Here is a 57671-nt window from a genome sequence, read left to right as displayed (position 1 = left end):
GATAACGGCAATGCCATCTATTTTTATGCGCCGGGCATGCTGCGAATACAGTATTCGAGCGTTAAACCTTTAATCGAAAAGTTGCCTGGTGTGCGCCGGGTACGGAGAATTTCGTTGATGCCAAGCGAAAGACGGCATACTGAGCTTAAAGCTCTGCTGACGGCTCTTGACTATCCTGTTTTGTCGATCAATACACGAGGGGAAATCATTGCAGCTAATCTGGCGGCGGCGCGAGTGTTTGGGCAGCGGGTCGACGAAGTTCCAGGGTTATCCCTGAATAGCAGGGTTAGTAATGTGGATCTGATGCTCATGATTGAACGGCACAATGCGAGATTTAACTCGCTACCCTTGATCATCAGGGGGAGGACTTGGCTAGCTGACATCGCGCCTGTCTACGCTGATGATGCGATCACTGAAGACCCGGAGGCTTCGCTGGCAGGTGCCGTGATAACGCTGAAACCGCTGGTGCCTGTGGAGCAGGGTGTGCCGGAATACAATGAGTCCAGCGTCGATGGTTTTGGTGCCCTGTACCCGCACGGGCGGGAGATGCGTGATTTATTGCGTCAGGCCAAGCAGCTTGCCGGACTTAGCGTTCCCTTGTGGATTACTGGCGAAGATGGTGCTGGAAAAGAACGATTGGCGCGCGCCTGTCACATGGTCAGTGACTATGCGGGTCAGGCGTTTCACAAGCTTTACTGTGATGATGCCGGTGATGCCGAATTCGCGGAGAAGTTGTCGCGGTTTTCGCCAGACAATAAGGCGGTCAGCGGCACGTTGTATGTCACTGATGCCCATCGATTGACGCCCCGTGGACGTGTCCGCCTGGCGGAACTTTATGACGCATGGGGGGCTTCGGGCAGTCGTTTGCGATTGATGGTGGGGTCCCTGGGCGATGAAGATGAGCAGTTGATGCCAGGGCGAACGCTGACAGGTTATCGGCTGGCGCTGCCGCCACTTAGAGAGCGACGTGAAGGCTGGGACAATTTTATCGAAGATGTTTTGGATGCAGTCTGCAGGCAGACGGGCAAGCCCATGCCGGTGCTGGATTTATCGGCGCAACAGGCTTTACGGGACTATCATTGGCCGCAGAACCTGCGCGAGCTGGAGCGCGTGCTGATGCAGTCGGTACTGCTTGCCAAAGGGAAAACTATCACCCGCAAAGATCTGAAACTGCCCGATCCCGCGTCTATCAAAGGGCAATTGAATTTGACGCTGGATCTTGATGCGACCGAGATGGGTTACAAGGATTACTGTAGCTATATAGACAGAGAGCTTCTTGGCGCCCTGTATCCCAATTACCCCAGCGCCAGGCTGCTCGGGCGACGTTTGGGGTTGTCTCACACGGCAATAGCTAACCGCCTGCGAAGATTTGGTATACAGGAGAGTTAAGCGTATGCTCGACCGTGCTGGCTGCCAGGACTGGCTTGATGGCCGCTCGAATCAGCAGGCATCAGCTGATCTGCTTTCTATCAAATAATCGACACACAGATTGTTGATCTATGAAATATATTGTGTCATATTTTCGGGAATCCAGCCGGGTCGAGTTTGTTGGGCAAAGCGCTCTCGGCGCGTTCGATGGGCAAGCAGCATTAGAATACTCAATCAGGTCGCGGCAGGTCGGCAACTATAAAAAGTAGAATAAGGATTTGAAATGAATCAGGAAACACAGCAAGTAGATGGCCGCTCGAATAGTCATTCCTTAGAAAATCCGACCACTGAAAAGAGCCTGTTGAAGTATATTCTGCGTGTGCTTGGTCCCGGTTTGCTAATGGCGGGTGCAGCCATTGGTACTTCGCATATAGTGCAATCTACTCGGGCTGGTGCGGATTTCGGCTTTCAGTTGATCGGGCTGGTGCTGCTTATCAACGTGCTCAAATACCCGTTTTTTGAGTACGGTCATCGTTATGCAATTGCCACGGGTGAGAACCTGCTGGATGGCTACAAGCGAATGGGGCGCGGCTTTCTGTATGCATTCCTTTTGCTGGCAATTGTTTCTGCTATCGCATCAACCGCGGCTGTCACCTTTGTGACCGTAGCTATACTTCAATACTTTGTCGGAGCTGTTCTGCCGCCAGTTGTATGGGCCCTGGTAATAATAACTTCGTGCATAGCGATTCTGTTCCGTGGCCATTACCGGAGCCTGGATTTTGCCATGAAGCCCATTATGGCGGTACTTGTTGTTGCCACGGCTGTGGCGCTTGTCGCTGCGCTGATCAGCCTGCCAGGCGCATCACCTGACTTTGTCAGTCCGTCTCCGTGGACGCTTACATCTCTGGCCTTCTTGATAGCGCTTATGGGTTGGATGCCGGCGCCGATCGAGGTCTCGGTATTTCAGTCGCTATGGGTGCAGGCAAAGGGTCGTGCGGCCGGCCAAAAAGTAACATTGAAAGATGGTCGGGTGGATTTTAACGTGGGTTTCGGTTTGAGCACCTTGTTGGCGTTGGTATTCCTTAGTCTGGGTGCGCTTGGAATGCACGGAACCGGCATGGTCTTGCAGGAATCCGGTGGTGGCTTCATTACTCAGTTGGTGGGAGTGTATGTTCAGTTGCTGGGTGCGTGGGCGGGGCCTGTTATTGCTATTGCAGCATTGGCGACCATGTATTCGACAACCTTGACCGTTATCGACGGATACTCACGTGCTATGGCGGTAGGTTGTAGACTGATCGCGCCACAGCTGAAGTCTCCTGAGAAACTTTATCTGATGTGGATGGGTTTTGTTGCTTCTGGAGCGCTGCTGGTAATAATGTCATTCGCTGGTTCGTTGACGCGTCTGATAGATGTGGTGACGATCATGGCCTTTTTCTCTGCACCCATTTACGGCTATCTGAACTTCCGCCTCATCACTTCCTCGCACACACCGGCGGCCCTTCAGCCTGGTACGGTAATGCGAGTGCTGAGCTGGATTGGTATGATCTTCTTTGTATCGGTCGGTTTGACGTATCTGGTAATCCGCTTCGTGTAAATCAAACCCGTGCTGGAGAACGAAATTTCACTGAGTGGTCAGCCTGGCCCTGTCTTTGACAAGGTAGTAGCCGGGTGCAGCGTTAAAAATCGTCCGATGGTTAAAATTGCATTTGAAAGGCAGCAATGATGAAAAACAACACGTTTTACCCTTTGTCTATTTCTGACATCAGGCCGGAAACTGACAGCGCCGTTTGTATTACTTTTGACGTGCCTGATGATCTCAGGGAGATATTCCGATTTATCCAGGGTCAATACATTACTCTCAAAAAGACTATAGCAGGCGAGGAATATCGCCGTTCGTATTCCATTTGTTCGGGCGTTGATGACGGTGTATTGCAGGTAGGCATCAAGCGTATTGATGGTGGTATCTTTTCTAATTTTGTGAACACTGAGTTAAAGGTCGGTGACACCATTGATGTCTTGCCCCCCGGTGGGAATTTTTACACACAATTGGACGCCAATAACGAGAAAAACTACATGTGCGTCTGCGCGGGCAGCGGCATCACACCTGTACTGTCTATTGTCAAAAGCATATTGTCTCAAGAACCCAACAGCACCGTTACGCTTCTCTACGGCAATCGAAACTCCGCAACGGTTATGTTCAAGGAAGAGCTTGGGTTTCTGAAAAACCGTTATATGACGCGTCTCAACTGGCTTAATATTCTCAGTCGGGAGAAGCAGGATGCGGATGTTCTGTTTGGGCGCCTTGACAATAAAAAAGGCGGTGAGCTGAACAAAATGAAATTGATTGATATAGAGAGTACCGATGAGTTCTTCTTGTGTGGTCCTGAGTCCATGATTTCTGAAGTCTCGAAGGGGCTGCGTGACGCCGGTGTTGACGAAGACAACATCCATTATGAGTTGTTCTATTCCTCGCCTGACGACGCAAAAACGGCGATCGCGAAGCATCATGAGCGGGCGAAAAGAAGCGGTGGGCGAGTAAGCAAAATTGACGTGAAAGTGGGTGGTCGTTCAATTCAGTTTGACCTGTCAGCCGATGGCGAGAATATTCTTGATGGTGCCATGCGTAATGGGGCTGATTTGCCATTCTCCTGTAAAGCCGGCGTGTGTGCTACCTGTAAAGCGCGTGTGATGGAAGGCGAAGTGGAGATGGATCTTAATCACTCGCTAACGGCGCAAGAGGTGGCGGCAGGGGTTATTCTGACATGCCAATCACATCCGGTGAGTGATCATGTGGTCGTTGACTTTGATCAGGTGTGATAGGCGCGTTATTGATCTGCTGATCGGACTCTTGAAGATGCGCTGCTCAATGCAGATGTGTTTCTGTATCTCTCTGCCCCAAGTGTATTAATAGGCCCGCTTACACAAAAAATGCCACGAGATCCCTTTATTTTCCGGGGTGCGCTGGATTGCGGAGCCACGCAGACTGATATGGAAATGAAACAGGCATGCGCAAAAGCTATTGATGTCCTGGCTGATCGGTTCGTCGCATTGTAGCGGCATCCTGTCGCCCGTGTGTGTCTTGCTGCCTGGTCTGGAAAGGTCGGCTCACGTGTTAATACCCCCTGTTTCGGGGCGAGGAGTATTTAATCTGACGGCGCTGGCCGTCGCGGACATATCCTGTAAAGGCAAGGCGCGTGCTCAGGATCTTGAGTCGGTGGCTTAGCCCTGAGTGTGGTGTGAGAAGAAAGGAGTTCAGTGTCCAGTCAATAAGTTTTTCGCTTTATATGTGCCATAGCTACAAAAATTTCTCTTTGAGTATTGGTGCATGAGGTGGTATGAATCACACGGTTGTCATGATCGATTGTCGTGGGTGCTAATAAATTTATATCTGCTGCGTTTATTGTGACACACAGTACTTTACATTGTGTGCCTAAAGTGTATCATCTCTGAGGGTTGACCCAAGTGTATTGACTTTGGGGGGGAGAGCTGCATATCAGGTTTAGCGGACTGATCAATGTAGAAACCCGCAAGTAATGGTAACGATTCTTCTTATAATGATAATGAGAACATCAGTGGAGGACGAACGGAATGAAGAAAAAATACATGCACATTTGCATGCAGGCGCGATCTGCCAGCTTTGTGGGGGCCAGTGCCATAGCGGCAATGCTTTCCGCAAACGGTGCCCTTGCGCAGCAGACTGACGGTGACACGAGGATTGAGGAGGTTGTCGTAACAGGCTCCCTGATCACGCGAAGCGGCTACGAAGCTCCGACGCCTGTGTCTGCACTGGATGAGGAGGCGTTTGATCAAATGCCCGTCACCCAGATCGGGGAGCTGGTTGAGCGTCTTCCGGTATTTCAGGGCTCCCAGAACGCACGCAATAATGTCAGTGTGAGTGATGGTACGTCTGGCACCAATCTGCTTGACCTGCGTGGTCTAGGTCCAAACCGGACCCTGATTTTGCTGGATGGCAAGCGCGTAGTAGGTGCATCAATCGGTGGCGCCCGGGGAGGCGCAGTTGATGTCAGCAATCTGCCAAGTGGTCTGGTGCGTCGCGTTGAGGTAACCACCGGTGGTGCATCAGCGACCTACGGTGCAGACGCCCTTGCGGGTGTAGTCAACTTCATGCTTGACAAGGATTACACGGGTTTCAAGGCTCGCTTTCAGGGTTCTCGTACAACCAAGGGAGACGGTGATGCATACGTAGCCGGATTCAGCGGTGGTATGGAGTTTGCTGACAGCCGTGGTCATTTCCTGATCGACGTGGAGCGCGGATACGATGAAGGTATTCAGGGTAAGCCGCGTAGCTGGGCCGAAGGCATGACTGCTCTTGTGCCCAATCCGGCGTATGCCTCCGATAATTCGCAGCCTTTCTATACCATCATTGATAACGCGGGTCTGGAGCGTGCTACCTATGGTGGCTTGATTTTAAGTTGTTCGCCTGCAGGTGGTGGTGCTTGTCCGCTTCGGGGCACGCAGTTTACTGAGGGCGGCGTGCCTGCTCCCTTTGAGTTCGGATCGATCGTTAGTGGCATCTGGATGTCAGGTGGCGACTGGGAAACGTCCACCCTTCACCGTGTAACCGGTTTGTCGCTGGAGCAGGAGCGCGATAATCTGTTCCTGCGCACCAGTTATGATCTGACTGATTCGACCACGGTTTATGGTGAGTTCATGTATGGTGACTCGCTGTCAACTAACCCGGCGACGGCCTTTGCTTTCAGGCTGGGTAATATCACCATCCGGCGTGATAACCCCTTTATCCCGCAGTCTGTCCAGGATCAGATGGATGCCAACGGCATTACGTCGTTCAGGATGGGAAGTGTTAATGGCGACGGTGGTAACATTCAGTTCCAGAGCCGACGCAAAATGACCCGCTTTGTGCTGGGTGCAGAAGGTGAAGTGGCTATAGCGGATACCCCATGGTCATGGGATGCCTCATTTGTCAGTAACTGGAATGATGTCCAACAGAAAACTCCAAACAACCTGAACAACGCCAAATACAACCTGGCCACGGATGTGGTCCTGGATAGTAACGGAAACCCGGCTTGCCGTATTAATGTTGACAGCAACCCGGCAAACGATGATCCGGCCTGCGCACCTTACAACAATATGGGTCTGGGTGTGGCCTCTCCGGAAGCGTTGGCATATGCATACACTACCGGCTGGATGAACATGCGCATCAAGCAGGAAATGGTGTCTGGCAGCATGTCAGGTGATCCCATTGAAAACTGGGCAGGCCCTGTGTCTGTTGCCTTTGGTGCTTCGTATCGTACTGAGGAGGTGGGCAACAGCGCATCCAGTGCGGAAGACCGGGCGGGTGTGTTAACAGGCGGTAACTACAATCCGACATTCGGCGATTATGATGTTACCGAATTTTACGCCGAGACTGTGATTCCGCTGCTGGCTGACGATCAGTTGGATCTTAATGGCGCGTTTCGCTGGACGGACTACAGTACTTCCGGCGACGTGGATACCTGGAAGGTCGGTCTGAGCTGGCGCCCTACCGATGATCTGCGTATCCGTGCGACCCGTTCGCGCGACATCCGGGCGCCCAGTCTGGGTGATCTGTTCGACGCGGGCACCTCCGGAACCGGTACCATTCGTGACCCATTCCTGGGTGTTGAGAGCCAGGTAGTCAGCCAGACGCGGGGTAATCCGAACATTCAGCCCGAGATTGGTGATACCACCGGTCTGGGTTTTGTGTATCAGCCGTCGTGGTTGCCCGAGTTTGCCATGTCGCTGGACTATTATGACATCGAGGTTGAGGATGCCATCCTGTCCATCGGTGGACAGGCTGTGGTAGATCGCTGTTTTGATGGCGATGAGGCGCTGTGTAACAGCATTGTGCGCGATCCGGGTAATAACCAGATTGTGCAGATTTTCAATCAGCCACAGAATGTCCTGTCGCAGCGGGCGGCGGGCTACGACCTGGAAATGAGCTACCGTTTTCCTCTGTCCAACATTAGTTCCAATCTTGCGGGTGATCTGTCATTCCGTGCATTGTTCACCTATGTTGATACTCTGGAAACCAATGATGGCGTGATCGTTGCGGATGGTGTTGGTAAAGTTGGACCCAGCATTGGCGCGCCAAGCTTCGGTCTCAACTCTGCTGAGAGCCGGTTCCTTAGCTCTGTGACATATGCAAACGGACCGCTGGATGTGACATTCACTGCGCGGGGTCTGGGGGCTGGTGTATATGATAACCGTTACATCGAGTGCGCACCTGGATCGTGCCCTGTTTCTACAGCCGCGAATCCGACTGTGAATAACAATAGCATTGAATCCATTACCTACTTCGATCTTGGGTTTAACTACGCTCTTGAAAATGGCAAGGTGTTCATGAACTTCCAGAACGTGTTTGACCGGAATCCGGCGGCTGTTGCTTCAACCAGCTTCTGGTCAGGCCCGGGCAACATGACTTTCTATGAGCGCATGGGACGTATCGTACGTGTGGGCTTGGACTACGAGTTCTAAGTTGATAGTCCGTAGAGCTTGATAGAGGCGAGAACTCACCGTGTAATCTGCGGTCGTTATCGCCTTCTGCACACAGCCCGTTGTCTCATCTTGAGGCAGCGGGTTGTTTTCAGGTTCGGCCGGTTAGTGCGAGACCAACTATCCGGTGCTTGATAGCCGGATCGTGTTCCAGTGTGGAGTATGATATGAAAGATCGAAAATTGTCGTTTTTGATACTGCTGGGTGCATTATTTTCATTTACTTCGTTGGCCGGTTACGTCAGCGCGTTTCCATCCGCTGATATCGCGAGCCGCGGTCTTCAGGATGTTGATTTTCCCCGCTCTCAAGAGCTGGCTCCAGGAATTTACGCCTATGAGGGGCTGCATTCGCCGCTCCCGGATGGCACCGTTTTTAATACTGTCAGTTTGATTATTGTTACAAACGACGGTGTCATGGTCGTCGATGGTCAGGGCGATGTATGGCAAACAAAACTGATGATCGATTTCATCGAAGATCTGACCTCTCAACCGATTAAATACGTCGTGGTCGCATCAGACCATGGTGACCACGTTGGCGGTAATGCCGCATTTAAAGCCGCTTACCCTGATGTGCAGTTTATTTCCTCACCGGTATCGCAGCTCAGGCTTTCCGGTTCTGACTATAGTCCGGAGCAAATCGTGACGGATAAACGTCAATTGACTCTGGGTGACACCGAAATTGAAGTCCTGAACTTAGGGCGTGCTCATACAGGTGGCGATCTGGCGGTGTACTTGCCGGAAAGCAAGATACTTTTCCTCAGTGAAATCTATATGCGCGGCCTTTTCCCGGCTATGCGTTCTGCCTACCCGAGTGAGTGGGTCGTCGCAATTGAAAAAGCGCAGTCCATGGATGTGTCCTGGTTTGTTCCCGGCCATGGATTTATTGATGACGCGGCTTCCATGGAGCGCGACCTCGAAACCTATCGACAGGCGATTGCAGCAGTAATTGATGAATCGGCGCGTCTGCATGCTGCGGGTGAGTTGTGCGAATCTCCCAATGCATGTCCGGCAGTCAGCAATGCGGATTGGGGGCAATACGGCACATGGGACGCGAGTGATAATCAGGCTCCCTTCGCAATAAGACGTGTCTATCATGAAATCGAAGGTACTCTGGACGGTGTGCAGTCTGCGGCAGATCAGCGTAGCCTGACTGAATTGTGGGAAGCCGGTCAGGTAGCCTTCGGCCAGTACGTAACACAAACTCCATACACTGTGCAGACAGGGCTGGATCTGGCTCAGAACATGCTGTTGGACTATGCATTTGTCAGTCTTGAATCGCAGTACGATGTAAGCTGGGCGCGAGATCTGATTGAGGGACTGGAGCGTGGCAGTTCCTCGCAAGACCTGCTGGTGCGTATACCCTCCATTTCTGACGACGGTGCAGATGTTGCGCGCGCCAGGGTGCAGGAGTTGCTTGCGCTGGGTGTAGATGGCGTCGTGATTCCACATGTGAGGAGTCTCGAAGAAGCGCGCCAGGCGGTGTCTTTTTTTGAAGGATTCAACGTTTGGTCGCCGGATAATCCGGACGGTGATGTGATTGCTATGCTTATGCTCGAGACTCCCGAGGTGTTTGAAGACCTGGAGGAGGTTGCCAATATTCCCGGATACAGTGTGCTGGCCTGTGGCATCGGCAGTCTCACCAGGGCATTGGATGGTGACAGAGAGAGAGCCGAGCGATTGAACCTGGAATTGCTGGCGCAAACCCAGCGCGTTGGCATGGCGGATATCATTACCGCCGATCCGGCATCGGTCGCGCAACGGGTAAGTCAGGGTTTCCTGGGTTTGTTGGTGTTTGGTCCTGATGCGGAAGAAACACTCCGCCTGGGGCGCGCAGCGGCCGGCCGCGAATGATGTGGATGTGTTTTAAGAGAGTGCGCTCGGTACTTTGTCAGGCGCGCACACTTTGATGGATGAAAAATCAGATAATTAGAAGAGGTAAGCTATGGATAAGAAAATTTCTCGCCGCACCGTTCTGCTGCGAGCGGTGCAAATACCTGTTGGAGGCAGTATTCTTTTTGGCCTGTCCGCCTGCGGCAGCGATAGCGGAAACAGCACCGCAATGCTTTGTGCCGACCCGAGTCAGATGACCTCTGCCCAGGAAAGTGTGCGCCGCACCTTGAGGTACACAGAAGTGTCTCCGGATCCTGCCAAGGTCTGCTCAGGGTGTGATTTTTTCCATGCCGGAAGCGAAGCGGGCGGGTGCGGAACCTGTGAAATGTTTACAGGCAATCCGGTGAATCCGGGTGGTTATTGCGACTCCTGGAGCGTAGACGCCTGAAGTCTGTCTGAGACTCATCGAGAGCAATCGGGGATAAACACGCTACAGCGCGTGGTTGCTGAGTGGATACTTTGTTGTAGATTAAAATCTGTCGTGTAATTCGGAGTAAAAATGAAAACGTTTCAACCAATGTGCCGCGGGCCTGGCGAGCTATCTTGCGCATACATGTCCCGCATGTTCAGTAGTATGGTTCTGGCGGCGGGCATTGCCATCGGTTTGGCAAGTGTGTCGGGTTCTGCGGCCGCGGCTGAGTTGTCAGAGCTGGAGCAAAGAGGCGAGTACCTGACCATTGCCGGCGGCTGTGTGACCTGCCATACAGAAGAAAATGGTGCGCCATTTGTGGGCGGCCGCCCGTTTGAGACGCCATTCGGAACGATATATTCCACTAATATTACCCCCGATCCAGAGACAGGTATTGGCCAGTGGAGCCTCGAGGATTTCGCCAAAGCGATGAGAGAGGGCGAAGCACCCGGCGGTAAACATCTGTATCCGGTCTTCCCTTACACCTCATATGCCCTGATCAATGATCAGGATATGGAAGCTATATATGCTTACTTCCGGACAATTGAGCCGGTGAACTACACCCCGCCGGAGAACAGTCTCGGCTTCCCTTACAATCAGCGCTGGGCGTTGGGCTTCTGGAAGATGCTGTTTCTGGACTCGACCCCGTTCGAACCTGATCCTGAGCAATCAGCGGAATGGAATCGAGGCGCTTACCTGGTCGAGGGGCTGGGTCACTGCAGCGAATGTCATACGCCGAGAAACTTCCTGGGTGCGAAGAACAGCGGCCTTGCGATGACCGGCGGAGTGTATATGGATCGCGTCGAGGGGAAGTGGTCGGAGTGGTCGGCACCGAATATGACTTCAGATGTCAGTGGTCTGGCTGCATGGAGCATTGACGATATAACGGACTATCTTAAGCTGGGTATCAGCGATCGTTCTGGTATTTACGGGCCGATGAATGATGTGGTGGTCAACAGTACGCGCCATCTGGAAAGAGAAGATGTGCGCGCGATGGCTGTATACCTGAAAAGCTTGCCGGCCAATGCGCAGGACAGTGGTGCTCCTGCTTCAGCGGATGTCTTGCGTACTGGCTCGTTACAGTACGACATTCATTGCGGCAGCTGTCACTTGCCCACAGGGCTGGGTGCGCGCGAGCAGGGGCCGCCCCTGGTGGGCAACCCTGTAGTGTTGGATGCAAATCCACAGTCGCTGATCAATGTTACCCTGTATGGAGGTCAGCGCCCGCATATCCATCCTTCGAGGGAGTGGGAGGCCAGCCAGTGGATACACATGGAGCCTTTCCAGAATATATTGAGTGATGAACAGGTGGCAGCCATTCTGAGTTTCATTCGCGCATCATGGGGACATGAGGCAGGCGCCGTGACTGCAGAGCAGGTCGCCAGGCAGCGCTGACAGAGTGTAGGTTGAGGTGGAGACCTGCCTGAGCAGTCGCTGATCTGCAATCAGCCCGCACGACCTTCAGCAAGGTCATGCGGGCTGATTGCATTCTGATCGGCCATATAGTCCGGGTTCTTTGTCGCAATCTACAGCGTCATGGCGATAACTGATACAGCTTTAACCGCCCTTTCATGATGAATGTTGAGCAGGCTGTTTGATTCCTGCCCGCCATCAGAGACTTCGGTGGTTCCCTTCCCCTTTTGTACTCTCAGGTAGGCGCCAGACAATCGCCAGCCTCGCATTTTTGCACGATTCAGCAAGTAGTAAACATCATAAGTGACACGCATTTTGATAGTTATAGGCTTAATGAGTATCGCTAAAGGAGTTGGTTTGGCGAGTATTAAAGCCGCTGTCCGCCACGCGCCATACGGCTCTGCGAGCGAGTGCAGGTTTTTTTTCGGAAATTATTAATACCAGTGCGCTGCTGCTTTAGGTGACGTGAATGCGTCTAAATAGGGTTGACATGTATCGTATAAATCTGAGACGCTTGAGAAAACAATAACTGTCCATGTTAAATTTGATGGCCGAAGGGGAAATAGCACGATGAGTTTTGTGATGGGGCAATCAACTCCGAGGTTTAGGCGGTGTCTTACTGGCGCGATTCGCGGTACTGCAATAGGTGTGTTGGCCATGACAGTCCTGATTGGCTGCTCGCCTTCAGATCCTGAGCCCGAAACCCCGGGAACAGAGGCATTAACCAAGCTGATCACGGCAGATCAGTACAAGAACACGTTGAGCTACATTTTTGGTCCGGGTATTGACGTACCTGCGCAGTTTGCGCCCGTGACGCGAACTGAAGGGCTGCTCTCCAACAGCCTTGCCACTGCAGGTGTCAGTAGCGGGCAGGTTCAGACTGTTCAAGCCGTGGCCTCCAATGTGGCCAGCCAGGTTGTAGATGTCAGATATCGTAACCACCTCATCCCTTGTCGACCTGAGTCACTGAATGGTCCGAATGATGCGTGTGCAGCGCAATTCTTGTCTGACGTGGGCCGCCTTCTGTTCCGTCGTGCGTTAACCGAGGAAGAGGTCGGTGTTTTCACTGAGCAGGCCAGGTTTGCTGCCGAAGAGCTGGAAGATTTTTACGCTGGCATCGAGGTTGTGCTCGAAGCGTTGCTGGTTCACCCCGAAACGCTGTTTGTTATCGAAACTGTAGAGCCCGATCCGGCCAGCCCGGGGCAGCTGCGTCTGGATGCTTACTCTATGGCCTCGCGCTTGAGCTTCTTCCTGTGGAATGCTGGTCCAGATACAGAATTGCTGGCTGCTGCTGAAAGTGGAGATCTGCTGGCGCCAGGTGGCATAGAGCGCGCCGTCGACAGAATGCTGCAAAGTGAGCGTCTGGTAGAAGGAATGAGAGCCTTCTTTGATGACATGCTGGTATTTGACGAATTTGCGACGCTTACCAAAGATCCCAACATTTATCCGCAATTCACCAGCGTGACGGCGCGCGAGGCGCGTGAGCAAACTCTGCGTACGATTATTGATCACACGCTTGTAAAAGATCAGGACTACAGAGACCTTTTTACTACGCGATCGACCTTTATGTCACCGAATCTGGCAACGGTATACGGTGTGCCTGCAGAGCCGGGCTGGACGCCCTACACATTCGAAGAGGATAGCCCCCGCGCGGGTCTTCTTACCCAGGTGAGCTTTTTGGCGCTGACCTCACACCCTGGCCGTAGCTCTGTGACCGAGCGCGGTATGGCACTGCGTGAACAGTTCCTGTGTCAGACTGTTCCCGAGCCGCCCCCCGGCGTTGATTTTAGCGTCGTAACAATGCCTGATGCGCACTACCCAACGCAGCGCCAGCGTGTCGCTGCCCACCTGGAGACGCCGTCATGTGCAGGCTGTCACCGGATCACTGACCCAATCGGTCTGTCGCTGGAGCAGTTTGACGGTGCTGGAGCTTTCCGCTTGACTGAAAATGGCGCCATTATCGACGTGTCCGGCGGCCTCGACGGGTTCGAGTTCGAAGGAGCTATCGGTCTTGGTGCGGCTCTTCGTGAAAACCCTGAACTGCCTCGTTGCCTGGTGCAGCGAGTTTACAGCTATGCCACTGGTGCGCCCCCTGCAATTGAGTCGCGCCCGGTGCTGGAGTATTTCAATCAAACGTTTGCCGACAACGGCTATCAACTACGCGGCTTATTGCGAACAATCGCGTTAAGCAATTCCTTCTCGCGGATCCAAAAGAACCCGGTCGAAGAGAATCTGTTAGCGGCGTCAGGCTCGCGCTAGCGCAATACCCTGCTGGCTGCAGCGTGGCTCGTGAAGGTTAGATGCTTACGTATAAGAAACCAACAAGTTTGCGAGAAGGAGAAGAATCATGAGTAAGTGGGATAGAAGGCGTTTCCTGAAAGGTACGGTGAAAGGTGTTGGCGTGGCAGTTGCACTGCCCTACCTTGACTACTTTCTGAACGGCAATGGCACTGCATTGGCGTCCGGTGCGCCTCTGCCTGTGCGTTTCGGAACCTGGGGATATGGTCTCGGCGGCAGCGGCGACAAGTTTATACCCAGGAACTATGGTCCTAACTACGATCTGCCTGAAGAGCTTGAATCCTGGGCGCCCATTCGCGATGACGTCAATCTGTTCACCAACGGCACCGCCTTTGTAGACGCCTCTCCGAACCGCAACCACTTTACGGGTTGGGTAGTTTCCCGCACCGGGATTGCGCCTGCTGCGGGTGCAGGTCCGACAGAAACCATCGATTTGACCATTGCCAAGCAGATCGGTAACGCTACGCGCTTCAATAACCTGAGCGCGACTGCGACTGCTGATGCGCGAGACACCTATAGCTACTACAACGCAACTACACCGAACGCACCTGAATGGTCGCCTCTGGCGCTCTACCGACGTTTGTTCGGGGTTGACTTCCAGGATCCGAATGCGGATGACTTCCAGCAGGATACCCGCGTTATCGCGCGCCGAAGCGTTCTGTCTGCCGTAATGGATCAGGAGCGATCATTGATGAAGACAGTCGGTGTTGCCGACCGTGAACGACTTGATCAGTACTTTACAGGCTTGCGTCAACTGGAGCGTCAGTTTGATCAGCGCCTCACCAAGCCAGAGCCCATCGAAAGCTGTGTGCGCCCAGAGGAATTGGCGGATGGTCTGCCCATGGACTTGTCTGTAGAGTCGGTGAAGCTTCGTCACAAGATTATGGCTGATCTGATGGCAATGGCCGTTGCCTGTGACCAGACACGTGTATTCAACATGACGTACTCTGCCGGTTTCGCATCGACTATCCGTCCAGGTTATGACATCCCCCACCACACATGTACGCACGAAGAGCCGGTGGATCCGGTGCTTGGCTATCAGCCGAATGCGTCCTTCTTCACACGCCGCGCCATGGAGTCATGGGTAGACTTCGTGCAAGCCTTCAAGAATATTAAAGAAGGTGATGGAACGCTGCTGGATAATGTGTTGATTCTTGGCACAACGGATGTCGGTTACGCACGTACGCATGTGGTTGACGGTATGTCTGTGTTCCTGGCGGGTCGCGCCGGTGGCACCGTCAAGAGCGGTAACCATATTGACCTGGCCGGCGGTTCGGTGGCCAAGGTCGGTTATACGGCGCTGCGCTTGATGGGTGTTGACAGACGGTCTTGGGGTACGCTGAGCAACGAGACATCTGACGTGATCGGCGACGTGCTGGCATAGCGGGTCTGTTTGACCTCTCAAGGAGACTCACTAGTATGTACCTGAATAAACTTCAGACGTTTGTTTTTGCTGTAGCCAGCGCGTCCGCCGTGACTGCCACACTGGCTGCTGCCGAAACGTCAAACGATATGCGTTACTGGCAATCAGCGGCCAGTAACGCGCAGGAGCCCTATATCCGGGAGGAAGTACCGCCCGGAATACAGGTGATTCCGACACCCCTGGATGGTCCGGTGTATGCCGACGCCCAAGGGCGTACCCTGTACACATGGCCATTGATTGCACTTCGCAATGGTTCAACCGGCGACCGGAGCAACGGTTCCTCCAACTGTACGGACGAAATTCTCCGCACGGAAGTCGGCTTCATGAGTCCATATCCGGCTGGTTTGGTGTTGCCCTATGCCGACCAGGAAATAAGCTGCACGCAAGTTTGGCCTCCCCTGCTTGCACCCGAGGATGCAGAGGAAGTTGGCAAATGGACGCTCTCCGAGCGTTCCGATGGCTCGCTGCAATGGGCCTACGACGGTTACCCTCTGTATACCTCTAACCTCGACAAGAAGCCGGGGGATGTTCTGGGTGGCACCAAGATTCGTTCGGGTGGAGATGGTGGTGTTGTCCGCGTACCCGCGGGCCCGCCGGCTGATGTACCGCCAGGATTCCAGGTAATCTCCTCATCAACCGGTCGCCTGCTGGTGACGGATGGTGAGTTTTCGGTATATCGGTGGGACGGAGACGAGCCCAACGTATCGAATTGTGTAGGCACATGTCTGGATAACTGGACACCTGTTCGAGCACCGCGCATTTCTGCTGACAGTGAAGACTGGTCGATCGTGCGGCATCCCTCTGGTGTCAACCAATGGGCATTCAGGGGTGCGCCGCTGTATACGCACAACAATGATGTGCGGGCTCGCAGCTTTGATGGTGGCGATGTGCCCGGATGGCATAATGTGTACACGCAGCGCGATGTAACCCCGCCTGACGAATTCACAGTGCAGGACGGTTGGTTCGGCGGGCAGGTTCTGGCCGACTCTCGTGGAATGACGGTATATCTGTACAACTGCCGGGACGATTCGATTGCACAATTGGCGTGTGATCATCCTGACACACCGCAAGAGTATCGCATGGCCATTTGTGGCAATGGTGATCCTCAGCGCTGTCTTGAGACCTTCCCCTATGTAGTGGCGCAGCCCAATGCCAAAAGTGACAGCCCTCTGTGGAGCGTTATGGCCATAGATCCCATGACGGGACGCCGTGCCGAAGCGGGTCAGGAAGGTGCGCTGAATGTCTGGGCCTACCGTGAGCGACCGGTGTACACCTACGCTGGTGACAAGCAGCCGGGTGATGCCAATGGTGATGCATTTGGTGAATTCACCGGCAGTCGCAATGGTTACAAGGCGTTTGTGCTGAGAGATGTTTATCAAAATAACGAATTCCGTCGATGAACGCGATGAAACCGCCAACGACGAAGGAGATAAGAACAATGGCACAACATCGGGCTGGTAACAAAACGTCCCAGGTGCTTTCGTTTGCACTGTTGGGCAGCGTTCTGGCAATGGCTGGCAAGGCTGCCGCCGAGCTGCCTGAGCCGCACCACAGGGATGGCCGAATCGGTTACGTACTGACTGAGCGACATTGGGCCATGTATGTAACTGACGAACGTACAGAATGTCCTCAAGGCATCAATGGCAGGGGTTCGCGAGAACTGTTTGCCCATGAATTCGCTGCGGCTGACGGTGAGCTGTCAGTTGTCGATACACGACTCAAGGTGGAGGGTTACCAGTTTCACAATGAATCCGGTCTACCCGATATCTACGGAGATCTGCCGTTTTATGAAGCACAAGGTCCAATATCGTATGGACTGAATCTTGATGGCAAAATCGGCCCGGATTCGTTCACCAGCCCCAGTGGCGAGGAAGGCATCGATAATCAGCTGTTCAGGGCGCTTGGCTGTACCGCGGGTTATCGAAAAGATGGACCGTACTGGTTCTTTGAAAACGACTTCATGATCAACAACGCCTATAACCGGTGGATGATTGAGATATCGGACGTTGAAGACCTGGTGAATGATGACGACGTGACCGTAACCACTTATCGTGGAATGGATTCTTTGTCGACGGATGCTACCGGAGAGGGCTTTGTATCGGGTGGCACACAGCGGGTCGACATGCGTTGGGGCCAGCCCTTTATTAATCAGGTTAAAGGCAAAATTGTGGATGGCGTGCTGATTACCGAGTCCTTCCCGGAAGTCAAATTCCCGTGGTCGCAAGGCGGTGTGACGGGAGGTTTCCACCTGTTCCGTGATCTGCGGCTGCAACTCAACCTGACGCCGCAGAAGGCAACAGGCCTGCTGGGTGGTTATGTTGATATCGATCAGTTCAATCACCGATTCAGAACTACTTGGTCCATGCACCATCAGAACTATGGACAGAGTGGTTCGGGCTCTGAGTATGCTGCCCTGCGACGACTGGCGGACGCATATCCTGATCCTGAGACGGGTGCCAACACAGCCATTTCTTCGGCCGTTGAAGTAACCATGACCCAGGTCTACGTCCTGCATCCTGAGCCCCGGGGCCAGTGAGCAGTGCCAAGGGGCGCGGAGCACATCAGATACTCCAGCAAGCCCCTTGATATGCTGCTAAAAACCATTTGGCAATGGAAACAACAATAGCATAACGTGCGGATCCTTCGGGGCCCGCACGCTTTTTGGTGCGCGCTCAGGCGGCAGCAAAATAGGGATCGTATGTCGGATGCCAGATTCATTCTGCTCTGTTTTAGAAGCGCTGTTACTTGCCGATGGGTTACACGTCAAATGTTTATAGCCCTCAGCAACGCAAGCATAGCGCTGTTTCTATTGCCGGTTTCATCCGTGGTTGCAGCGCGCGACTCAATCGATCCGGGCCAGTATATTCTGTACGCGGGCGGTTGCATCAGTTGCCATACCAGCGACACAGGGCCTGACCTGGCTGGTGGTGTGCCATTCGAAATGCCGTTCGGACGGATATATTCGACTAACATTACGCCTGATGTTGAAACGGGTATAGGAGGCTGGTCAAACGAGCAATTCGCCAATGCCATGCGCAAGGGGATCCTGCCTGATGGTGGTCATCTGTATCCGGTCTTTCCGTATACGTCATACACACTCATATCTGATGAAGATATTGATCTGTTGTATAACTATTTGATGAGTATCCCCCCGGTAAGATTTGTACCACCTGATAACGCGCTTCGGTTTCCGTTTGATCAACGTTGGTTGATCGGGGCCTGGAAGCGTTTGTTTTTTGACGAGAGCCGGTTTGTGCCTGCAACGGGTCAATCTGATCAATGGAATCGAGGCGCGTATCTTGTGGAGGGCCTGGGGCACTGCGGCGCCTGCCATACACCTCGCGGGTTACTCGGCAATGAAAAACAGCAATTGGCAATGACGGGGGCGACTTATCGTGACGAGGTGGACGGTAAGTTCCTGGATTGGTCTGCCACGAACCTGACTCAGGCCGGCAGCGGATTAAAGCTGTGGAGCAACGGTCAGATAGAGGAGTACCTTAAACTCGGTTTCAGCGAGCGTGCCGGTGTTTTTGGGCCGATGAATCGAGTGGTTTTGAATAGCACCAGCCACCTGCATGACGAAGATATAATAGCCATGGCGGTTTACCTGAAGAGCCTGCCAGCCCTTGAGCAGAACATGTCCGTGAGCAAGCCTGCGCCGGATGTCATGCGTCGCGGCGAAATAGTGTATGACGTGCATTGTGGTATCTGTCACCAGCCGAATGGCGAGGGCGCGATTACCACGGGGCCGCCGCTGGTGGGCAGTGCCGTTGCGCTGGCGCCGGATCCGGCCTCGTTGATCAATATTACGCTGTACGGCCCACAGCTGCCGCATGAGCCAGTATCGCCGCAGTGGCAGGCCCGGCGCTGGGAGGCCATGGAGTCATACTATGACACGCTGACTGACAGTGAGGTGGCCGAGGTGCTGACATATATTCGTAACGCCTGGACCAACAGCGGTAGCGTTGTCACGGCAGAACAGGTGCGTCGCCAGCGATGAACAGAAGAAGGTTCTTTCAGGTGGGTTTGCGGAGCGCGGCAGTTATAGCCGGGCTTTCACTTGAGTGGAGCCGGCAGCAGTCATGGGCACAGAACAAAACCCATTTTGATAAAGATGAAATGTTCAGAGGGTTTCTGAATAACGATGACCTGATATTTCAGGGCTTCGCTCATCATGCTTTTCATAACGGATGGGCACCAAGGATAATTCACCCCGATGGAGGTTATACGTATTTCATCGATTCATTTGTGGGATATATGACCCCGGAATCGGCAAGAGTGAGCGTTTCTATCCCAAGGATAGAGCCCGGGTACTGGCTTGTTGCGGTAAAACTGGATGAGATCTATAACACAGGCGTTGACGTTGAGAGGTTTCGCGGGAAAAGGCTCGATGTATTTGACTATGCAATTGAAACAAATGCCAAGGGTGAGCTCGCGACGTCGACAAATCTCTCACCTGAGATGCAGCATTTTATTCATGGTATAAAAGCCTTCATGGATAAATATTCCACAACCTCCCGGCACAGTGATCGAAGCAGTATCAGTGATGAAAACATTGAGCGGCATTTCATGGCCTCGATCTTTTTTGCCGCGTATCGAAACAACGAACAGGGCGACGCAATAAACCAGGCCGTGGAAGAATTCATGAGTTCTTCTGTTTCGCAACGTGATGCCATGACCAAAGACGTCTACAAGGCGCTGGAGCAGCTTGGTGCCGGGGATAATACAAGCACTGATCCAGATGATGCGTACAACAGGCAGTATGTGGCGTCATGGAGCAGTTATGTGCTCGGTACCAAGCTGATTGTCATGCTGCGCGAAGAGGAAAAAGGAGTATTGCTGGAAACGAATATTGAAGCCCCGCTACGGCAATATGTCGCTAGAATAAGACCCTGCGCTGAGCGTGGAGAACCTGTTCTAAAGATTTGAGAATTTGTCATAATCGAGGTTGCCGGAAGGCGTGTGTTATGGTCACATTGTGCAGACCTGCACGAGCTCTGACAGCCTGCTAACTATAATAAAAGGAAACTCATTGGCATGTATCTGAATAACTTTCTGACGGTGGCTTTTGTGGTCGCCAGTGCCTCCTTATTGAGCGCTGCAAGTGCGGTCGCACAAACACCAGACAGGATGCGATATTGGCAATCAGCAAGCAGTGATGCACAGGAATCCTATATACGGGAAGACGTACCGCCCGGCATACAGGTGATACCCACCCCACTGGATGGACCGGTGTATGCCAATGCACAAGGAATGACGTTGTACAAATGGCCGGTCAGAGCGCTGCGCAACGGTTCTACCGGTGACAGGGCAAACGGCGGTTCAAACTGTACAGACGAGATTCTGCGGGTTGAAGTTGGGTATATGAGTCCATACCCTGCAGGTCTGGTGCTGCCCTACGCCGATCAAAGTGTGAGTTGTACCGCAGTCTGGCCGCCCGTGCTGGCATCCGAGGATGCCAGGGCTATTGGTAAGTGGACGCTGGTCGATCGGGCTGATGGCTCCAGACAATGGGCCTATGACGGCTTTCCGCTGTATACCTCGATGCTGGATAAAAGACCCGGCGACGTTCTGGGCGGCACCAAAATTTCATCAGGGGGCGATGGTGGTGTCGTGCGTGAGCCTGTAGGGCCGCCACCGAATATCCCGCCGGGCTTCCAGGTGCTTTCGAGTACCACCGGGCGACTGCTGGTAACGGATACGTCGTTCTCGGTATACATGTGGGATGGCGACGAACCCAATGTCTCGAATTGTGTTCGGGAATGTCTTGCTGACTGGACGCCGGTTCGAGCACCCAGGGTGGCGGGCAACAGCACTGACTGGACCATCATCAAACATCCTTCAGGCGTCAATCAATGGGCCTTCAGAGGACGTCCGCTCTACACCTATAACAAGGATACCCAAACCCGCAGTTTTGACGGGGGTGATGTACCCGGGTGGCATAATGTATACACGCAGCGTGCTGTAACGCCGCCGGATGAGTTTACTGTGCAGGACGCACACTTTGGCGGGCAGACGCTGGCTGACTCCCGTGGGCAGACGGTTTACATTTACAGCTGTCATGATGACTCCATGGCTCAACTTGCCTGCGATCATCCTGACACGCCTCAAGAATATCGAATGGCCATATGTGGCAGTGGTGATCCCGAACTTTGTCTTGAAACTTTCCCCTATGTTGTTGCGCAGGCAGGTGCCCGCAGCGAGAGCACTCTGTGGAGTGTGATGGCCATTAACCCGTATACCGGGCGCCGCGCCACCGCTGATGACGACGACGTGCTGCATGTCTGGGCGTATCGGGAGCGACCGGTCTACACCTATAAGGGAGATCTGGAACCAGGCGATACACATGGTGACGCGTTTGGCGAGTTCTACGGCCGGCGTAATGGGTACAACGCGTTTGTATTGCGAGATATTTTTTCAGGTAACGCATTCCGTCGATAAATTCGACCCTACCGTTATCCATTAAGGAGAGATCGTATGACACGTTTCTGGGCGGGTAGAGCAACACCTATGCTGAGTTCTGTGCTGTTTATCAGCACGCTGGCGGCTGCTGGCGCATTGACAGCCGAGGCGCCTGCGGGTGGTCGCATCGGCTATGTGCTGACACATAAGGCCTGGGTGATTTATGAAGACGATGGCCTCGAGATACAGTGTCCGCAGGGTCTGAACGCGAGCGGGGTGCGAGAGCAGTTCGCTGAACTGTTCCCGATGGACGGCGAAAGGGAGTGGACCGTCCAGGAGACACGACTCATGCGCGAGGGTCGCATGTGGCACCCCGAAATCTCGGAAGAATCATTTCCCTATTACGAGGCGCAAGGCGAAGTCGCTTATGGAATGAATCTTGATGGCAGGGTTGATTCGGATGATTTCAGAAGTCCGGAAGGTGTTGAAGGAATAGATAATCAGTTGCAACGGGCCATCGGCTGTACGCCGGGCTGGCGCAGTGACGGACAGTTTGTGCATTTCGAAAGCCTTTTTGCCGTCGGCCACAATTACAACCGGTGGATGATTGAGATCACCGGTGTTGACGATCTCATGAATGATGATGAGGTCATTGTGACGACGTACCGAGGCCTGGATGATCTGTTCACTGACGCCACGGGAGAGGGTTTTGTGGCGGGTGGTTCGCAACGCGTCGATGTGCGTTGGGGGCAGAGCTTTATTTCCGAGGCGCGCGGCAAGATCGTCGATGGTGTGTTGACTACCGAGCCGATCAAAAAAGCCAAGGTGCCATGGGCCATGCGTTTTGTGGGTCATTACGACGTTTTTGATTTCCAGCTCAGGCTTGACCTGACACCGACTGAAGCAAAGGGCATCTTTGCTGGATATGTGGGAGTCGATAACTGGACAAACCGCCTTAACAGAAACTGGGGCGCTCATCACCAGAGTTACGGTGCCGTGTCCGCAGCCTCCGAGTATCGTGCATTAAGACGATTGGCAGATGCCTATCCTGACCCTGAAACCGGGGCGAATACGGCGATTTCCGGCGCTGCGGAGATCTTTCTGACCCAGGTCTACATCATACACCCTGACAAATAGTAACCACCGGCAGGCGTTTGCGTATGGCGTCAAAACCGTACGCAATCAGCCTGTTTTGTTTGATAGCATTTTTGCCTGCTTCGGGCTGGAGAACATCATGAAAAATCGGTTTTGTTTTCGGGCGACGCTGAAAAGCGCCCTGTTTGTATTTGCAACCCTGACAGTAGGCACACATTTGGTGTCATCTGCTGCCGCTGCGGATGGCAGGGGGCTGGTAGGACTTTGGTCGTCTGGCCAGGTGGGATTTGGTTATTACGTCACAGGAATGCCCTTCACTGTTGAAACGGGCCGTGAACTCGCGGCGAATCCTTTGCTGGATTTTGCCTTCGTGAATCTTGAGCAAGACTATGCGTTTGAGAAAGCGCGTGACGTGGCAGAGGGGCTGCGTAGTCGGGGTGAAGACGCCGCGATGACAATTCTGGTTCGTATTCCGCCCATGTCTGAAGCGGGTGTTGAAACCTCGCGAGCGCGTGCCGAAGAACTCATAGCCCTGGGCGTGGATGGCGTGGTGTTTCCGCATGTGGAAAGTGCCGACGAAGTTCGCACAGCCATTTCATTCTTCGAAGGTGTCAACGTGTGGTCGCCGAGCAATCCCGATGGTGACTTCATTGTTATGTTTTTGCTCGAAACGCCTGAAGTATTCGCCGAGCTGGAAGAGATCGCCAACATTCCAGGTTACAGCTCGCTGGTCTGCGGTATCGGCAGCCTGACAAGTGCTCTGGGCGGCGACCGTGAGGCAGCCGAGAAGCTGAACCTGGAGCTGCTGGCACAGGCCCAGCGTGCAGGACTCGCGGATCTGATCACCGCCGATACCGAATCGGTTGTGACTCGCGTGGAGCAAGGTTTTCTTGGCTTGATTGTATACGGGCCGTCAGCGGATGAAGTAATACGTTTGGGCAGGGCGGCGGCCGGTCGTTAAAAAACAGCGGCGGCTTCAGGTGTGGCTGGAGCCGCCCATGTTAATCAGAATCGGGGATGCTTTTTCCGGCAATAGGAAGCGGGGCGTCTTGCTTGACTGCCCACAGGCTGAATTGCGATTCGATATTTTTGACGCCTGCGAAATTCAGAATCCGTTGCATACACAGCTCCGAGAAGTGGTCCATGTTTGTTGCAACCACTTTTAGCAGGTAGTCACAGGAACCGCTCATGCCATGGCATTCCACGATGTACTCCTCCGCTTCTACCTGGGCGAGGAAAGTGCGTAGCGTTGATTTGTCGCCTTTGTCCAATGTGATCTGAACAAATGCGGTGACCTGCAGGCCGATCTTGCGCTGATCGAGACGTGCGGAGTATGCGTTAATGACGCCGGCGTTTTCGAGCGCCTTTACGCGTCGGAACGTCGGAGATTCGGACAATGAGATCCGGGACGCCAACTCCACGATAGAGATGCGCCCTTCCTGTTGCAAAATGCGCAGTATTTCACGTTCAGTTCGATCTAATTGCATAAGTGGATTTCTTCGCTGTTAACAGTATTCCGGACGTAAAAAACGCAATTATTCAGCCCGCGGGGTTGAAGCCGGTCGATTTTTGGCCATTATAGCAGTTATACAGTTGAATACACTTGGCGGGTGCCGGGTATGTCCACTTGATAACCTGAGTCTCAGCACATGGCTTGGGAGGGTTGTGCATATTCTGTATACTGTGCCCGTTTAACAGACCTGGGAAAAAATTATGCAAGATTGGGACGTCGGTAGCTGGAGACATCGACCGGCACAACAACTGCCAATCTACCCTGATGAAGCGTCGTTGCAGGATGCTGAGCGGGAGCTGGCAATGTTGCCGCCTCTGGTGTTTGCGGGCGAAATCGACGGACTCAGGGCAGACCTCAAGAAGGTGAGCCAGGGGCAGGCTTTTTTGCTGCAGGGCGGCGACTGCGCAGAGAGTTTTGCCGAATTCAGCGCAGAGAAAATCGTTCAAACCTTCAAGCTTTTATTGCAAATGTCGGTTGTCATGACCTTTGCGGGCAGCTGCCCGGTGGTGAAGGTAGGTCGTATTGCGGGTCAATTCGCCAAGCCTCGCTCGGCTGCTACGGAGACAGTCGGTTCTGTTGAGCTGCCGTCATATCGCGGTGATATTATCAACAGCGTGGAATTTTCGGACGACGCCCGTCGCCCCGATCCTCAGCGTATGTTGAGAGCCTATCATCAGTCGTCCGCTACCTTGAACCTGATGCGTGCATTTGCCACGGGTGGTTTTGCTGATTTGCACAATGTGCAGCAGTGGAACCAGGGGTTTGTTGCACAAACTGCACAGCACAAGAAATACGAAAATCTGGCCCAGCAGATCGAAAAGGCGCTGGGTTTTATGGCGGCTTGTGGCATTAATTCAGCGAACAATCCGCAACTCAACAAAACGACCATTTATACCTCGCATGAAGCGTTGTTGCTGCACTATGAGCAGGCATTGACGCGTCGTGACAGTTTGAGTGGCAACTGGTACGACTGCTCTGCGCATATGCTGTGGATTGGCGACCGCACACGGCAGCCCGATCATGCCCATGTCGAATTCCTGAGAGGGGTTCGCAATCCGATCGGAATAAAAGTGGGACCGTCGACCAAACCCTCCGATCTGCAAAAACTGCTTGAATGCCTGAACCCCCACAATGAACCGGGTCGGATCACACTCATTTCGCGAATGGGTGCCGGGCACATCGGCGACAAGCTGCCGCCCCTCGTCCAGGCGGTACAGGGTATGGGTGCTGATGTGATCTGGTGTTCAGATCCCATGCACGGCAACACCATTAATACGGCTAGTGGCGTTAAAACCCGCAAGGTTAACGCCATACTGAGTGAGATGGAGCAGTTCTTCGAAATCCATCGTGCTGAAGGCAGTTACGCTGGTGGGGTGCATCTGGAAATGACAGGTGACTCGGTTACCGAGTGCGTCGGCGGCGCGTATCAGGTCACTGAGGCGGGGCTCGGTGAGCGCTACAAAACAACCTGTGATCCCCGACTGAATGCAGATCAGTCCCTTGAGCTGGCTTTTTTGATTGCCGACACACTGAGTCGGGCCAACAACCCTCGATAAATGCCGGATAACTTGCGGGTGGAAAGCACCCGCAACTTCGATATTCTCGCAAGAATCCTTCCTTTTGACCCTGTTGTTCCGCCTGAATAGGCGAATAACTGTCGCAGGCCATCGGTATACTTTTTTACCATAACAGTGCTGTTGCACCTGATAACAACTGCATCAAAGGAGGTAGCTGATGGCAGATCTATTCGAGAATCCAATGGGATTGGACGGTTTTGAGTTTGTTGAATTCACGGCGCCTGAGCGCGGCGTGCTTGAGCCTGCATTGACCGTTCTGGGTTTTACCCATGTTGCCCGCCACCGTTCAAAAGACGTGGAGCTGTGGCGACAAGGTGATATTAACTTCCTGCTGAACTATGAAAAGGGGTCGCCAGCTGCCCACTATGCCAAGGAGCACGGCCCATCGGCTTGTGGCATGGCATTTCGCGTAAAGGATGCGACAAAAGCGTACAAGCGAGCCATCGAGTTCGGTGCGGAGCCGGTAATTGTTCCGGCGGGCCCTATGGAATTAAATTTGCCGGCGATCCGGGGTATCGGGGGGGCGCTGCTCTATCTGAACGACCGTTACCAGGACGGCTCTTCAATTTACGATATCGATTTTGAGTTCCTCGACGGCGTCGACCGCCACCCGAAAGGTTGCGGATTCAAGGTTATTGATCATTTGACTCATAATGTTCACCGCGGTCGCATGGACTACTGGACCAAGTACTACGAAGACCTGTTTAACTTCAGGCAGATTCGTTACTTTGATATCAAGGGTGAATATACCGGGTTGACGTCGCGGGCCATGACGGCGCCCGACGGAAAAATACGTATCCCGCTGAATGAAGAGGGTCGTGGTGGCAGTGGGCAGATTGAGGAATTTCTGATTGCATACAACGGCGAAGGCATTCAGCACATCGCGTTTTCCTGTGACGACCTGCCCGCCTGTTATGACCGGCTGAAAGCCAAGGGCGTACAGTTTATGCCAGCGCCGCCGGCTACGTATTACGAAATGCTGTCGGAGCGCTTGCCGGGCCACGGCGAACCTGTAGAAGAATTACAGTCTCGCGGTATTTTGCTGGATGGTTCCACTGAAGAAAATGATCCGCGTTTGTTATTGCAGATTTTCTCGCAGAATATGGTAGGGCCGATATTTTTCGAGTTCATTCAGCGCAAGCGCGATGAAGGTTTTGGTGAAGGCAATTTCTCGGCCTTATTCGAGTCAATCGAACGTGACCAGGTGCGACGTGGTGTTTTGCAGACCGGGAAACAGGTGGCAGGCTGAAGTAGGGCGGCTAAAGAATCTATCCTTGGCCCGGTAATAACGTGCGATACTGCAACCTTGTCTATATTGACTACAAGTGCGACCACGCACTCCAGAATCCGTGATATTCAGACTCGGGCACATAATAGTACGCTGTTAAATCAACAATAATATTCAGAGGTTATCAAATGAATCGAGGAATCCTGTCGCTTGGCTTAGCGATTCTAACCGTCGGGTGCGCTTCCGACAATTCAGACTTCCTGGCTGGTACCAGGCAGAACGCGGGGCCAGCCCCGCTTCTGTACATATGGGCCGGTGACCTCGACAGGGGCGCTAGTGATAGTGATTTTCTCGCTGTGATCGATTCAGACCCGCATAGTCCGTCATACGGTGAAGTTCTGGCCACTGAGCCGGTCGGTGTTGTAGGGACGAATCCGCACCACACAGAATTATCAGTGCCGACAGGCGCCGCCTTACTGGCAAACGGATATGACGCCGGAAGAACTTTCATGTTTGACCTGTCCGTACCCGACGCACCCCGTCTTGTGGACGAGCTAGCACCCGTGCCGGGCTATGAGTTTCCGCACAGTTTTCTGCGTCTTGATGACGGGCAGGTACTGGCGACGATGCAGTATGGTGACGGCAGCGTCCCGGGAAATCCGGGCGGACTTGTCCGGTTTGATAAAGACGCCAACCTGATTTCGACGACCAGTGCCGCAGATCCAGCTTTTGAAGGCGAGCAGATCCGGCCCTATCACGTGGAGGTGATTCCCGCGTCGGATCGGGTGGTGACAACCAGTCGAACCATGAGGATTTTCACCGAACAGGCTGCTGACGTGGTGCAGATCTGGAGGCTATCAGACCTGGCGCTGTTACATACCCTGCAAGTGCCACGGGGTGAGCCGACAAGTAGTCCTGAATGTGTCTTTGGCATAGGAGACATTTGTGAGGCAGGCCAATATCCCGCCGAGGCCCAGCCGTTTGAGAGCCGTGTGATGAATGACGGTAGCGTGCTGATGAACACCCTGATGTGCGGTCTTTACCGAATGAACGGGATTGATACGAGCGAACCGGGCATTGAGCTGGTACTTAACTACCCGAATCTATTCGGTTGTTCGGTTCCCACAACCATTGGCGATTTCATGGTGCTGCCGGTTATGTTCAGCGAAACAATACTGGTGTTCGACATTTCAGATCCAACCGACATCAAGGAAGTCAGTCGATTTGATACTCCCGGGTATCAGCCGCATTGGGCTGCAACAGATCCGGGCGCATCACGTATCGTGGTGACCTCCTCGGGCATGGCGCCGACCTATACCGTGCTCATTTTCGACTTTGATGCTGAGGCTGGTAAATTGAGCCTCGACGAGTCCTTCGGTGCGGCTGAATTTCCCAGAGCCGGGGTCTCGTTTTATCGGGAGTCCTGGCCACATGGTGACACCGGTACAGCCGTTCCCCATGCAGCACTTTTCGGATATCGGTAGGGCTGGGCGTAGCAAAAGAACGGGAGCGAAGACTGGATGAAAACGACGCAGAACACTCTTCAATACATGACTGGTTTCGGCAATGAGTTCGAAACCGAAGCGCTGTCCGGTGCTTTGCCAACAGGCCAGTTCAGTCCTCAAAAATGTACATACAAGCTTTATGCTGAACAAATAAGCTCCACCGCGTTTACAGCGCCGCGCGCGAAGAATCGCCGAACCTGGACCTATCGAATGCGGCCCTCTGTCGTCACGGGAGGCGATTTTGTTGCTATCGATAAAGGTTTAATTAGAACCAGTCCGGGCACGGATTTAAATTGTCCTCCCAATGTTCTGCGCTGGAGTTCACTGCCCCTGGACAGATCAACGGGCGACTTTGTTGATGGATTGACAACTATTGCGGTCAGCGGCGACGCCAGAGCGCAGATTGGTTTAGGTATACATGTTTATCGAGCCGATCGCGGAATGGGTAAAAAAGTTTTTTACTGCGCAGATGGTGAGATGTTGATTGTGCCCCAGCAGGGTGCCATATTGGCACACACCGAGCTAGGCCGGCTGCATGTTGTGCCCGGCGAGATTCTGGTCATTCCCCGCGGCTTGAAGTTTCGCATTGAGCTGCCCGATGGCCCGGTGCGTGGTTACGTCTGTGAGAATTACGGTGCCCCTCTGGAGTTGCCTGAACGCGGTCCGGTGGGCGCAAATGGTTTTGCCAATGATCGTGACTTTCAGTATCCGGTTGCCTGGTTCGAGGAAAATGACGAAGAGCATACTCTGGTGGTCAAATTCTGCGGCGAGTTATATCAGACAACTCTGGACCACTCGCCGTTTGATGTGGTTGCCTGGGTAGGCAACAGCGCGCCTTACAAATACGATCTTGCCAGATACAACGTGATTAATACCGTCAGCTTCGACCATCCGGATCCGTCAATTTTTACTGTGTTAACGTCGCCGAGTGATACGCTCGGGGTGGCTAACCTGGACTTCGTGGTGTTCCCCCCCCGCTGGATGGTTGCCGAAAACACATTCCGTCCACCCTGGTTCCATCGCAATATCATGAGCGAATTCATGGGGCTGATCAGGGGTACTTATGATGCCAAGGGAAAAGGCTTCGAACCCGGCGGGATGAGCCTGCATAATTGCATGACACCTCACGGCCCGGAGGCGACTGTATTCGAAAAGGCGAGCAATACTGAGCTGAAGCCAGAGCGTTACGAGAACACATTGGCGTTTATGTTTGAGTCCCGCTACGTTATTACACCCACTAGATTTGCCATGGAGTCCGAGTGCCGGCAGCGTGATTATTCGAAATGCTGGACTGGTATAAAAAAGAATTTTGATGGGAACCCATAACAAATAATTGGGAGCAATTGATGTTGAAACTGAATGAAACCCACGACCCCGGCTTGCGGAGCTGGGTGACATCGGCTAATGATGGCGTTAACGACTTCCCGATACAAAACTTGCCGTTTGCTGTTTTCCGCCCAGAGGGCAGCGTTGAATTCCGTGGAGGCGTTGCTATTGGTGATCAGATCGTCGATTTGCTTGTTTTGAGTAAGTCGGACGTGTTACCGGCACAATTGCGGCCAACTTTGGTTGCGGCCGCCAAACCCGAGCTTAACGACTTCATGGCCATGGGACCGAGTGCGTGGTCGAGTCTGAGGTTCGCCTTGTCTCGCGCCCTCCGTCAGGGGTCAGAGCTCGAAGCAAAGCTGCGACCCTGTTTGGTAGATCAGGCTAATGTGGAATACAAGCTGCCTTGCCGCATTGGCGATTTCACTGATTTCTATACATCTGTTCATCACGCGACCGCCGTAGGTTCATTATTTCGCCCGGATAACCCCTTGCTTCCCAATTACAAATGGGTACCCATTGGTTACCATGGGCGTGCTTCCTCTATCGCCGTTTCTGGTCAAGAATTTCCTCGTCCATTGGGACAGTTGAAAGGACCCGACGACGAAACGCCATCGCTGGCGCCGAGTAAGCGGCTTGACTATGAGCTGGAGATGGGCATTTTCATCGGGTCCGGCAATGAGCTGGGTTCATCCATTGCGATGGATGAAGCAGAGAGCCACGTGTTTGGCATGTGTCTGTTAAATGATTGGTCTGCAAGAGATATACAGGCCTGGGAATATCAACCACTTGGGCCATTTCTGGCGAAAAGTTTTGCCTCCACGATTTCTCCATGGATTGTTACTCTGGAGGCGCTAGCGCCATACCGCCGGGCTTTCAGTCGTCCTGCGGGTGATCCTCAGCCTTTGCCGTACCTGAGTACTGAGCAAAACAAAAACGCTGGGGCGATGGATATTAAACTGGAGGTTCTGCTGCAAACAAAAAACATGCAGGCCAAAGCCGAAGCGCCCGTAAGCCTGTCACGATCCAATTTCAGCGAATCATATTGGACCGTCGCTCAAATGGTTGCCCATCACAGTGTTAATGGTTGTAATCTGCAGCCTGGAGATCTTCTGGGTACTGGCACACAATCTGGTCCGAGTCATGAAGAATCAGGCTCCATGCTCGAATTGAGCCGCGGCGGTAAGCAGCCAGTACAGCTTCCGAATGGTGAAACCCGCACCTTTCTGGAGGACGGAGATACAATCATCCTGAGGGGCTATTGTGACGGTCCCGGTCTGATTCGCCTGGGTTTCGGCGAGGTGACAGGCACGATATTACCGGCGCAGCTAAACTGCTAGAAAGCCTGTTGTGAGGGAGGCAACCATGGAACTTTTTTCATACTTCAGATCTACCGCCGCGTATCGCGTGCGCATTGCGCTTAATCTGAAAAAAATCGATTACCGCCTTACATCCGTCAATTTGCTCAAGAACGAACAAAAAAGCGACGAGTATCATGCCATTAACCCAATGGGCCTGATACCGGCACTCCGGCTGGATGATGGCACAGTGCTGACACAGTCCACAGCCATCCTGGAGTGGCTGGAGGAAACGTTCACAGATAACCCACTGCTGCCTGCCGACCCGCTGCAGCGAGCACGGATTCGAGCAATTACCAACAGCATTGCCTGCGATATTCACCCGCTGAACAATTTACGGGTATTGAGGTACCTTACGGGTGAACTTGGTTTGAGTGAGGATACCAAACAAACGTGGTACAACCACTGGATTCAGCTTGGTTTTGATGCGCTGGAAAAGCAGATGGTGCCCGGTGGTTATGCCGCTGGAGACAGCATCAGCATGGCCGATGTTTACCTTGTGCCACAGGTGTTTAATGCATTCCGTTTTGATATGGCAATGGATGCATACCCAAAGATCATGGCGGTCTATCGGCGCTGTAATGAACACGCTGCTTTTATTAAAGCGCATCCGGATAATCAAGAAGATAAGCCGGTAGCATAATAAAAAAACATAACTGAGTTGACGAAAAGCCAAATCGAAAGGAACCTATGACCAAAACCAGAAATGCCTACGATCAAATTGAACTCGCGGGCCTTGATGAAATACGCAACCTTCAGGCCACGCGGCTCAAGGAAACCTTGCATCATGTGTATAAAAATTCGCCAGCATACAGAAAAAAATTCGATGAACAGAATGTACATCCGGACGACTTCCGCACACTTGAAGACCTGAGTAAATTTCCGTTCACCACCAAGTCGGACCTTCGCGACAACTACCCGTTTGGTATGTTCTGTACGCCGATGAATCAGATCAGTCGAATACACGCCTCCAGCGGTACCACGGGCAAACCGACGGTGGTTGGTTACACCCAAACTGACATTGATAACTGGGCCAGTCTGGTGGCTCGCTCCATCTATGCTGCGGGCGGCCGCCCCGGTGACAAAGTTCACGTCGCTTATGGTTACGGTCTGTTCACTGGAGGTCTCGGCGCTCATTATGGTGCAGAACGTTTGGGCTGTACCGTCATTCCCATGTCGGGCGGACAGACCGAGAAACAGGTCAGGCTGATTCAGGATTTTGATCCCGACATCATGATGGTCACGCCATCCTATATGCTGAACATTGGCGATGAAATGGCGCGTCAGGGTGTGGATCCCGCGCAACTGTCACTGCGAATAGGTATTTTTGGTGCCGAGCCCTGGACCAATTCCATGCGTAGCGACATTGAGAGCAGACTGCACATTGATGCGGTTGATATTTACGGATTGTCGGAAATCATGGGCCCTGGTGTTGCCCAGGAATGTGTGGAAACCAAGGATGGCCCGACGCTCTGGGAGGATCATTTCTACCCTGAAATTGTCGACCCGCAAACGGGTGAGGTACTACCGGACGGCGAGCGTGGCGAGTTGGTGATCACAACACTCACCAAACAGGGATTGCCCATGATTCGCTACCGTACCCGCGATCTGACACGACTTCTGCCGGGTAGCGCACGCAGTATGCGGCGCATCGAAAAAATTACCGGGCGCAGTGACGATATGCTGATCATTCGCGGTGTGAATGTTTTCCCGACGCAAATCGAAGAGCAGGTGCTTAGTGTGGAAGGCCTGGCGCCTCATTATCTGATGGAGATCGAAAAGAAGGGTAACATGGACAGTGTGAGCGTGATTGTCGAGCGTGCACAGGGTTACACAGCAGACGCTGTTGCCCTGGCAGCGGAACTTCAGGTGAAGATTAAATCATTGGTCGGCATTTCAGCCAGCGTGGTCGTCAAAAAGACTGGCGAACTGCCGCGTTCTGAGGGTAAGGCTGTTCACGTGATTGACAGGCGCGGTTAATATAATCGCGCCCGATATGCCCGTTTTCCTAGCCAATTCAGTCCCTGCCCGGATCAGGGTAAATCAGTAATGGCTCCCTGAGATGCCGACTGCACAGTGCGGGCATACTTGGCGAGCACACCTCGTTTGTATTTCGGCTCAGGTGCATTCCATAGCGCCAGACGACTGGCGAGTTCCTGCTCTGATACATCCAGTACTATGCGATTCTCCACGGCATCAATGGTGATAATATCGCCTTCCTGAACAAGAGCTATCGGTCCGCCTTCAGCGGCTTCCGGTGTAATATGCCCCACCACAAACCCGTGACTGCCGCCGGAGAATCGACCATCGGTTATCAGCGCGACATCGCTTCCCAGTCCTCTGCCCATGATGGCAGATGTCGGACTCAGCATTTCACGCATACCGGGGCCCCCTTTGGGGCCTTCATAACGAATAACAAGGACATCACCGGCCACCACGGTGCCATCAAGGATTCGCGCCTGCGCTTCTTCCTCCGAATGAAAGACGCGTGCTCTACCGGTAAAGTGAGTGCCTTCTTTACCGGTGATCTTGGCGACAGCACCGGTGGGTGCCAGGTTGCCATATAAAATGCGCAAATGGCTGTCTGTTTTAATGGGGTTGTTGAAATCACGAATTATCTGTTGTTGGTCCGGGTAAGGTGCAACATCAGCAAGGTTTTCCGCCAGCGTTTTGCCAGTCACTGTCATGCACCCGCCATGCAGCAAGCCACGATCCAAAAGCCTCTTCATCAGGGGTTGAATGCCCCCAATAGCCACCAGTTCTGACATCATGTAATGGCCGCTGGGTCGCAGGTCCGCCAGTACGGGAACCCGCTTGCCGATCTCTGCAAAGTCATTCAGTGACAGCTCTACCCCCATAGTATTTGCCATCGCTATCAGGTGTAAGACCGCGTTAGTGGAACCTCCCAGGGTAATGATGACTGTAATCGCGTTTTCAAACGCTTCACGCGTCATGATGTCAGAGGGTTTGATATCCTTGTCAAGCAGGTGAAGAACGGCAGCGCCGGCTGCGCGGCAATCGTCCAGCTTGGTTTTGGAAACAGCGTTCTGAGCTGAGCTGCCGGGCAGGCTCATGCCCATGGCTTCTATTGCCGAAGCCATGGTGTTGGCCGTATACATGCCGCCACAGGAACCAGCGCCCGGTATGGCTTTTTCTTCGATCTGCTTTACTTCGATCAGGTCCATCTTGCCCTGTGCATGGGCACCAACCGCTTCAAAAACGGAGATAATATCGGTATGGTTTTCACCGGGCAAAATCGTGCCACCGTATACAAACACCGAGGGGCGATTGAGTCGCGCCAGCCCCATAATGCAGCCCGGCATATTTTTGTCACAGCCACCAATGGCGACCAGTCCATCAAAGCCTTCGCAGCCTGCTACCGTTTCTATTGAATCTGCAATTACTTCCCGCGATACCAGGGAGTACTTCATGCCCTCGGTACCATTCGCAATGCCGTCAGATATGGTAATCGTGTTAAATATAAGCGACTTGCCGCCAGCCGCATCAGCGCCTGCAGCAGATTCTTCAGCCAGGCGATTGATGTGCATGTTGCAAGGGGTCACGTTGCTCCATGTTGAAGCAATGCCTACTTGCGGCTTTTTAAAATCGGCATCCGTAAACCCGACCGCTCTTAACATTGCTCGACTGGCCGACTTGCCAATGCCATCAACCACTTGTGAGGAATAATGACGTCGCTTATCTTCAGGCATACGGACCTCTCATGGGGTAAATTCTGATCTACAATAAATGATTTCTGATCAGAATATAGCATACCGTCGCAGTGCATAATGGACCGCGACACCACCCCCAGCCGAAGTTGCTGAGATCGTGCATAGCCTCACAACAGGAATAGACATTGGTGCCGAAACCATACAGTAATACTATCAGGGCAGCGTAAACCGATATTCGTGCCGCGCCAAGGGTCCCTTGACATCGACCTGAAAGGTTTCTACCAGAACGTCACCATCGTCAAATATACTGAATACACGGTACATGGGCGTGTGGCGTGTTTCATCGGGAATCTTGGTGCGTTCAAGAGCAGGAATATGCAGATAATGCACATGACCAATCTGCTTTGAGTGATTGACGCGCTCCATATCCATGTGCAGATCGCCAGATATCACCGCAGCTACATTCGGCTGCGCAACAATATCGACGAATCCGGGATGAGTAATGCCTTTTTCCGCGTTCTCAGGATAAACCCCTGTCTGCGCCCCGTGCACAATCAGAAATACCGGTTTAGACGCCAGCCTCTCAACCTGATTCCGGATCCAGTCTATGCCATCATCATTAAAGTCACGACTGTAATCGGGTGAAGCGAACACCAGTGCGACAGCATCATATTCAAGCACATAACTGGGCTTTTCAATAACAGCCTTGCCCTTGTTCCACAAATTAGCGTACTGCATGTAGCGATCAACTGTATCGCCATGCTCCTCATTGCCCATGATTGGATAGAACGGCAGGCTGAGGCGCTGCAGCACTGGCGTCACGTTTTCGTACTGAATGAGAGTGCCTTTATGAGCAATGTCTCCAACACCCACAACAAAATCCAGCGAGCGTTCCTGAGCCAGTTGATTGACTTCATCGACTGCAGCAGACACGCCCGGAAAGGCTGCCTCGGGCTTGGGTTCGGCATCTCCCAGCACCGCGAAGCTCAGGACTACATTGCGGTCAGAGGAAGCGATTCCCTCGTTGGCGCTGGCAGTATGCAGGCAGGCAAGGGTGCTCAACAGGGTGATAGCAGAAAAAAATCGGGCGAATGACATATGGCAGGGACCTCTTGATGTCTTGAATACAGCAGATGCTGAGTGACTCAGCGTGCCATGGTAGTCAAAAGGTCTTGCTGTTTGTATTACAGTTCAATGACAGAAAAGATGGGTCGCCCAGTGTAGCCCGCCCGATTACAGGCGTATTACAGGGACATTACCGCAAGGGGTATCTCAGCGCCTCATTGCCTAGCGGATGAATTCGGCCACCAATGTCTTTTGCCGCATCATACAGCAATCCTTTCTCTCGCAGCAGCGCAATCACCCTGTCCGGGTAATCAGTCTGAATATAATCAGCCCCGGCTTCTGCCGCCAGTTCGACGTTCAAAAGCGTATCCGCTGTTTCAAGCGTATTTACAAATGCCTGCGCGCCTAGCAGGTGAATCAGTCTGATGTTTTCTTCGGTGACGGCGTGCCAGTTCAGATTGATCAAGGGCGGCCACAACGACCGGATCGTCTGATGAATATCAACACTGTTTCTTACCGAGGGGCGCAAAAATATTTCTGGCGCCAGATTATTCAGTTTTCTGCTGTCCTCGATTGAGCCATGATAGAAAGACTCGCCTGCAATGCCGACTTTATTGATTATTGCCACAAGCTTCTCTACATCGGCATTCTTTACATCCAGATCAGGACTTATTTTCCCTTTCATCAAGGTTAACGCTTCTTCCAGCGTCGGCACTTCGACTCCCTTGTGTCGATCGCTATGCCAGCCTCCGGCATCCAGCGCTTTGATCTCATCAAGGGTCATATCCTCTACCCGTCCGGATCCATTTGTTGTTCGATCCACGGTGGCATCATGCATCAGGATCAGGTGGCCATCTTTGGTTTGCCGTATGTCAATTTCCACCAGATGAGCACCGACATCAATGGCTTTCTGGATGGCTGGCAGGGTATTTTCAGGGACATCCAGTCCCACCCCTCCGCGGTGCGCGACCACCCTGATTCCCGGCCACTGATATTCCAGCATCGGTGTCTGTTCGTCACCGGATTCTATTTTCGATACCCGTCCATTGATCCTGTGAACCCAAACACGCTTTATTTCATTATCAACAGGAACCTCGATGACGTAGTGAGGATGTCCGTTAAGACTGCCGGTATGATGGCCGGAAGGTGATTTCGTGGTATGGATTTCGGCGACATGAAACGCCTGCAACAGACTTACTTCGGAGGCGGCCAGGGGCTGCTGGAACAAACTGAACAGTATTGCTATGGACGTGACATATCGAATCATGGGGGATCTCATGGGGGAAAAGGCGACAGATCGCAAATGATGGGCATGTGGTCGAAAGCGGTTATTTGTGTCGGCTGCCCGGTGAAACAATTGCCTACAAAAGCATCGCTGGCGACATGGTCGATGTTAAACGCGTTGGCGTAAGTCGGTTCGGTCAGCGGACCGGCGTCGCTGATCTGGTTAAATGTTCGCCCTGTGCCAACAAAATCTGTCCAGCGTCTGGCGCTCGGGTCGATTGCGGCCCCGCGTCCGGGATCCGTGTTGAGATCACCCAGCACGATATTGCGGTCGCCGTTGGCCGCGGGCTGGCCGCTACCGTCCAGAATATCCACAAACACCTGATCAAACTGCGCGACGCGGCAAGTCTGATCATTCGGCGATCTGCCAGAAGTGCCATGAATGTTGACGACAGTGAGCTGGCTGCCGTCTGCGACTTCGATCAGCCCGCGGGCAATCCGCGTGCCACCGCCACAGCCGTCAACTGAACCGGCATCCAGATGATTAAGGCAGATAGCACTGCCACAGCCCTGGATGCGGCCGAATCCCATACGTACAGCCAGGCATTTATCGGGTCGTCCGGGATGGCAGGCGATCTGATAGTCCGGACCAAGAACGTGTTGAGCGACAGTTGGATCGCCGGGCTGCCAGTTCTCGCAGATGAATCCGGTGTGGTATTCCGGCGGGATCTCCGGGCATTCACCGGGATGAAAGATTTCCTGAAAACCGACGATATCCGGCCGGGTGGCAGCGAAGAATACGCGCGTGTCCTCCAAGATCGCGATAAATGAGAGGCCATTGCCGTACCACTCATCGGCGATTGCAGCATGCGCACAGCTGTACCTGGCATCCGCGCTTTCCTCGCAGGCAGGCGTGCCTGTATTGAACGTCATTACCCGCAAAGTCATTCCTGCAGATGACCCTGACGAGCTGTTATTGCCTGCGCAGGAAGTTAGCAGCCATGCAAGGAAAGCCGTTGTTATGGCACGCGACAGCATGCTCAGAGTCCTCGTTGACTTGGCAGTATTTTCTTTGATTATGGCTTCTGGCATATTTTGGCAAAGTAGTCGTAAATGCTCTGTTGCGACCGGATGTTGCGCTTATTGCCACGACTAATGTACGTATTGCTTTGCGTGGCATCAACAATGCGCCCTTTCACGTTATCGCGCCACTGAATATCCAGAGTCGTGAGCACTGTTTGTTTGATTCTGGCATCGAGGATTGGCACGCCGACTTCCACCCGTTGGTCGATGTTGCGGGTCATCCAGTCAGCCGATGAGATATAGACATCAGTATCGCCGCCATTGTGGAACACATACACACGAGCATGTTCCAGAAAGCGGTCAAGAATACTGATGATCTTGATCGTCTGACTTTTGCCCGGAATGCCGGGTACCAATGAACACATGCCACGGATAATCATCCTGATCTTCACACCGGCCTGACTGGCTGTGTACAGTAGTTGCACGATCTCCTCATCCACCAGGTTGTTTACTTTGAGGAAGATCTCGGCTTTGCGACCACTCACCGCAAAGTCGATTTCACGCTGGATCAGTTTTTTTAATTTTGGTCGGCTCCAGGTAGGAGACACGATCAGGTGCTTGAAGACAAAGGGGCGATAGGAGTACTGAATGAATTCAAATACCTGTTCTATTTCAGCCGTAATTTCCGGATGACAGGTGAACAGGCTCATATCGGTGTAGATGCGGGCAGTTTTTTCGTTAAAGTTACCACTGCCAATATGGCCATAACGTACCGGTTCACCTTTCTCCAGGCGGGTGATCAGGCAGATCTTGGAATGGATTTTTAAGGTGGTCTGACCAAAAATGACTTCGATACCGGCATCGGTCATTTTTCTGGCCCAACTGATGTTGTTTTCCTCATCAAAGCGGGCTTTCAATTCAAGCACCACCGTGACGCTCTTGCCATTGCGCACGGCATCCAGCAGGGCATGGATCACTCTTGACTGCCGTGCAACGCGGTACAGGGAAATCCTGATATGGGTGACCTTGGGGTCAAACGAAGCCTGCCGTACCCATTCAGTAAAATAACCAAAGCTGTGATAGGGGTAATACAGCAGAATGTCGCTGTGACGAATGGCGTCAAAAGTGGTTGGATGCTGATCAAAATCCGGACTGGGTAGCGGCGGCAATGGCGGAAATTCCATGCTCTGGCGGCCAAGATTGGGAAAACCGATAAAGTCTTTAAAATTCCGGTACCGGGTGCCGGCAATCAATGCATCGATCGAACTGGTACCCAGCTGCTTGGTCAGCACCTTCAACATCTGCTCCGGCATGGCCGCGTCATACACCAGGCGGGTCGGCTCTGATTTGAGCCGTTGCCGAATACCCTTGGACATCTTGTCTATCAGGCTTTGATCCAGGGTATCACTGATATTGTATTCGGCATCGCGGGTCAGCTTCAGTGAAAAAGCGCAAATGCTGTCAAATTCGAAAAAGCCCTTAAACAGATCGGCAAGACAATGAGTGATAATGTCGTCCAGCAGCAGGATTTGTCGTCTGTAGTGGCCGTTTTTCTTGCGGGTGTTTAACGTCAGCGGCAACTCGATAAAGCGTGAGACCTCATTGGTAGGCACCTGCACTATCGCATATTCTGGCTTTTGCACCCCGGCCATTTCGACCATCAGGTAGGTCGTATTATCGTCAAGAATTTTTGCCAGGGACGCATCCGTTTGGGACAGGATAATCGGCGAAATGTGCTTTTTTACTTCGCTATTGAAATAATTACGCACCCATTCCGATTGCCCCTCGGTTAACTTGCTGTCATCGATCAGTTCGATATTGTGCTTGCGCAGCTCCAACTGAATGTCCAGATAGATCTTGTTGAACTGCTTGCCCAGCATCAACACCTGATGTTGAATCTCGGCGAGCAGTAGCTCAGCATCTTCATGCTCAGTGGTCCGGTACCTTTTCAGCAGGATGCGCCGTTTCACATCAGCGACCCGCACCCTGAAAAACTCATCCATGTTATTCGAGTAAATGCCCAGAAAGCGCAGTCGCTCGATGGGCGGGTTACGTGTGTCAGCCGCTTCCTGCAACACCCTGCCGTTAAACGCCAACCAGCTCAGTTCCCGTGGGAACTCAGGATTGTCCATTGATGGCGCCTGCATGATGGATAGCTCCATGTTCTTACCCCTGGCTGTCAGCTGCGTGCGTAACAAACTATGGCAGTTATATTACAGGGTGAAGACAGAAGAATGCAGAATGCCCCAAAATAGCCACCAACTCCGACATCATGGAGTCCAGGCCGGCTGGCCAATCTGTGCGTTCTTACTCCAGGGCCTGGTACACCATCGTCGGGTATTTGGTCCGGATGTCGCTGGCCAGCGGTAGTTGGTTGATCATCAGCAGAATACTGATGCCGGAAGTCGGATCAACCCGATACATCGACCCATAAGCGCCACCCCAGCCGAAGGCGCCCACTGAGTCCATACCGTTTGCCCCATAGCGATCCGTTGTTTCAAAACCCAGGCCAAAACCACGGCCGCTGCTGGGCATCCGATCGCCAATTTGATTGGTGGTCATCAATGCCACCGCGCGTGGTGACAAAATCTTTACGCCGAAGGCAGTCCCGCCGCTGCGAATCATCTCGAGAAAACGAGCGTAGTCGTGTGCGGTAGACACAAGCCCCGCGCCGCCAGCAAAATTGCGGCGCGGACCATCTGTGTAGCTGCCCTGACCACGCGCGCCTTCTGCCGCGCGAACTGCCTTACCATCGGCGTCACTGGCATAGACCGCTACCAGGCGTTCCTGTTTTTGCTCCGGCACGAAAAAGTAGGTGTCATTCATTTGCAGTGGCTCGGTGATGCGTGTGCGCATCAGTTCATCCAGCGCCATGCCCGATGCGCGCTCGGCAACACAGCCCAATACGTCAGTGTTGTAACCGTAGACCCACGCTTCACCGGGTTGGCTGATAAAAGGCAGACCGGCAAGGCGCTCCATGGTTGTGCATACCGGTTCATCTTTGTCCGCCGTATACCAGCCATTGCCGGCCTGCGTGCCAAGCCCTTCTGCGCGATAAAGCTCGGCAATATGAGCCTGCGTGCCATACGAGATGCCGGCAGTGTGGGTTAACAGGTCAAACAGGGTGATCTGGCGCCTGGCGGGCACGATCGTCACATCATCACCAGACTGCACTGCGACAGTTGTTGATGCGTACTCAGGAATAAAACGACTCACCGGATCGTTCAGGTTGAGCTTGCCTTCTTCCATCAGTGACAGGATCAGCACGCTGGTCATGGCTTTGGTCTGCGAAGCGATACGGAACATGCTGTCTGTGCTCATGGCACGACCGGACTCTTTGTCGGCCCAGCCAACCGCGTGTTCATAAACGGTGCGGCCATTGTGTTGCACCAGTGCCACGGCGCCCGCCAGCTCGCCGCTGTCCACATAGGTCTGTAATACCTGATCGATGCGTGCCAGCCGCGATTCGTCGAACCCGTTGCTTTGAGCACTGGCAGTCAACGGCAGTGCGCAGATAAAGAGTGCGGTCAGACAGGTGGTGCGAATAAGTGAAGCGGAATTGAATGCATGGGTGCTGGTTTGCATGATGTGCTCCAGTGGGACGCTTTTTGGTTTATTGTTGTTGAAGCATCATGTTACACAGGCCAGAGCACCGTACAAAGCGAAATTAGCGTTCCGGGGAATATGGCCACTTCATCAGAGAAGCTGGATGGCGATATCGTGCCGATTACCAGGTTTTCGGCTGGATTGGTGATCCCACCAGGACTCGAACCTGGGGGCAATAGATCATGAGCCCGAGTCTTGCCAGCCGCTGAGCACTTGCGTGAGGTAAATAGCGGGTTTGGTTGGGTTCGTAGCCGGACAGCAGATCGGGGTTGTATTCAACCGGAGGGCGGAGAGTTTTGGGCTGCTGAACGTAATTCAGTGCGCGCAATGCCGGTCCGCTGAATTGTATGTTATCCCATGGCGATGCAGTGCGTGATTCAGCAATACCAGCTTTGAAATGTTTATCTCGCAGCCGGTATTTTTACCTCGTTTGGCGCCGGTGGTCTCTATCTGATCACTTAGGCGCACGAGGGCGTCGCGGATAGTTCGCTGAGGAACTCCAGGATAGACGTTTTCTATATCTGACATGGAGAACCAGCCTTCGGCGTCCGTCGGGACGGCGTGCAGCTTATCCATATCGATAGCATATCGGGCCATGTTTTTATGCCCTGCCTGAGATCTCTAAACAGAGTTTTGGTTTTCAGTCACAAAGTCTATATTAACGGCGGATTAACGGCGAATTAACGGCGGAAACATATTGGTAAAATGGTGGGCCCACCAGGACTCGAACCTGGGACCAACGGATTATGAGTCCGCTGCTCTAACCAACTGAGCTATAGGCCCGCTTGCGCAGATCGCGGATTATAAAGCGCAATCAAGCAACTTGCCAGCGCTGGCGCGGATTGCTGCATCGGCGGTTGCGGCAAGACTCTGGTCTGCAACATTTGCATAACGATTCAGCAGGTCCTCGATCTCGGCGTGGTCCGGAGAGTCAGCCGCGGGTGTATCCAGATGGGCCTGGAGCACGCCCATCATAGCCTGCGCCTGCAGATAACTGGCGATTGTCCATTCCAATGCCATCACTGAGGTCAAAAGCACCTCTGATTCCGCGCGCAGACAGCTTTGCTTCGCGTTATTCGACGACGAGGGCGGAAACTGCAGCGCACGTGCATGCCGGATCAGTTCCAGATGCTGAGCCTGCACGAAGTCAAAATGCCGCACGTCGCCAGCCGCCAGGCGCTGCATCTCAGCCAGCAACTTATCAAACAAGGGCTCGATGGCCGCCGCCGCAGCGCTATACGCCTGCTCGTGCGTCCGTTCCGGTGGCAGCGATTCCAGCACGGGCTCTGTTGTGCGCCCCAGTTGGTTGATCTCGCTACCGAGCTCCAGCCCAACGGGGCGGCCGGTCAGTGACTTGAGAAACCCGGTGATGTCTGCGATGTCCTCGGCGCTGAGTTCGCGCCCCAGTTGATAGCGGCCCATCAGTGAAACCGCCTCTTCCAGTTGCCGCACACTGCCATCGTGAAAGTAGGGCAGTGTTGCGGCAATGTTATGCAGGTTGGGTACTTTGACCATGTACAGGTGTTCGGCCCGCATGGTGCGTGTCGCCAGTCCCGCGTCATCGGGCAAGGCTTCGCGTTGTTCCGGGTAATAGGCGCGCATGGTGCCCAGACGCTGATAGGAGTTGCCGCCCAGGTTCAGGCCGTTGTGACAGCTGCTGCAACCAATGTCCTGAAAGGTCTGCCAGCCTCGCAGGGCCTGTTCATCAAGCTGGTCGGGTTCGCCGCGCAGGTGGCGCTGAAAGGGGCTGTTATTGACGGAGAAGCTGACTGTCTGGAAGTGCGCCATGGCATCAGCCATATTGTTGATACTGACACCATCGGGATAGATGGCGTTAAACGATTTTACATAGCTTTGATCGGAGAGCAGCATGGCCAGCGCGTTTTCCAGGGTGTTGGCCATTTCCAGTTCGCTGATGATGGGTTCGATGGCCTGGTCAGCCAGGGTGACGGAGCGTCCGTCCCAGAACTGGCGAAAGTTCAGGTTAGCGTTAAAGGTGGTCAGGGCATTGAATTTGCCGCGGGCACGATCGACTCCAAAGGATACCGGGCGACCGTCGGTGCCGCTGATTGGCCCGGCATGGCAAGTAACGCAGCCGTTGGTGTTGTCCGATGACAGACGCCGCTCGTGGAACAGGTCGTTGCCCAGCAGAAATTTATGTACGTTGACACCCTGCAGGCTTATCTCGGGGACCGGGCGTGTTACTGAATTGGCGAGGGTATGATCGGCATGGCTGCCAATCGCGGGTTTTTCGCCCAGGGCATGCTGGAAGGAGCGCCAAGCGGGCTCTGCAGGGTCAGCCGCATAGGCTTGCGTGCTGCACAACAGCGTTGCAGCCAGCACCAGACACGTCAGTGATGTAAAACGGACCGGTTGCGATGGCTGGCGAGTGGAATCTGACATCCTGCCAATATAAATCGATTTAACCCGGCCCGCCATAGTTGACGGGCCGGCTTGATGTTCAGCCGCGCGGCTGGGCCAGGCCGCGATGATTGTCCCGGTATGGGTTGGGGCGTGCCAGCGAGCCGCCAATCATGCCCAGCAGGCTGAAGCCCAGGCCAACAAACTGAGGCTCAAAGGGAATGTCCGGGTACAGGAATTCCAGTAGCAGCCAGCTTCCCAGTCCCAGCACAATGGACAATGTGCAACCGAAGTTACTGGCGCGGCGCCAGAACAGGCCGGCGGTCAGCGGTACAAAAACGCCGGCCAGGGTAATGCGATAGGCGTTTTCCACCATGTGGTGGATATTGCCGCTGGACGCAGTGGCGTTGATGATCACCAGTATCGTGAATACAAAAACGGTCAGACGGGTGTAAAGCAACAATTGTTTATCGCTCATATCTGGCAGGAAGTTGCGCAGGATGTTTTCAGTAAAGGTGACTGAGGGCGCCAGCAGGGTGCCGGAGGCGGTACTCATGATGACCGAGAGCAGAGCGCCGAAGAACACCACCTGCAGCCAGAAGGGCATGTAGCCGAATACAAACGTTGGCAGCACCAGCTGTGTGTCATCTTCCATCAGGCGGGCGGTCATCTCCGGGTCAATCATGCTGGCGCTGTAGGCCAGCAACAACGGGATGGCCGCAAAGAAGAAGTAGGACAGGCCGCCGATGGTGGTGCCCCAGACGGCAACCCGCTCGTTTTTGGAGGTATTGACGCGTTGGAACACGTCCTGCTGCGGGATAGAGCCCAGCGCCAGGGTAAACAGCGCGGCCATCCAGCCCAGCATGTCAATCAGGTCCAGTGTGGGCAGCCACTCAAACTTGCCTTCAGCAGAGGCGGTGGCGACCACATGGCCTACACCGCCCGCCATATTGGTGGCGCTGCCTGTTACCAGCAGCAGGCCTATCACAATCACGACCATCTGAACGCAGGTGGTGACGGCCACAGACCACATGCCACCCACCAGTGTGTAAGTCATTACTACGGCAGCGCCTATTATCATACCGGCGGTCATGCTGATCATGCCGTCAGTCAGTACGTTGAAAACCAGGCCCAGTGCGGTGACCTGGGCTGAAACCCAGCCCAGATAGGAGAGCATGATGCACAAAGACAGGATCATTTCCGTTGGTTTATTGTAACGGTAGTAAAAGAAGTCACCCAGCGTCAGCAGCTGCATGCGATATAGGGGCAGCGCGAAGATCAGGCCAAACAGCACCAGGCAGAGAGCTGCACCCAGCGGGTCCGAAATCAGACCCCGGAAGCCTTCATCCAGAAAGGTGGCAGAAATGCCCAGTACAGTCTCAGCGCCGAACCAGGTGGCAAACACCATGGCGATGACCATGAACATGGGCAGACTGCGGCCGGCGGTAATGTAGTCGCGGGTGGAATGCACCTTACGGGAGGCCGCCACACCGATACCAATTGACACAAGCAGATATACAACAACCAGAGCAAGCAACATACGCGCAACCTCGTGATACAGGTTGAAGGAAACAGGTCAGTTTAAGGCGTGTCGTGACCACCTGCCGCGGGTGCAGGCTCTGTTGCCGCCAAGCGCGAATAATAAACAAAAATTCCGGAATTAAAAGAGCTTGCCCGTAAAAAAGTGCCTGATTACCTCATTTCGATGAAGATCGGGTTGGAATAGAACCACAGATCCTGCCAGGGGTTCTCGCCGGGGCCGTCCAGAGCGGGTTCCTGTTCATCTGTGTTTGTGCCCCGAAGCCGCAGGTACATGGGCGCATCCACGGAGTCAAAACGGTAGGAAATTTCTCGGTAATCACCGTCCCGGCGCCAGTCCTGCTCGTGGAATCGGGCAACCACTTGTGTACCGGGGTTGGTATTGGTGTGGGCATCGTCTGTCTTGCCTGTCATCGGGCCGGCGATCAGGTCTACCCGCTGAACCTGGGGTGAATCACCGTTGAAGTTGGGCGCGGCTGGCTGACGAAAACGGATAGTCACATCCACGGTATCGCCACGCTGCAACTTCAGTGCGCCGCCAATATCCGTTGCCTGGTCGCCACTTTCAACCGTCACCCATAATTCCGAAATCAAATCACCGGTAGTGACAAACATGCGACCCTGGCGAAAGGATTCCATGATCGACTGATGATTTTTGTTCGCCAGAATGTAGGTCTTGGAGTATTCCCCTGGCCAGAAATCTGAACCGCCCTCGCGCCAGTGCACGTGGCTGTCGGAGTTGGCAGTAATCCACCAGCGGCGACCCTCTGCCAGCATGGAATCCCAGAAACCGCCCAGCTCGGCGGTCATCTGGTCATAGCCGCCCATGGTTGGGAAGCGTCGATAGCCACCGCGGGCAGCCTGGCTATTGTCGTTTTGTTCGGCGGTGGTCAGGGGTTGTTGACGCAGGGCGGCAGCCTGGTGGCCGGGTGAACCTTCCATACCAATTGCAATATTGGGGGCAGCATCATTCCAGGCGCGCAATTCGGCTGGTTCCGTGGAGCCGTAGTTGCCCAGCTCTGTGGCAGATCTGGACGGATGGTGAGCGATGACTATGGGTGGCAGTGGCAGCTCCTTCATGGCTTCCAGTGCCTCGATCATCCTGGGCTCAGTGTCCCAGCTATCGTCGGCGGGCCAGGGTTCGCGTTTGGCGAAGCGGCTCTCGATTTCAAACAGGCTGTCGGCCTCATGCTCCGAGTAAGGGACAATGATGCTGGAATGATCGGCGCCGGGTGTGTCAAATTCCATGCCGTAAAACAACACCATGTCGGGCACCGCCTGGCGCGCTTCCAGCAGTTCCGGGTAGGCGAAGTCGCGATTGATGCGTGAATGATTGGGGCCGCCGTGATCGGTGCTGACCATCCAGTCCAGGCCGTGGCGTCTTCCCATCAAGGTGTTCATGGGAATCGGGTAAATGGCGTCGCCTGCCAGGATCGGTGTGGGTGGATTTGTCTCGCGGTCCCAGCCCACGCTGTAGCGGCTGTGAACGTGGTGGTCGCCGGCCAGCCACTGTGGTCCGCTTGCCGGGTTATTGGCTGTGTAGCTGCTGCTGATGACAAGAAAGGATGCCATGCCGACAACGACAGTGAGGGCGGGTAGCGCACGTTTGATATTCATAGTGTAATGCTCGGCAGACCAGTGGCAATTGATAAAATAACCGGCAGCTTAGCAGTCGAATATGACACTATTTTTGCACTGGCTGATCGTCAGTCCAGTAATCTGTATCAACCCCCAACACATCGGCCGACACAAATCGCCCGCCGCTGGTCTGGCGGTAGTGAGCCAGTGCTTTGTAAACCAGCGGTGCGCCCAGCATCAGAATGGGAATGTTCAGGTAGACCATCACAATATTGGTCAGATCGGTAATGGCCCACAGATTGCCCAGCTCCAGCCCGGCCAGCACAGTCATGGCGCCAAAGGGCACAAATACCAGGGCGCCCAGAATTCTGATGCTGTTGATGAAGTGCGGTGCCCGGGAGATGAAGTTTGCGGATATTTCCGCAAAGGAAATCATGCCCAGTAGGGTGGTAAAGGCAAACAGGGCATAGCAGGCGCTGAGAATGATCACAACGGCAGCGCTGATGGAGCCCGGCAGCAGGGCCTGTACAGAGTCCATGTAAGTCCCGATACGCGAGGCGCTGGCGGCTGCCCACTCCGCACTGCTGGCCGAATCGCTCCACAGGTGGGCCAGTACCACGATAAACCCGGTGAGCGTGCAGATCACCAGTGTGTCGATAAACACGCCCAGGCTTTGCACAAATCCCTGCTCGCAAGGGTGAGTGTTATCGGCGGCAGCGGCGGCCATGGTGATGGTGCCCTGGCCAGCTTCGTTGGACATCAGTCCGCGGCGTACACCCTCCGCCAGCGCAACACCCATGGCGCCGCCGAACAGCGCATCCGGGGCGATAGCCCCCTGCACAACCATGGCGAAAAAGCTTGGGATCAGCGGGAAATTGATCAGGATGACCAGCAGGGAAATACCACAGAAAGCGGTGGCCATCACCGGCACCAGGACATTGGTATAGGCGGTGACTCGGCGGATACCGCCAAAAATCAGCCAGGCGCAGCTGCACACCAGCACGATGGCAATACCAACGTACAGGGCGGATTGCCGGTCGGAAGTCTGCCCGGTTGTACTGTCGACCATCATGCCCAAAGCAGTAAAAATATTGAAGGTCTGTGCCGGCAGGTTGAACAGTGCGTAGGTGATAAACGCGATAGACAAAAACAGACCCACCCAGCGTCTGTTACCGAGGATCCGTCGTCCATAAAACGGCAGGCCGCCCACAAAATCGTGCTTGTTACGTTCCTTGAATAGCTGCGCCAGTACCGACTCGACAAAAGCCGTCGACATGCCAAACAGCGCCGCCACCCACATCCAGAACAGGGCGCCAGGTCCGCCAACGGTGATGGCGCCGGTGACACCAACAATATTGCCCGGTCCGGCACGCATGGCCAGTCCCAGCATAAACGCTGCCAGGGAGCTGATGCCGTCGCTGCTCTGGTGTTTATTCAGCATGACAGGCACGGCCACCGAAAAGGCCATTTTCTGAACCAGCGCGGTTCGCCAGGTGAACCAGATACCCATACCCACCAGCAGCAGGACAGGCATGGATAATTGACCCAGGAGCGGGATGGCTGCATACCAGCCAAGCTGTGTGGGGAAAGCCCAGACGGCATCCGAGATGGGGCCGATAAAGGCAAAAAACTGGTTGATGCGGTCAAATAGTTCTTGCACGTTGTTACTGTTCTCTTATTGTTGGGGCGCGGGGGACGGGGTGATGGCGCGGGGGACGTAGACCGTCTCTGTCCCCAGGGACAGAGACGGTCTACGTCCCCCGCGCCATCACCCCGTCCCCCGCGCCATCACCCGTCCCCCATGCCATCACCCGTCCTGAGCGGCTTTAAATGTAGCATGCTTTGTGGCATTGTCGCCAAGAACATGGGGCTGGATATGATGTAGCAACAATAACAATAAGCGGGGGTTAGGGTGATACAGATAATGAAACCATTGATAGATAAGGACCGGCGTCGCATACGGAGCATATTGTGCCTGCTGGCGGGTGCTGCTGCCTTGACGCTGGTGGCGCAGGTGTCAGCGCAGCCTTCAGGTGGTGGTTCCGGCGCCTGTGATGACCTGGTCCCGACGCACTGCCTGTATCCATTCCCGAACAATTTTTTTACCCGTGCTGACAGCAGTTCGGCGACAGGTCTGCGAATCAATTTGCCGGCAGATGCCATGCCGGTTGCTCAGCCTGTCAGTCTGCCGGCGGACGCTCGTGCGCCGGGTGGTGTGCAGTCGCCTGGTGGCCCGGTCCAAGTGCAGGAGTGGAATCGTAATGATGGCTTTTCACCCGGTGCGATGATTCTGGCGCACCTGCCGGGCATTGATCTGCAGCAAACGGGGGCCGCGCTGATTACGGATCCGGCGCCGTCCTTGCGCGCGGATGCACCGATCCAGCTGATACACGCTGACAGTGGCGAGCGACAATTGCTGTGGGCGGAGCTGGACAGCAATGCCACCTCGGCAGACGGTCAGGCGTTGATCATTCGGCCGGCAAAGAATCTCCGTGAAGGTGAGCGTTATATTGTGGTGATCCGCAATGCCCGCGATGCAAATGGTGCGCTGCTGGCGCCTTCACCGCTGTTCAGGGCGTACCGGGACAGTACTGACACTGGCAACGCCCTGCATGAACAGCGTCGTCCTGCCATGCAATCGCTGTTTGAGACGCTGGAGAGTACAGGTATCGCCCGCGACTCGCTGACGCTGAGCTGGGATTTCACCGTGGCCAGTCAGTCCTCGCTTACCGGGCGGCTGCTGGCAATTCGTGACGATGCCTTCAACCGGCTGAATGGAGGTGCACCGCGTTTCACCATTACCGAAGTCGGGTCGATTATTCAGGGTGATATGCGCGAAGGTTTAAGCCGAGGGATAACTGGCACCTTTGACGTGCCGAATTATCTGAACCTGCCTGGCGGTGTGCCCGGATCGCGCTTTAATTACGCCAGCGATGCACCTGACGCGTTGCCGGTGGTGCTGAACGGTAATGATGTGTTTACCGCTCGATTTCGTTGTCAGGTACCGGTGAGCGCTGTCGCCGATTTTGACGACCCGGATTCGCCGGTTACACCGGCCCGGGCGGCGCTATACGGCCATGGGCTGTTCGGCGAAGGGCCGGGCGGTGAGTTCCGTGCCGGTAACGTGCGTGCCATGCAGGTGGAACACAATATCCTGTTCTGCGCCACCGATTGGTCAGGCATGTCCACCGCAGACTTTATGGCTGGTATCATGCAGCATATTCTGGCCGATATCAGCCGTTTCCCCGAACAGATTGATCGCAGCCAGCAGGGCATTCTGGCGGCCATGTATCTGGCGGAATTGCTGCGACACCCGGATGGCTTTGCATCCCATCCGGCCTTCCGCCATGGACCGGAAAATACACTGGTTTACGACCCCGCTGAGGTCTTTTACGATGGCAACAGCCAGGGTGGCATCCTGGGCGGTGCATTGATCGCCACAGCACCGAACATTCACCGAGGCGTGCTGGGCGTACCGGGCAGCAACTACAGCCTGTTGCTAAGGCGCTACGGTGACTTCAATGTCCGCTTTGGGTTCATTCTGTATGAAGCCTATCAGGATGAGCTGGATCGCTCACTGGTGTTTGCACTGATGCAAATGCTGTGGGACCGGGCAGAGAACAACGGCTATCTCAGTCACCTGGCGGGGCGACATCTGCCCAATACACCTGCCGATAAGCGCGTGCTGTTACACGTGGCCCTGGGTGACTATCAGGTGACACACTGGAGTGCCGAAATCATGGCGCGCACCATTGGCGCGGCCATTCACGAACCCACCGTGCGCCTGGGCCGGACCACCGACAGCAACCCCTACTTTGCTATTCCGGTTATTGAACAGTACCCGCATCAGGGGCATGCGCTGATGATCTGGGACTCCGGTGATGTCGACCCGTCGACCGGCCGTGGCAATCCGCTGCCGCCCACAGTCAATCGCGGGCCGGATACCTCGGTTGGTAATGATCCTCATGAATCGCCGCGCAACACGGTTGCTGCGCGACGTCAGAAGTCAGAATTCATGAAATCAGAAGGGGTCGTAGTTGACGTATGTGGTGATGGTCCCTGTCTGAGTGACGATCACACCGGTAGATGACGCTGGGGACGGAGGCGGTCTACGTCCCCAGCGCTCAGCCAAACTGGTTCATGGTGTTGTCCTTGCCGGACGCCTTCAGTGCGTTGTCTCCGGCAAAGTACTCCTTGTGGTCATCACCGATGTTGGAGCCCGCCATGTCCTGATGTTTGACGCAGGCCAGCCCGCGACGTATTTCCTGGCGCTGTACTTTCTGCACGTAGGCCAGCATGCCCTGTTCGCCGAAATACCCCTGTGCCAGGTCGTCTGTGGACAGTGCCGCAGTATGGTAGGTCGGCAGTGTGATCAGGTGGTGGAAGACACCCGCCTGCGTGGCCGCATCACGCTGGAAATTCTGAATCCGTCTGTCCGCCTCCTGGGCCAGTTCACTCTGATCGTAGCCGACATCCATCAGACGGTCGCGTTGATAGCTGCTGAGGTCACGGCCTTCCTGTTGCCAGGCGTCAAATACCTGCTGACGGAAATTCAACGTCCAGTTGAACGACGGGCTGTTGTTGTACACCAGTTTGGCTGTCGGCTCGACCTCGCGAATACGCGCGACCATGCTGGCGATCTGCTCCAGGTGCGGTTTTTCGGTTTCGATCCACAGCAGGTCAGCGCCGTGCTGCAGGGAGGTGATGCAGTCCAGCACGACACGATCTACGCCGCTGTCCGGCTTGAATCTTACCAGGCCGTTTGCCAGCCGTGTTGGTTTGATGAAGTCATCGCCACGTCGCAGCGCCATGTCGCCCGACTTGAGTTCATCAAGCGAGTTGATGACATCGCCATCAATAAAGGCATTGTACTGATCAGCCAGGTCGCCGGGTGTTTGTGACACAGGGATTTTTTGGGTCAGGCCAGCGCCCAGCGAGTCGGTTCGAGCCACAATCACGCCGTCGTCAACGCCAAGTTCCAGAAACGCGTAGCGCACCGCGTTTATCTTGGCCAGAAAGTCCTCGTGTGGCACGGTGACCTTGCCGTCCTGATGACCGCACTGCTTGGCGTCCGACACCTGGTTCTCAATCTGTATGCAGCAGGCGCCAGCCTCGATCATCTTCCGGGCCAGCAGGTAGGTCGCTTCTTCGTTACCGAAGCCGGCATCGATATCTGCAATGATGGGAACTACATGGGTTTCAAAGTTATCAATCTTGCGCAAAGCGGCTTGCTCGGCCAGCTGATCGCCGCGCTTTCTGGCCGCATCAAGCTCTTTGAACAGGTGGTTCAGCTCGCGGGCATCGGCCTGCCGCAGGAATGTGTACAGCTCCTCTATCAAGGCCGGTACAGCGGTTTTCTCGTGCATCGACTGATCGGGCAGCGGGCCAAACTCCGAGCGCAGTGCGGCAATCATCCAGCCTGACAGGTACAGATAACGCCCCTTTGTTGAGCCAAAGTGCTTCTTTATGGAGATCATTTTCTGCTGACCAATAAAACCGTGCCAGCAGCCCAGAGACTGGGTGTAATCAGTCGGGTCGCGGTCATAGGCTGCTATGTCTCGTCGCATGATACCGGCTGTGTAGCGTGCGATATCCAGGCCGGTAGCAAAGCGGTTCTGCAAGCGCATGCGTGTTATGTATTCAGGATTCAGTGAGTTCCAGGTGGCACCTTGTGATGCCAACAGGTTGGTGTTCTGTTTCATTTCTTGCTGGTAGTTCATCATGGCGTTCTCCTGAATTGCCGTTTACTTGATATCTGTCTGCTGGTTTTTGGCCAACTTGCGGTAATGGTGCAGTACGGGTTCGGTGTATCCGTTAGGCTGTTGATTGCCGTCGAATATCAGCGCGCAGGCTGCCTGAAAGGGCAGGCTGTTTTCGGGTTGCGGTGTCATGGGGCGGTAATCGGGATCGTGCTGATTTTGTTTGTCGACCAGCGCGGCCATGCGGGTCATGATGGACAGCACCTGCTCTTTGTTGCACAGTCCGTGCAGCAGCCAGTTGGCGATGTGCTGACTGGAGATGCGCAATGTGGCGCGGTCCTCCATCAGTCCGACCTGATTAAAATCCGGTACTTTAGAGCAGCCGATGCCCTGGTTAATCCAGCGCACGACATATCCCAGAATACCCTGAACATTGTTTTGCAGTTCGGCGACTATTTCTGCTTCTGACAAACGTCGACCGGCCGGCAGTAGAGGAGGTGTCAGCATATTCTCTAAACAGGACACCTGACTTTTATAAAGACTTTTCTGTCGTTCGCGTACGTTTACCTGATGATAATGCAGGGCGTGCAGGGTGGCTGCGGTTGGTGAAGGTACCCAGGCTGTGTTGGCCCCGGCCTGCGGATGCATCAATTTTTCGCGCATCATGTCTGCCATTTTATCTGGCTTTGGCCACATGCCTTTGCCGATCTGCCCCTTGCCGGGCAAACCGCAGGCCAGGCCGGTGTCTACATTGCAGTTTTCATAGGCCCGTATACAGTCGCTGCCCTTAATCTCTGCTTTGGGCAGGAACGCACCTGCTTGCATGCAGGTGTGAATTTCATCACCGGTGCGGTCCAGAAATCCTGTATTGATAAACACGACACGCTGAGCTGCTTGCGCCAGGCAGGCTTTCAGATTGACAGATGTGCGTCGTTCTTCGTCCATAATGCCCAGCTTGATGGTGTGGCGCGGAAGCCTTAGCAAGTCTTCGACGCGCTCCATCAGAGCATCGGTAAACGCTACTTCATCCGGCCCGTGAAGTTTGGGTTTGACGACGTAGATATTTCCGCATTGAGAATTGCGTCCGGCGTGAGAGCCGCGTACATCCAGCGATGCAATCAGTGCAGTCACGACTGCATCGACAATGCCCTCCGGGACCCTATTGCCCCGGGCGTCGAGCAGCAACTCCGTATCCATCAGCAGGCCCACGTTGCGCATCATCATCAGCGAACGTCCTCTTAAAGTTCGGTGCTGCCCGTCTCGCCCCGTAATGACCCGATCACAGTTCAGTGTGCGAATATGACGTGTCCCGTTCTTGTTGAAGCTGGCTGTGAGCGTGCCATGTATCAGGCCCAGCCAGTTGCGATACACCTCCAGCTTGTCTTCGGTGTCGACGGCGGCAACCGAGTCCTCTCCGTCCATGATGGTGGTCAGAGCTGACTCCACGATGACGTCCTGCACTCCAGCGATATCTTCGGCGCCGGGGCTGCGGCTACGGTCGATTCGGATTTCGACATGCAAGCCGTTGTTCTGCAGAAACACAGAGCGCAGGCTGTCGTGTCCGCCAATGAAGCCGACCCATTGTGCGGGGTTACGTAAGGTTGTGATGCGCCGCTCGCACAGTTTGACCTGCAGTTCGCCGTCTGCGACAAGGTAACGGCAAGCGTCGTGATGAGAGCCGTCCCGCAAGGGGAATGTGGCATCCAGAAAATCTTTGGCGTAGCGTATGACTGCGGCGCCGCGAACAGGGTTGTAACCTTCACCAGGCGACAGACTGCCCTGTGTGGGGATGACATCCGACCCGTAGAGTGCGTCATACAGGCTGCCCCAGCGTGCATTGGCAGCATTGATGGCGAAGCGGGCGTTCTTTATGGGTACAACCAATTGCGGGCCGGAAAGCCGGGCAATTTCCTCGTCGACCGGTTCCGGATCTATTTCTACCGAACCGGGTTCGTTCTGCAGATAGCCGATGTTGCGCAGAAAATCGACGTACTCGTCGCTATCGGCACGTTGTTCTGCAGGCAGGGTGCGCTGGGCCCGGTGCCAATTGTCGATCTGTTGTTGCAACTGAGTCCGTCGTTGCAGCAGCGCCTGATTGCGCGGTGCAAACTCAGCAACCAGGTCAGTCAGGTCGTCCCAGAATGTCGCTGCATTCAAAGTGGTCAACGGAAGAACCTCCTGTTCCAGGAAGTGTCGGAACGTCGGATCAACAAACAGCTGAGCGGTTGGTGCTTGTATCCGGCTTTTTTGTGCGGTGTTTTCCATGTCTGGTCTCCCGGCTTGCTTGGAATGCTGGGTAGTGTATAGAATGAATGCATGGAATTTCACAATCAGAATTTTACATTGTGAATTTTACAAAAATGGCTTTTTACACCGAAGAGAACTTTCTGACTTAACAGGATTCCTGCTCATGAGCCAGGCACAGACGCTGACGCGACGCTCACATTTTCTGGGAACCAAAATACGCAACCTGCGCAAGCGGCATCATCTGACCATGGAGGATCTGTCTGCACGTTGCATCAAAGTGGATGCCGAGCTCGCGCCGTCAGTGTCTTATTTATCCATGATTGAACGGGGCAAGCGCATTCCTGCGCGCGAAACACTGGCCGTGATTGCATCCGTGTTCCAGAAAGATCCGCAATGGTTCATGGATGATGCGGCTGCAGAAGCTGCGATTACGCCTGATAAAACGGGTCGAGGCGGCATCGCTGGCATGGCGTTAGAGCCGGGATTTCTGTTCAGTCAGGATATTCTGCAGATTGCTATTCCGGAAATGCTGGCGCAGACCGGCACCAGCGGCCGGCAGTTGGCACATTTGCTGATACGTGCCCACCAGGAACATAACCGTAATCACTTTCCGGATATCGAACGCGCGGCCGAAGAAGTCGGTGGCAAGCGACTGCCTTTGCATGTGGACGATATGCTGGAGATCGTGAAAAAGCAGGGTGTCAAGATCAAGTGGTTTTCTCGCATGCCGCAGGATGTGCGCGATGAAACGGGAGTGTCCTCGCTCAGTACAGTCCGTTCCTTTTTTGATCCACCCGGCACTTTGTATCTGAATGAGATTCTGAAGTCACAAACCGGACGATTAAAATACGACCTGGCACTACATATAGGACATTTTACGCTGCATAACAAGGATGGCCTGAAAAGTGTTCTGCTGGCTGGCAAAAGTCCAAGCAGCAACAGCTCGGGGCGACTCGCCAGTTCCGAGCTTGACGCCCAGGATATTCTGAACGCCTGGCGCGATTTTGAATGCAGTTTTTTTGCAGGCGCCTTGTTGTGTCCCAAGGTTCCGTTTCGGCAACTGCTGGACAGACATGGTTATGAAATAGATATTCATAAACAACTGGATGTGTCCCCATCAGTAGTTATGCGCAGAATGACTGCGGTATCTCCCTATCCGCACTGGCACTATTTTGATGCCTACGCCCCGGGCACTTTAAAAGCCGTCTACCGGGGAAACGGAATTCCGTTGCCCTGGGGAAATATGCGAAAGGTTGAGGACCCATGCCAGCACTGGGCCGTGTTCCGCCTGATCGGCGATCCGCTCAAAGGCTCCTCTGCGCAGATATCCGTGATGGATACGCGCGACGGACCCAGAATATACTGCTGTGAGTCCAAGCCGGATCAGGACATGGCTGGCAATGCACACGTACTGTGCGCCGGTATCGATCTTAACCCGGCACTCGATGCGGCCGGTCAATCCGGCACCGAAATAGCCGCCGCCCTGAAAGAAGACTGCAGCAAAAACGGCGGCAACAGCGAAATCCCCCGCCCCATCCACAAGGCACTGCTCAGCGCTGGCCGAATTCTCAACATAGCCTGGGTAGAGAGAGGCCTGAACAATCCGGCCAGATTGATCTGCTCGCGCGGCACCATGTGCCCACGCACACCTGGCTGCTATCCGGCGGTGGAATCATCCGACACACTGACAGTGATGGAGCGCATGCAGCAGGCAATCAGAGAGGAGTGCTGACGCTGGGGACGGAGGCGGTCTACGTCCCCAGTGTACTGGCAGTGATCAAGCGTCTTGGTGGTAAACGGGGTGACGGTCAATCAGGCCACGTTTATTCCTTACGGGAAATTCCGATAAAGCGCGAAGCCTGTTTGAGTCCCGAGCGGCTGAGCCGCGAGGTCGAGTTCTGCAGCGCCGGAATTTCCCGTAAGGAATGTGGCCGACCGTCACCCCGTTTACCACCAAGACGCGCAAACCAATCGATTAAATGGGGACGTAGACCGCCTCCGTCCCCAGCGTTACTCGTCCAGGAAGCTGCGCAGATGGTCAGAACGCGTCGGGTGGCGCAGTTTGCGCAGAGCCTTGGCTTCTATCTGACGGATGCGCTCACGGGTCACGTCGAACTGTTTGCCGACTTCCTCCAGCGTATGGTCAGTATTCATGTCGATGCCGAAACGCATGCGCAGTACTTTAGCTTCGCGCGCGGTCAGGCTGTTGAGCACCTCACGGGTCGCTTCACGCAGACCTTCTTCAATGGAGGAATCAACCGGTGACTCAACAGTGGAGTCCTCGATAAAATCACCCAGATGTGAGTCTTCATCGTCACCAATAGGCGTCTCCATGGAGATCGGCTCTTTGGCAATCTTCAGT

The 57671-nt window shown here is 54.1% G+C and carries 40 protein-coding genes and 1 tRNA gene (2 of these 41 only partly in view); 25 read left to right on the top strand and 16 right to left on the bottom strand.

All coding sequences use genetic code 11. From position 1 onward, the window contains the following. The 16 genes from PS2015_RS14005 to PS2015_RS13925 form a co-directional block, all read left to right on the top strand. Positions 1 to 1389, top strand: the 3' portion of a protein-coding gene (locus PS2015_RS14005; RefSeq protein ID WP_058022811.1) for a TyrR/PhhR family helix-turn-helix DNA-binding protein. Its footprint begins 105 nt before the window's first position; 1389 of the gene's 1494 nt are visible here — the last part of the coding sequence; the start codon falls outside the window, past its left edge; it ends in the stop codon at positions 1387 to 1389. A gap of 262 nt (positions 1390 to 1651) precedes the next feature. After that, positions 1652 to 2962 carry an Nramp family divalent metal transporter gene (locus PS2015_RS14000; protein WP_058022810.1) on the top strand — a complete coding sequence of 437 codons (1311 nt, stop codon included), beginning with the start codon at positions 1652 to 1654 and terminating at the stop codon, positions 2960 to 2962. A gap of 128 nt (positions 2963 to 3090) precedes the next feature. Continuing rightward, the gene (paaE, locus tag PS2015_RS13995) at positions 3091 to 4185 is read left to right on the top strand and encodes a 1,2-phenylacetyl-CoA epoxidase subunit PaaE (RefSeq protein WP_058022809.1); all 1095 of its coding nucleotides are present in this window, start codon (positions 3091 to 3093) and stop codon (positions 4183 to 4185) included. 771 nt (positions 4186 to 4956) lie between these two features. Then, on the top strand, positions 4957 to 7842 hold the full coding sequence (locus PS2015_RS13990; protein ID WP_058022808.1) for a TonB-dependent receptor domain-containing protein: 2886 nt from the start codon (positions 4957 to 4959) through the stop codon (positions 7840 to 7842). 185 nt (positions 7843 to 8027) lie between these two features. Beyond that, positions 8028 to 9710, top strand: coding sequence for an MBL fold metallo-hydrolase (locus tag PS2015_RS15500; protein WP_082628148.1), 1683 nt, complete (start codon positions 8028 to 8030; stop codon positions 9708 to 9710). 91 nt (positions 9711 to 9801) lie between these two features. Next, a complete protein-coding gene (locus PS2015_RS13980) occupies positions 9802 to 10137 on the top strand; it encodes a high-potential iron-sulfur protein (protein WP_058022807.1) in 336 nt (111 codons plus the stop codon). 111 nt (positions 10138 to 10248) lie between these two features. After that, on the top strand, positions 10249 to 11553 hold the full coding sequence (locus PS2015_RS13975; RefSeq protein ID WP_237113337.1) for a c-type cytochrome: 1305 nt from the start codon (positions 10249 to 10251) through the stop codon (positions 11551 to 11553). Positions 11554 to 12228: 675 nt separating this feature from the next. Continuing rightward, positions 12229 to 13830 carry a DUF1592 domain-containing protein gene (locus PS2015_RS13965; protein WP_058022805.1) on the top strand — a complete coding sequence of 534 codons (1602 nt, stop codon included), beginning with the start codon at positions 12229 to 12231 and terminating at the stop codon, positions 13828 to 13830. Positions 13831 to 13918: 88 nt separating this feature from the next. After that, positions 13919 to 15253, top strand: a complete 1335-nt coding sequence (locus PS2015_RS13960) for a DUF1552 domain-containing protein (protein WP_058022804.1) — start codon at positions 13919 to 13921, stop codon at positions 15251 to 15253. 35 nt (positions 15254 to 15288) lie between these two features. Further along, positions 15289 to 16692: a hypothetical protein gene (locus PS2015_RS13955; protein WP_058022803.1), complete on the top strand. Its 1404-nt coding sequence runs from the start codon at positions 15289 to 15291 to the stop codon at positions 16690 to 16692. A 38-nt stretch (positions 16693 to 16730) separates the two neighbouring features. Then, a complete protein-coding gene (locus PS2015_RS13950) occupies positions 16731 to 17828 on the top strand; it encodes a hypothetical protein (RefSeq protein ID WP_058022802.1) in 1098 nt (365 codons plus the stop codon). 231 nt (positions 17829 to 18059) lie between these two features. Next, a complete protein-coding gene (locus PS2015_RS13945) occupies positions 18060 to 19292 on the top strand; it encodes a cytochrome c (protein WP_058022801.1) in 1233 nt (410 codons plus the stop codon). Continuing rightward, on the top strand, positions 19289 to 20221 hold the full coding sequence (locus PS2015_RS13940; RefSeq protein ID WP_058022800.1) for a hypothetical protein: 933 nt from the start codon (positions 19289 to 19291) through the stop codon (positions 20219 to 20221). Before PS2015_RS13945 ends, PS2015_RS13940 begins: the two co-directional genes overlap by 4 nt. Before the next feature lie 108 nt (positions 20222 to 20329). Next, complete coding sequence (locus tag PS2015_RS13935) at positions 20330 to 21733, top strand: COG4315 family predicted lipoprotein (RefSeq protein ID WP_058022799.1); 1404 nt, start codon at positions 20330 to 20332, stop codon at positions 21731 to 21733. Between the two features lie 36 nt (positions 21734 to 21769). Continuing rightward, positions 21770 to 22831, top strand: a complete 1062-nt coding sequence (locus PS2015_RS13930; RefSeq protein WP_237113336.1) for a hypothetical protein — start codon at positions 21770 to 21772, stop codon at positions 22829 to 22831. 97 nt (positions 22832 to 22928) lie between these two features. Further along, positions 22929 to 23750, top strand: a complete 822-nt coding sequence (locus PS2015_RS13925; protein ID WP_058022797.1) for an aldolase/citrate lyase family protein — start codon at positions 22929 to 22931, stop codon at positions 23748 to 23750. Positions 23751 to 23790: 40 nt separating this feature from the next. Here PS2015_RS13925 and PS2015_RS13920 read toward each other — a convergent pair whose 3' ends face one another. Further along, positions 23791 to 24276 (bottom strand): Lrp/AsnC family transcriptional regulator, encoded by a 486-nt coding sequence (locus tag PS2015_RS13920; protein ID WP_058022796.1) that lies wholly within the window; start codon positions 24274 to 24276, stop codon positions 23791 to 23793. 223 nt (positions 24277 to 24499) lie between these two features. Between PS2015_RS13920 and PS2015_RS13915 the strand changes: the two genes are divergently transcribed. From PS2015_RS13915 to paaK, 7 genes are all read left to right on the top strand, one after another. Continuing rightward, positions 24500 to 25858, top strand: a complete 1359-nt coding sequence (locus PS2015_RS13915; RefSeq protein ID WP_418054921.1) for a class II 3-deoxy-7-phosphoheptulonate synthase — start codon at positions 24500 to 24502, stop codon at positions 25856 to 25858. 178 nt (positions 25859 to 26036) lie between these two features. Next, complete coding sequence (gene hppD / locus PS2015_RS13910) at positions 26037 to 27128, top strand: 4-hydroxyphenylpyruvate dioxygenase (RefSeq protein ID WP_058022794.1); 1092 nt, start codon at positions 26037 to 26039, stop codon at positions 27126 to 27128. 488 nt (positions 27129 to 27616) lie between these two features. Continuing rightward, a complete protein-coding gene (locus PS2015_RS13905; RefSeq protein WP_058022793.1) occupies positions 27617 to 28591 on the top strand; it encodes a hypothetical protein in 975 nt (324 codons plus the stop codon). Between the two features lie 36 nt (positions 28592 to 28627). Continuing rightward, on the top strand, positions 28628 to 29938 hold the full coding sequence (gene hmgA, locus PS2015_RS13900; protein ID WP_058022792.1) for a homogentisate 1,2-dioxygenase: 1311 nt from the start codon (positions 28628 to 28630) through the stop codon (positions 29936 to 29938). 20 nt (positions 29939 to 29958) lie between these two features. Next, the gene (gene fahA / locus PS2015_RS13895) at positions 29959 to 31278 is read left to right on the top strand and encodes a fumarylacetoacetase (protein WP_058022791.1); all 1320 of its coding nucleotides are present in this window, start codon (positions 29959 to 29961) and stop codon (positions 31276 to 31278) included. Positions 31279 to 31303: 25 nt separating this feature from the next. Further along, a complete protein-coding gene (maiA, locus tag PS2015_RS13890; protein WP_058022790.1) occupies positions 31304 to 31939 on the top strand; it encodes a maleylacetoacetate isomerase in 636 nt (211 codons plus the stop codon). 47 nt (positions 31940 to 31986) lie between these two features. Further along, positions 31987 to 33276, top strand: a complete 1290-nt coding sequence (gene paaK, locus PS2015_RS13885; RefSeq protein WP_058022789.1) for a phenylacetate--CoA ligase PaaK — start codon at positions 31987 to 31989, stop codon at positions 33274 to 33276. Between the two features lie 53 nt (positions 33277 to 33329). Here the strand turns inward: paaK and ilvD are convergent, their stop codons facing one another. From ilvD to PS2015_RS13825, 12 genes are all read right to left on the bottom strand, one after another. Beyond that, the gene (gene ilvD / locus PS2015_RS13880; RefSeq protein WP_058022788.1) at positions 33330 to 35006 is read right to left on the bottom strand and encodes a dihydroxy-acid dehydratase; all 1677 of its coding nucleotides are present in this window, start codon (positions 35004 to 35006) and stop codon (positions 33330 to 33332) included. Positions 35007 to 35180: 174 nt separating this feature from the next. Further along, a complete protein-coding gene (locus PS2015_RS13875; protein ID WP_058022787.1) occupies positions 35181 to 36065 on the bottom strand; it encodes a metallophosphoesterase family protein in 885 nt (294 codons plus the stop codon). Between the two features lie 157 nt (positions 36066 to 36222). Then, a complete protein-coding gene (locus tag PS2015_RS13870; RefSeq protein ID WP_058022786.1) occupies positions 36223 to 37299 on the bottom strand; it encodes a glycerophosphodiester phosphodiesterase in 1077 nt (358 codons plus the stop codon). A gap of 8 nt (positions 37300 to 37307) precedes the next feature. Continuing rightward, positions 37308 to 38189 (bottom strand): exonuclease/endonuclease/phosphatase family protein, encoded by an 882-nt coding sequence (locus tag PS2015_RS13865; protein ID WP_058022785.1) that lies wholly within the window; start codon positions 38187 to 38189, stop codon positions 37308 to 37310. A gap of 143 nt (positions 38190 to 38332) precedes the next feature. Beyond that, positions 38333 to 40441, bottom strand: coding sequence for a polyphosphate kinase 1 (gene ppk1 / locus PS2015_RS13860; RefSeq protein WP_058022784.1), 2109 nt, complete (start codon positions 40439 to 40441; stop codon positions 38333 to 38335). A gap of 145 nt (positions 40442 to 40586) precedes the next feature. Continuing rightward, positions 40587 to 41864, bottom strand: a complete 1278-nt coding sequence (locus PS2015_RS13855) for a serine hydrolase domain-containing protein (RefSeq protein ID WP_058022783.1) — start codon at positions 41862 to 41864, stop codon at positions 40587 to 40589. 336 nt (positions 41865 to 42200) lie between these two features. Continuing rightward, the gene (locus tag PS2015_RS13850) at positions 42201 to 42482 is read right to left on the bottom strand and encodes a hypothetical protein (RefSeq protein ID WP_058022782.1); all 282 of its coding nucleotides are present in this window, start codon (positions 42480 to 42482) and stop codon (positions 42201 to 42203) included. Between the two features lie 109 nt (positions 42483 to 42591). After that, a tRNA-Ile gene (locus PS2015_RS13845) sits at positions 42592 to 42668 on the bottom strand. Positions 42669 to 42686: 18 nt separating this feature from the next. Further along, on the bottom strand, positions 42687 to 44228 hold the full coding sequence (locus tag PS2015_RS13840) for a cytochrome-c peroxidase (RefSeq protein ID WP_169792324.1): 1542 nt from the start codon (positions 44226 to 44228) through the stop codon (positions 42687 to 42689). Positions 44229 to 44346: 118 nt separating this feature from the next. Further along, on the bottom strand, positions 44347 to 45786 hold the full coding sequence (locus tag PS2015_RS13835; RefSeq protein ID WP_058022780.1) for a high affinity choline transporter 1: 1440 nt from the start codon (positions 45784 to 45786) through the stop codon (positions 44347 to 44349). Positions 45787 to 45938: 152 nt separating this feature from the next. Continuing rightward, the gene (locus tag PS2015_RS13830; protein ID WP_058022779.1) at positions 45939 to 47402 is read right to left on the bottom strand and encodes a CehA/McbA family metallohydrolase domain-containing protein; all 1464 of its coding nucleotides are present in this window, start codon (positions 47400 to 47402) and stop codon (positions 45939 to 45941) included. 67 nt (positions 47403 to 47469) lie between these two features. Then, positions 47470 to 49023, bottom strand: coding sequence for an alanine/glycine:cation symporter family protein (locus PS2015_RS13825; protein WP_058022778.1), 1554 nt, complete (start codon positions 49021 to 49023; stop codon positions 47470 to 47472). A gap of 264 nt (positions 49024 to 49287) precedes the next feature. Here PS2015_RS13825 and PS2015_RS13820 point away from each other — a divergent pair, with 264 nt between their 5' ends. After that, on the top strand, positions 49288 to 51453 hold the full coding sequence (locus PS2015_RS13820; protein WP_156412752.1) for a hypothetical protein: 2166 nt from the start codon (positions 49288 to 49290) through the stop codon (positions 51451 to 51453). 34 nt (positions 51454 to 51487) lie between these two features. Here the strand turns inward: PS2015_RS13820 and PS2015_RS13815 are convergent, their stop codons facing one another. Then, entirely contained in the window at positions 51488 to 53086 is a 1599-nt protein-coding gene (locus PS2015_RS13815) for an isocitrate lyase (protein WP_058022776.1), read from the bottom strand. 21 nt (positions 53087 to 53107) lie between these two features. Next, the gene (locus PS2015_RS13810; protein ID WP_058022775.1) at positions 53108 to 55327 is read right to left on the bottom strand and encodes a malate synthase G; all 2220 of its coding nucleotides are present in this window, start codon (positions 55325 to 55327) and stop codon (positions 53108 to 53110) included. A 145-nt stretch (positions 55328 to 55472) separates the two neighbouring features. Here PS2015_RS13810 and PS2015_RS13805 point away from each other — a divergent pair, with 145 nt between their 5' ends. Beyond that, positions 55473 to 57041, top strand: coding sequence for a DUF3612 domain-containing protein (locus tag PS2015_RS13805; RefSeq protein WP_058022774.1), 1569 nt, complete (start codon positions 55473 to 55475; stop codon positions 57039 to 57041). A gap of 278 nt (positions 57042 to 57319) precedes the next feature. Here the strand turns inward: PS2015_RS13805 and rpoD are convergent, their stop codons facing one another. Next, a protein-coding gene (rpoD, locus tag PS2015_RS13800) for an RNA polymerase sigma factor RpoD (RefSeq protein WP_058022773.1) crosses the window boundary here: on the bottom strand, positions 57320 to 57671 show its 3' portion. 1514 nt of this gene lie beyond the right edge of the window; 352 of the gene's 1866 nt are visible here — the last part of the coding sequence; its start codon lies beyond the right edge, outside the window; the stop codon is at positions 57320 to 57322.

The organism is Pseudohongiella spirulinae (assembly GCF_001444425.1).
GTDB lineage: Bacteria > Pseudomonadota > Gammaproteobacteria > Pseudomonadales > Pseudohongiellaceae > Pseudohongiella > Pseudohongiella spirulinae.
This window is presented reverse-complemented; position numbering and strand designations above follow the sequence as displayed.

Coding starts and splice junctions, on each gene's coding strand:
- PS2015_RS14000 (WP_058022810.1), top strand. CDS start 1,652: ATGAATCAGGAAACACAGCAAGTAGATGGCCGCTCGAATAGTCATTCC.
- paaE (WP_058022809.1), top strand. CDS start 3,091: ATGAAAAACAACACGTTTTACCCTTTGTCTATTTCTGACATCAGGCCG.
- PS2015_RS13990 (WP_058022808.1), top strand. CDS start 4,957: ATGAAGAAAAAATACATGCACATTTGCATGCAGGCGCGATCTGCCAGC.
- PS2015_RS15500 (WP_082628148.1), top strand. CDS start 8,028: ATGAAAGATCGAAAATTGTCGTTTTTGATACTGCTGGGTGCATTATTT.
- PS2015_RS13980 (WP_058022807.1), top strand. CDS start 9,802: ATGGATAAGAAAATTTCTCGCCGCACCGTTCTGCTGCGAGCGGTGCAA.
- PS2015_RS13975 (WP_237113337.1), top strand. CDS start 10,249: ATGAAAACGTTTCAACCAATGTGCCGCGGGCCTGGCGAGCTATCTTGC.
- PS2015_RS13965 (WP_058022805.1), top strand. CDS start 12,229: ATGACAGTCCTGATTGGCTGCTCGCCTTCAGATCCTGAGCCCGAAACC.
- PS2015_RS13960 (WP_058022804.1), top strand. CDS start 13,919: ATGAGTAAGTGGGATAGAAGGCGTTTCCTGAAAGGTACGGTGAAAGGT.
- PS2015_RS13955 (WP_058022803.1), top strand. CDS start 15,289: ATGTACCTGAATAAACTTCAGACGTTTGTTTTTGCTGTAGCCAGCGCG.
- PS2015_RS13950 (WP_058022802.1), top strand. CDS start 16,731: ATGGCACAACATCGGGCTGGTAACAAAACGTCCCAGGTGCTTTCGTTT.
- PS2015_RS13945 (WP_058022801.1), top strand. CDS start 18,060: ATGTTTATAGCCCTCAGCAACGCAAGCATAGCGCTGTTTCTATTGCCG.
- PS2015_RS13940 (WP_058022800.1), top strand. CDS start 19,289: ATGAACAGAAGAAGGTTCTTTCAGGTGGGTTTGCGGAGCGCGGCAGTT.
- PS2015_RS13935 (WP_058022799.1), top strand. CDS start 20,330: ATGTATCTGAATAACTTTCTGACGGTGGCTTTTGTGGTCGCCAGTGCC.
- PS2015_RS13930 (WP_237113336.1), top strand. CDS start 21,770: ATGACACGTTTCTGGGCGGGTAGAGCAACACCTATGCTGAGTTCTGTG.
- PS2015_RS13925 (WP_058022797.1), top strand. CDS start 22,929: ATGAAAAATCGGTTTTGTTTTCGGGCGACGCTGAAAAGCGCCCTGTTT.
- PS2015_RS13920 (WP_058022796.1), bottom strand. CDS start 24,276: ATGCAATTAGATCGAACTGAACGTGAAATACTGCGCATTTTGCAACAG.
- hppD (WP_058022794.1), top strand. CDS start 26,037: ATGGCAGATCTATTCGAGAATCCAATGGGATTGGACGGTTTTGAGTTT.
- PS2015_RS13905 (WP_058022793.1), top strand. CDS start 27,617: ATGTTTGACCTGTCCGTACCCGACGCACCCCGTCTTGTGGACGAGCTA.
- hmgA (WP_058022792.1), top strand. CDS start 28,628: ATGAAAACGACGCAGAACACTCTTCAATACATGACTGGTTTCGGCAAT.
- fahA (WP_058022791.1), top strand. CDS start 29,959: ATGTTGAAACTGAATGAAACCCACGACCCCGGCTTGCGGAGCTGGGTG.
- maiA (WP_058022790.1), top strand. CDS start 31,304: ATGGAACTTTTTTCATACTTCAGATCTACCGCCGCGTATCGCGTGCGC.
- paaK (WP_058022789.1), top strand. CDS start 31,987: ATGACCAAAACCAGAAATGCCTACGATCAAATTGAACTCGCGGGCCTT.
- ilvD (WP_058022788.1), bottom strand. CDS start 35,006: ATGCCTGAAGATAAGCGACGTCATTATTCCTCACAAGTGGTTGATGGC.
- PS2015_RS13875 (WP_058022787.1), bottom strand. CDS start 36,065: ATGTCATTCGCCCGATTTTTTTCTGCTATCACCCTGTTGAGCACCCTT.
- PS2015_RS13870 (WP_058022786.1), bottom strand. CDS start 37,299: ATGATTCGATATGTCACGTCCATAGCAATACTGTTCAGTTTGTTCCAG.
- PS2015_RS13865 (WP_058022785.1), bottom strand. CDS start 38,189: ATGACGTTCAATACAGGCACGCCTGCCTGCGAGGAAAGCGCGGATGCC.
- ppk1 (WP_058022784.1), bottom strand. CDS start 40,441: ATGGAGCTATCCATCATGCAGGCGCCATCAATGGACAATCCTGAGTTC.
- PS2015_RS13855 (WP_058022783.1), bottom strand. CDS start 41,864: ATGCAAACCAGCACCCATGCATTCAATTCCGCTTCACTTATTCGCACC.
- PS2015_RS13850 (WP_058022782.1), bottom strand. CDS start 42,482: ATGGCCCGATATGCTATCGATATGGATAAGCTGCACGCCGTCCCGACG.
- PS2015_RS13835 (WP_058022780.1), bottom strand. CDS start 45,786: ATGTTGCTTGCTCTGGTTGTTGTATATCTGCTTGTGTCAATTGGTATC.
- PS2015_RS13830 (WP_058022779.1), bottom strand. CDS start 47,402: ATGAATATCAAACGTGCGCTACCCGCCCTCACTGTCGTTGTCGGCATG.
- PS2015_RS13820 (WP_156412752.1), top strand. CDS start 49,288: ATGAAACCATTGATAGATAAGGACCGGCGTCGCATACGGAGCATATTG.
- PS2015_RS13815 (WP_058022776.1), bottom strand. CDS start 53,086: ATGATGAACTACCAGCAAGAAATGAAACAGAACACCAACCTGTTGGCA.
- PS2015_RS13810 (WP_058022775.1), bottom strand. CDS start 55,327: ATGGAAAACACCGCACAAAAAAGCCGGATACAAGCACCAACCGCTCAG.
- PS2015_RS13805 (WP_058022774.1), top strand. CDS start 55,473: ATGAGCCAGGCACAGACGCTGACGCGACGCTCACATTTTCTGGGAACC.